Raw genomic sequence first — 57671 nt, forward strand, 5'->3', positions numbered from 1 at the left:
CGAGCAGGGGCCCGGAGAAGATGGCTCCCAGCTCATGCAGCACGCGCTCGCGCACGGCCGGCTGGCAGGCGGAGAGCACCCCTACCGCCTGGGGCATGAACTGGAGTCGAAAAGCCATCCTGCCTCGGAAGGTGGCCACGCCCTGGCGAGGGGGCAAGCGGGCCCCAGGGGCTAGGAGGGTCGGCTCTGTCGCAAAGGCGACGGTTGAGCGGTGCGTTCGCCCCCTCCTTCTCTCGCGGTGAGGAACGGGGAGGACAACCGGGTTACCCTGGGGCCTCGCCATGCCCGTACAGAGACTGCTGATTGTGGAGGATGATCCGCTCTGGCGGGAGCACCTCCATGAGACGGCGCGGTCGGAAGGCTGCGAAGTCGCTCTGGCCTCCGACGGATTCGAGGCGCTGTCCTACTTGAACAGCCAGGAGCGCGCCCGGCCGAACCTCGTCGTGATGGATCTGATGATGCCTCGCGTGGACGGCTGGGAGCTGTACGGGCGGATGCGCACCACCGCGGCGCTGCGTGACATCCCGGTGTTGATGATGTCCGTGACGGGACAGAGCGTGAACCTGGGCGGCGTGGTGGGTTTCCTGCACAAGACGGACTCTCCCGGGCCACTGCTCAGCGAGTTGCGGCAGCGCCTGCGCGGCTTCGATGTCTTCCCCCCGGTGCCCGAGCCGAGCGGCCCCTATGCCCTGCGCTTCACGGAGGAGACGCGCCTCGCGTTGGGCACGCTCCCCCCTTCGCAGCAAGTGGCCATCCGTCAACACCTGCTGCGGGCGGCGGAGCTGGCCAACGGCGCGCTTCCCATGGCGTCCACCTGGCTCGTCGCGCTGCCGGGCGATCCCCCCGCGTTGCTCGTGACGGTCCAAGGCGTGCGGGTGGTGCTCGAGGTGGACGACACGGAGCGCAGCCTGCTCGCCTCCAGTGCCATCATTCCCGTCCATCTGCCGCGCTCGTAGCGCCCGCTCCCCGCTATTGGACGGGGATGTGCCGCGCCGTGCCCTCCACCAGGTCCACCCTCAGCAACCGGCCCAGGGTGTCGAAGAGGAGCAGCTCACCCGCCGAGAAGCGGGCTCGCACGGGCACCTCTCCCGCGAAGGTGAAGCTCGCCCGGAGCCTGTTGCCCTTCATATAGAGCTTCGCCTCGTGACCGGCTTCGGACTTCAGGAGGGCCAGTGACCACGGGGGCGAGAGGATCAGATCGTTCGCCCGCTCGATGGCCCCCGCGCTGACGTTCAGCACCAGCCTCGGCAGGCCATCTCCCGGCTTGCGCGTGGCTCGCGAGCGCAGCGTGGGCCCCCCGGGCAGGGAGTACGTCCAGAGCTGGGGATCGTCCCCCCAGGTAGCGAACCGCAGCGACTCCGCATCGGCCTCGATCCCCGTCACCGCCCCTTCCACCTGGGACACCCGCCAGAGCGCGCGGAGGCCCTCTTGGGCCAGCGCGTCCACCGCCATCACCGTATCGCCCTCGGAGATGAACCACAGGTTGCCGTCGTAGCTCGGGGCGAAGACATCCACCCGGGCGTCGCACCAGTACGTGGCCCGCCGCGGGCCAGGCTCGATGCGAGAGATGCGCTGGAGAGCCCCACGTGGCGCAAGCGCCAACACCCGGTCCTCGTGCACCGAGGGCACCAATGAGAAGGCCGGCACGTCGAAGTGCGCCACGGGGGAGCCATCGGCTCGCACCAACCGCACCCCGCCCTCGCCCAGCGCGAGCAGGATGCGCTGGCTCGACAGCGCCACCGCGTCGTGGATCGGATAGGGGCCGGCCTCGATCGCGGCGAGTCGATCCTCCAGCACCCCTAGAGTCTCATCAGCCCAGTTGCGGCGGCGGGGATCCGATACCGGAGGGAGATCGGCTCGCAGCGTGCCATCCCCCACGTCTCGGAGGAGCCGCGCGAGGAAGCTCGCGTCGATCCGAGTGTGATCCGCGGACTTATCCCTCAAGAGTGCGCGGACGGCTGGGCCCACCAGCGCGTTGCGCGATTCCGATCGCGGCTCGGACGCGAGCACCTCCGCGAACGCGAGCCGCTCGGACGCGCGATCGTGGCTCTCATCCTCGAGCAGTTCGAGCGCCGCGGGACGGCTGGCCTCGAAGGTATCCGGGAAGGCGGAGATGAGCCGAGCGAGGGCTCGCGCTCCGCCGACGCCGCCCACCGTGGCCCCATGCTCGAGCCAGGAGCGCGCCAGGGGACGGGCATCTTCGAGCGGCCACACCACCACGGCCGCGCGCAGGTAGTCGCCTGCTTCGGCGAGCGTCTCGGCCCAGAGCAGGCGCAGGGTGCGCGCCTCGGCCGGGTGGGTGCGCTCCAGCCGCAGCACCGCGTCCGGGAAGGCGCCGCTGCGCCGGGCGATGGCCACCGCGCGCTGGATGTCCTTGGCCAGCAGCCACTGGCGCACGACGAGCCCCGGTGCCAGGCCGCGCCCCTCCGCCAGCTCCGCCGCGAGCCGCAGGCGCCCGTGCTTCTCGAGGAAGGACACGGCCTCCTCGTGCGCGCCGAGCAGCTCGGTGAGGACGAAGGCGGCCTCATCGATGCGGCCCTCGCGCTCCAGGCGCTTGAAGGCCGCGCGGTAGCGCTCCTTGAGCGCCGCATAGACTTCCTGGCCCCCGCCGAAGATGGAGGCGGGACCGTCTCGGCGGGGCTGGATGGAGAGGTCCTCGCGCGGGCCAGGGAGTCCCAGGGCGACGCGCGCATCCTCCGTCAGCTTGTCCGCGCCCAGGGGGATGGCGTAGCGCAGCGCCTCGTTGAGGTCGCCCTGCTCGAACATCTCGAAGAGGCGCTGGACGTACTCCGCCTTACGCTGCCCCAGCAGCGGGCCCAGGGGCGTGTTCTCCAGCAGCCACTCCGAGAGCCGGGAGAAGAGCCCCGGCCCCTGGGGAGGAGGCGGCGGTGCGGGCTCCGAGGGCCCCTGCTTGCGCGAAGACGAATCGGCGCCCGGGGGGAACAAGGTCCGAAGCATGGAGCCGAAGATGCGCGACATCAGAGACGGAGGCCCCGGCACCCGCTCTCGCGCCTGTGGCTTGGCGGATGCGTTCGCGGGCAGGGCGCGCGAGGCTTCAGGTTCCGCCCTCCGAGAGCCCAGCGTCCGCTGGATCCAGGACATGAACCGGCGCGCGGCGGAAGCAGTCGCGGTGGTCGCAGAGCTCCGGGATGCGCTGACCGTCTTCTCGACCTTCGCGGGCGTGCCGCGCTCTCCGCGCAACCATGCGCGCAGCCGGTCCCACAGCGAAGCCGAGGCACCTGCCTTGGCCAGCTGCGCGGCCTGAACGGCCTGAGGCATCGGGCGGCCTTCCATGCGTGCCCGCATCGCCTCGGCCTCGGGCTCCGCGGGAGGCACTCCCCGGAAGAGCTTGCGCTCGGGAGCAGCAACAGGCTCCAGAACCTTGACGGGAGCAGGAGGCGCACCGAGTCCCCGGACGATGACGGGGGTCCACTCGGAGATGTCGAGCCACGCCGCCACATCCAACCGGCGGGAAGGCTCAAAGGGGAACACCTGCGCCTGTCCCGCGCGCACCAGCACCACTGAGCCCGGAGGCGGAGCCAGCTTCGCGCGTTCGGCGGCGGAGAGGGGAGCGGAGAGCAGCACCCCTTCCTCCAAGGTGAGGGGCAGCCCAGGCGTGGCGGAGCAGCGCACCGGATGGGGACGTGGGAGCCGCAGGAGGAAGCCGCCCGCAACGGGGAAGACGCTCGTTCCGGGCGCCCACGCGGCGAGCACCCGCCGACGGGCCTCGCGCTCGCCCAGGAGCGAGGGATCGAACCAGAAGGCCGCCGCCACCACGTGGCCACGGTGGAGATGGAGTCGGGGCCTCACGGGACGTGCGCTCATGCGCCCTCCTCGGGCGAGGCGCGGTAGAGAGCCGCCTCCTGCGAGAGGCTCCACACGACGAGCTCTCCCTTCACGGTCTGCCACACGAGCACGGGCAGCCCGTGGCTCACCGCTGCATGCACCACGACATCCGCGGCCCGAGTCAGCCGCTTCTTCTCGGAGGGAGTCTGCAGCAGGAACGTCTGCCGATCGGGCGCGAGCAACACCAGCCCGGGCTCCTGCAAGGCATGGGAGCTGTCGGCCACACCCACCACCCGGTAGTTCTTCTCGGAGACATGGAGATCGACGTTGCTATGAGCGACGAGCACCCTCCAGATACCGGGCTGGTGCTGCAGCGCAAGCAAGCCTGCTTCGGTGTGGCCGACCGCGATGGAGTGCCCGAAGAACGCCTCGCCAATACCGGGGCCCAGAGGCAAATGGCGCTGATGGTTGTCCTCCAGGAGGCCCAGCCACATGAGCCCGTCCTCGGAGGAGCCCTCCGCGGGCTTCATCACGAAGGCGGGCTTGCGGCGCACCTCAGCGAGGGCACTCACTCGATCGGCCAGCACCGCGGGCCCTTGGTGGCCGATGACGAAGAGGCGTCCCTCGGCGTCACGAATGAGCACGCGCTCGCGGTCGTTCTCGACGACGGAGGTGACCAGGCCCGGGAGTTGGTTGGGCCCCGGCGCCTCCGGGAGCAGACCCTCGTAGCCCAGGTAGGGAATGCCACGGGGCTTGTTGCTCCGCAGGGGGCCCTTCACCCCACCGTGGATCCAGAGAACCTTGTCGTCCCGGGTGAGCGCGAGCAGCCCTCCATTGCGGCGCCATCCCACGGCCACGAGCCGGTGGCCGATGGGCAGCTGGAAGCGCCGAGGCTTGGGGACGGTGGAGCGCGGCGAGTGGGGAATGGGCTGAGCGGCCACGCTCCCATCCGCCCGGAGGAGGAGGAGCCGCGTGCCATCCGCGGAGAAGAAGAACGACTGGATGCGGGTGGAGCTGGACAGGCGCACCGGCGTGGTGGCGCGAGAGGTGAACGGATCCCTCAGCAGGCGGACGCAGTCCTCCGGCGAGGGCAGCTCCAGTTCCACGGAGCTGGGAGCCCGGGCCACGCGCTGCACCGAGACGGCGAGCCGGCGGATGCTCGGGGCCACGCGCTCCTCCACCTCCACCCGGGACAGGCCCGCGGCTTCGGGGATGCGCGCGAGCCGGGAGCTGCCCACGAGCCAGCAATCCTCTGGGGCCGAGCCCAGCGCCAGCGCCTCGCGCCACCTGGAGAGGTGCTCGCCCGTCACGGGGGCGATGCTGCGCGCGGAGAGCCAGGACTGGACGGTGGAAGCGGTGACGGTGGCGAAGGGGCCGCGATCCGAGGAGGACTGGAGCACGGCCCAGGAGAACTCGGCGCCAGCGGCCTCGGCGCGGCGCTGCAGCACCACGAGCAGGGCGAGGTGGGCGATGCGGGGAGCCCCGAGCTGATCCGGCCCGGCATCCAGCAACGCCACGGTGCGCCGCGAACCCTGGGGCTGCTTGAAGGCCGGCTTGAGGAAGGCGTGCTCGCCAAAGGCCGCGCGACGGATGAATTCGTCGGGGGACTCGAGGGCGTGGAGCCACTCGGTGAGCAGGAGCCGCTCGTAGGGGCCGCGGCGGGTGAGCCCGTCATAGCCCTGGGGCTCTCCGCCCTCCGTCTCCCCACGAGGCCGGAGCGCGCCGATGGCCGCCGCGAGCCGGGCCACATAGGGCCCCAGACTGAGCGCCAGGTCCTCCGGGAAGAGGGAGAGCTGCAACGCCCACGGGCGCAGTGCGGGAGGCAGGCTGCTCACGGTGAGCTCTCCGCGACCTTCAGCCAGGAAGCGAGCGTCTCACGGGCCACCGGGCGCGCGGCGCCCACGGGAACGAGCAGCCCCGGGCGAGGAAGCACCGCCAGGGGCGTCCCACTTGCGGCCCACGCCACCAGCGCCCGCTCGAGTAGGGCGGGAGCCACTTCGGGAGCGAGCGCGCAAGGCAGCAACAGCGAGGGCGCGGCCCCATCCCTCCCGAGGTACACAGCCCCATCGACCCATGGCAACGACTGGGTGTCTCCCAGAAGGACGAGCACGCCCGAACCGGCCACGCCGCTCCAGGCGCTCAGCTGCGAATCCTCCGCGGCCAGGGCTCTGCGCGCGAGCGAGAGCGCCACAGGCCCGACACCCGCGACAGCGAGCGCGGCCAGGGGCTCGGGCCGGGGACTCCACGTCACCGGCAGTCTGGCAGGGGCATGAGGCAACGGGCGAAGCTCCAAGGGGAATCGAGCTTAGACCAAGGGACCCGAGCACCTCACGCCTGTGCCACGGACGAGGTAGGGCCTCCGAGCACCGTGAGAATCTCTTCCCGAAGTGCCTGGAGTTCCACGGGCAGCGCTTCGGGAGCAAACCCCGCATCCATCTCTCGCACCACGCCCTCCAGCTTGAGCCGCCACGCGGGGAGTTGCTCGGTGCCCTCGGCGGGCCGCCCGGCCAGCACCTCGCGCCCGGCCCGACCGATGCGCTGCGCCCGAGCCAGGGGCCCCGCACTCGCCTCCAGCGCCGCCGCCGCGAGCGCTGGATTCTCCGTGGAGGCCAGCAGCTCGCGCAGCACCTCGCGAGCCAGCGCCTGTCCCTCCTTCGTGGGCACCGCATAGATGAGCGGCCACAGGTCCGCGACGCCTGGGGTCCGCCGCCCCGCGAGAGCCGCAGCAGCAGCGATGAGCCGCTGTACCTTCACCGCGCGCCGGTCCGACAACCCGATGCCCGCCGCCCGGAGCGTGCGCAGCGCGTGCGCCAGGTGAGGCCGCACCGGCCCCAGGTCCGCCTCCTGCGCCGCGCGGGCCAGCACATCCAGCGCTTCCAGCGAAGCCACCCGGGCCTTGGCCTCGTGCCACAGGGAGGCGCCCCCCGCGAGCAACTCCTCCAGCTGGGGATCGGGCACGGGCTCTACATAGATGCGCGCCAGGAAGCGGTCCGCGAAGGCCGCCAGGGACTCCTCCTCGGGCAGCCCGTTGGAGGCACCCACACACACCCTCAAGGGGACCTTCATCCGGGTATGGCCGCGCCGGAAGGTGCGCTCATTGAGCACCCCGAGCAGGGTATTGAGGATGGCGGTGGACCCGAGGAACACCTCATCGAGGAAGGCGACCTCGGCCTCGGGGAGCATGCCGGTGGTCTCCGTCTCCACGGTGCCCTCGCGCAGCTTGCGCAGATCCACGGGGCCGAAGATCTCCGAGGGCTCGGTGAAGCGTCCCAGCAAGTACTCGAAATAGCTGCCGCCCAGCGCCCGAGCGGTCCGGCGGACGGCCTCGCTCTTGGCGGTGCCCGGCGGGCCGATGACGAGCAGGTGCTCCCCGGCGACGGCGGACAGGGCGACCAGCTCCACCATGGCCTCGCGCTCCACCAGGCCTCGGGCGGCATCGGCCAGGGCATCCCGGAGCGAGGCGGCGGCTTCTTCGAAGGACAGGGACATGGGAGTGCAGTGTATGAGGCAGTCGCTCGATTCCGCACGATGAACCGGCGGGGGAGCAGGTGGACCAGCCCCCGGAGGGCTGGGCTAGGCTTTGCGCCGATGAGACGCAAATCGATGCGCTGGGCGATGGCTGGGCTGTTGCTGTGGGCGGGGTCGGCCCAGGCCGGAGAGTGGAGAGGGTACCTCTCCCTGGGTGCGGGCATGGCGCTGGACCGTCTCAGCGAGTGGAACGCGAAGGGCGCCGCCATCAACGCGTACTTCGGCGTGGAGATGCCCATTGGCCTGTCCCTGGGCATCTACGGTGAGGCTGCGGAGACGTGGGGCCAGAAGTTCGAGGACATCCAGCACGACTCCAGCCGGGTGCAGTTGGACTACCGGCAGTATGGGATGGAGGTGCGCTTCCGAGGCTTCCGGGACCGGATGATCTCTCCGTGGTTGGCGGTGCGCCTGGCGCGCAGCGCCTCCAAGCCGCAGACGCCGAACGAGTTCGGCCAGCTGGTCCGCCAGGAGTTCCAGGCCATGAGCGCGGCGGTGCGCGGCGGCTTCGACGTTTGGCTGGGGATGAACTGGGGCCTGACGGCGGCCACGTCGTGGCAGTGGTGCGACGTGCGCTACGAGAAGGAAGCGGTCCGCGAGTGCACTCGCCCCATCAACTCCATCCTGGTGGGGCCCACGCTGCGCTTCTGATACGGCCTTCAGCGTGCGTCGCGCACGACCAGCGCCAGCAGGAGCACGGTGGTGAGGCAGAACACCGGAATGCCCAGGGAGATCATGCCTTAGAGCACTGCAAGCCAGGTGCCGAGTCCTCTCCTCCTCGGAAGCCCCGAAGTGTGGCTCGGGAACCACGACATCCGCGCCCTACCCTATGCCTCCAAGGGACGCAGGGTGCCCGCACTGAGGCGGTTGAAGCGCCACACCAGGGCGAGCGCCACGGAGATGAGGCCCGCGCACAGGCCCCACCAGATTCCGAGGATGCCGAGCCCGAGCCCGAAGCCCAGCACCAGCGACAGGGGCAGGCCGATGGCGTAGTGCCCGACCATGTTGGCGAGGAACGTGAACCGCGTATCGCCCGCGCCGCGCAACACACCGGCGCCCACTCCCTGGAGCCCGTCGAAGACCTGGAAGACGGCGGTCACCATCATGAGGGGGACCAGCAACGGGACCACGTCCGAGGAGGCTCCGGCCAGCCATGCCAGTTGGCGAGGGAAGAAGGCGAACACCAGCGCGGACAGGGCCATGAAACTTCCGCCTCCCGCCAGCGCGACGAAGCCGCTCATGCGCGCTTGGGGCGTGTTGTGCGCTCCCACGGCCCAGCCCACGCGCACGCTGCCCGCGTTGCCGATACCCACCGCGATCGTGAAGGAGAGGCTGGCGAAGGAGAGGGCAATCTGGTGCGCGCCCATGCTGGCCTCACCCAGCTTGAAGGCCAGGGCGCCCGCGAGGGCGAACACGCCGATCTCCGCCGCGAGGTGCAGCCCGATGGGAAGGCCCACCCGAAGCGCCTGCGCCAGATCCGTCCAGACCGGACGGCGTATGGGCCTCGCCCCCTCCACGCCAATGGACCTCACCGCCAGCAGGATGATGGCCAGTTGGAGCACGGTGCACAGGAAGGTCGCCAACGCCGCGCCCGCCGCGCCCATGGCGGGGATGTTTCGAAGGGGCCCGAACCCTTCCGGGAGCACGCCGCCGCCGAAGACCAGGACGATGTCCGCGAGCAGGTTGAAGATGTTGGCCGCCACCGTGGCCACCACCAGCGGGCGGGTGTTCGCGGCCGACTGGAGGTAGGCGCGCACCGAGAGGAACGCCAGCATCGTCACCATGCTGGGAGCGCGCCAGAAGAGATAGGCACGGGTCTCGACCAGCTGCTCCTTCGGATATCCAAAGAACGGGAGCACGTCCGGCACCAGCACCACCAAGGCCCCCATCACCGTGCCCGCGAAGAGCGCCATCCACCCGCCCTGCCACAGCAGCGCCCGGGCCCGGGACGCATTGCGCGCACCGAAGGCCTGGGACAGCAGGGGATCGAAGCCCATCATCAGGCCCATGCCCAGGCCGCTGACGGCGAAGAAGATGGCGTTGGCCAGACCGACGGCCGCCAGGGCCGAGGTACTGGCTCGCCCGACAACCAGCGTGTCGACCAGGCTCATGAGGGACTGGCCCCCCTGAGCAATGGCAATGGGGATGGCGAGCCGCATCAGTTCGCGGAATTCCTCGCGACGGGACTTCACAGGGGCAGACATGGGACAGGCCGCCTATAGCGTCTTCTGGCGCGGAATGCGCTGCTGAAGAGGCGGACGAGGGCACCTGTGAGCGCTGACCTCAGGCAAAAAAAAGGCGATCGGCTCGCATCCCCCGAGGGAGCCGATCGCCTTCCCTCTTTCGAGGGGGGTGCTACGGGTAGTACGGCGACAACGTGAAGTCCGGCGAAAAATTCGCGGTCGCGAGCGGTGCTTGCAGGTTGCTCACGTGAGCAACTCGCACGCCTGCATCGGTGATGGCGTAGACATAGTCATCGGCCATGACGCTGCGCCGCACGCTGGGCGTCCAATACCACGTCCAGTTCTGATAGTGCTGCGCTTGATAGAGGTCCGACATGGAGAGCGAGCCCACGTTGGTGAAGCCGGTGGTGGCGTCCACGTGGAACACGCGCAGCTCGCTCCGGAAGCCGCTCCAGTAGTCGTACTGGTTCGGGTCGTAGTCCGAGAAGGGCAGTGCCAGCAGCCCCTTGGACGGGAAGAAGTTGAAGGCCTTGTGCTCCCAGAGGGCCTCGCTCCAGCCGTAGGAGGTGCCCACCAGTTGGGTGAAGGCCTCCTGAGGGTGAGCCGGGTCCGTCACATCGAACAGGGACAGCTTCACCGCGCGCAGCCGCCAGTCGTTCGAGTTCTCCGGAATGTGCACGCCCACGGTGAGCAGGTGGTTCTCATCCAGCGGGTGGATGTAGCTGGAGTACCCCGGCACCTTCAGCTCGCCCACCTTGCGCGGGTGCGCCGGGTCGGACAGATCGAAGGTGAAGAGCGGATCCACCTGGCGGAAGGTGACGACGTAGCCCTTGTTGCCCAAGAAACGCGCGCTGTAGATGCTCTCGCCCTTGGCGAGCTCCTCGCTCTGGCCCACCTTCACCAGGTGGCCCCCCTCCTCCCGGAAGGTGAACACGCGGTTGGTGAGCTCCTGGCGGCCCCACGGGTTGCCGTCGCTCTCCTTATGAGTCGCGATGGTGGAGGCCACGCGCAGCACGCCCTGGTGCTCATCCAGGCTGAACTGGTTGAGCGGGTGGCCCTCCATCACGCCGCTGCCCACGTAGCGCGCCGCGCCCGGGTCGCTGATGTCGAACTTGTGCAGGTACGTGTAGTCCTTCTGCCCGTCCTCCGGCCACCACCACCAGTGCCGGCTGGCCAGGTAGAGGCTGTCCGTGGAGGCGTACACCTCGCCCGGATCCGTCACCAGGCTGGTGCGGCGCACGGTGGACTCGCCAGCGGAGGCATCCAGGTTCAGCGAGGCCACGGTGACGAAGCCCAGCTTGGCGGGCGTGTTGCTGCGGTAGAAGTCCCGGCAGTCGTAGCCCACTTCGACCTTCGAGCCGTCCGGCCGCTTGCGGATGCCACTCGGCAGCCACTGCTTGAGCGTCCGCGCGCGGATGAGCTTCTCGTTCTGGACCATGAGCGCGTCCAGTTCCTTCTTCACGCGGCTCTCGTTCGCCCAGAGATCTTCCGAATAGTCGGGCCACCACTTCACGCCGTCGGGCCAGCGGAAGCTGTCGTTGAGCAGCAGCCGCACCGCGCTGTCCGTACGACGCGCGCTGGAGTAGTAGCCGGGGAGGTAGAGCTCGTCCTGGACCTGCGGAGACGCCAGGTCCGTCACATCCACCACCGTCACCTTGGTGGCGCTCAGGCCGTAGTAGCCACAGTAGCCGAAGTCGCAGGGCAGATCGGACTTCCCACCGTTTCCCATCTCCTGGAGGGACACCTGGGAGAACACCACCACGCGGTTGTCCTGCAGGAACATCTCGCGCGGCCAGCCCTCGAGCGTGAGGCTGCCCACCGCGCTGAGCGACGCCGCGGGCCAGGAGCGGTGCGCATACAGCTTGTTTCCAGAGATGACGAAGATGCGCGTCCCATCGTTCTTCACGAAGTCCGCTTCATCCACGCCCTCCACCTGGTTGTTGGTGCCGGTGTAGTCGTCCGGGGCGGAGTTGCCAGTCCCCGGACCGCCAGCGCTGTCTCCGCCCGCCTCGGGAGAGGGAGAGGCAGGAGGAAGGCCGCCGTCGTCGACCATGATGGGCCCACCGCGCCCCCACCGGCCGATCGACTCCTTCTGCCACTTGATCTGGGCGCGCATGTCCAGCACCGCGGTGTCCTCGATGTAGGCCTCCAGGTCCTCACATCGATCGAAGCTCTGCAGTCGTGCCTGCGTCTGCACCGGCTGGTTGTCGGGGATACCGTCATCGCCGCTGCTGCAGCCCACGGCCGCCAGCGCCAGTCCGACTCCGCCGTAACGCAACCACCTCATAAAACTCCTCCACGCAGCTCCGGCCCACCGAGGCGCCTGATCCGGCGGGCCGCGGTCGCATGTCACGCCGGGCATTGCCACATACGTGCCAAGCGTGAAGGAGCTGGAATTTCAGGAGGTTGGAGGTAGTACGGCCTCTCAGAAAATTGAGGAGCGGGTGGGTAGGGCGAGGGAAAAACCGAGGGCCTTGGGCACGAAACGCTGGAACTGTGCCGCCAGGGCCGTGTCCACGCGCTCCAAGCGCAGCCCCATGCCCGCGGGCCCCTGGAAGGCGGATCCGCGCCGCGGAGGATTGGACCAGGCCACCAGCGCCTCCACGGCACAGGCGTTGCGCTGGCCCGCCAGCGTCACGCGCAGCGACAGGCGCGCGCCCGCTCTGGCCGGGGTGAGGGTGCGCACAAAGAGGGCCTCGGGGCTCGCATCCGAGCTGAACCCGGTGAGGACGGGCCCACAGCGCGTGGTGAACTCCACCACGGAGAACAGGGGCACGCGCTCGGCGGCACGCACCGGCGCCACTCCCGGAGCGAGCCGATCCAGCACGCGCGCCACCAGCGCATCCGGCGCCATCAACCGGCGCTCCAGGAGAGGCTCTCCGGTGAGCTCCCGGGCCCGCGAGTGCACGTCCGTGGGCTCCTCCACGCCTGCCACCAACACCAGCGGCTTGCGAGGCAGAAGGATCTGCAGCCGCCTGGCCAGCGCCAGTCCGTCCTGGAAGGCGAACGAGCGAGACACATCCACCACCAGTCCGTCGAGCCGCGCGCCATAGGCCACCGCCAGCGCCTCGGCCTCCACGGCGTGGCGGGCATAGAGGACGTGGAAGCCCTCGTGCTCCAGTGCCCCACCGAGGAACGAGCCCATGGAGCGGCTGCCCTCCACCAGCAGCACCCCGAGCCCCGGCGGAGGCCCCTGGCGCGCGTGCTCCCGCGCCGCGCGCACCGCGAGCACCTTGGCCGTCAGCGCGTCGAACTCCACGGGCTTGGGCAGGAAGTCATCCGCGCCGGCGCGCGAGCAGAGCATCACCTCGTGCGGTGCGCTGGCGCCCGTGAGCATGACGACGGGGACGCTGCCCGCGTTCGGGTGCGCCTTCATCCGCCGGCACGCCTCATCCCCCTGCATGCCCTCCATGCGCAAGTCCAGCAACACCATCGCGGGCACACGACGTTCCAGTTCGGCCAGGCACGAGGCGCCGCTCGAGAGCGGTATCGGCTCGCACCCCAACCGAGACAGGTGTTGGCACACCACCTCCCGCACCGCGCGGGAGTCATCGACGACAAAGACTTCGTCGCGAGTGAGAGCCGGTTCCATGTTCTCCCCCGAAAGCACCGAGATCGAGGTAGGTACGAAGGGAGGAGAGGGCTATGTCCGAGAGGCCGCACTGTGCGTGGGCGGACGGCTCGAACGTGCACGGCACAACACGCCATTGCCCGGCCGATCGCTTCCCGACAGTGCAAGCCCGAACGGTCAGGCCTGACGGCCGGAGAGAACCTGGGTGAGCTGACGTGCGGCGTTGGCGCACTGCTCGGGGTTGCCGGCCTCGAGCGCGGCGCGGCTGGACTCGAGCAGAGTGCGGATGGTGGTGACGGCGGCCTGGGCCTCGGGGCTGGGGTTCTCCTGGGCTCCGCGCTGGAGCAGGCGTGCCAGCTTCTCGCCCTTCTCCAGCAGCCGGCGCAGCTTCTCCTGCCCCTGCTGCGAATCCTCCCAGGCCTGCGAGGTGGTGTACCGGGCCTGCTCCTGGGAGAGCTTCGCCGCCTCGGGCGCCGGCAGGCTGGGACGGGCCTCCAGCCGCACCTGCTCGGCCACGCCCGTCTTCAAGTCCACCGCGCGCACCGAGAGGATGCTCTCGCTGGAGAGCGCGAACGTCACCTCGATCTGGGTCTCCGCGCGATGCCCCACCTGCAGGTTCTTGAGCACCACCTCGCCCAGCTTGTGGTTGTCGTCCTGGAACTCGCCCTCGCCCTGATAGATGGGGATGCGAACCTCGGCCTGGCCCGAGCGGCTGGGCAGGAAGATGTCACGCGCCACCACCGGCACCTGCGTGTTCTTGACGATGAGCTTCTTGACGCGTCCGCCCAGCACGCCCACGCCCAGCGACTGGCCCGCCACGTCCAGCAGCAGCGCCGCGCCGGACTGGCGCACCAGTTCGTCCGCGTGGATGGCCGCGCCCAGTGCCACGGCCTCGTCCGGGTTCACTTCCGTGGACGGCGCCCGGCCGAAGAAGTCCGCCACCAGCCGCCGCACCAGCGGCACGCGCGTCATGCCGCCCACCAGCAGCACCACGTCCACCGCGTGCGGATCCATCTTCGCGTCCTGCATCACCGTGCGGCACACCTCGAGGCACCGGCGCGACAGCGGCTCGGACAGCGTCTCGAAGAAAGCGCGCGTAAGGACCGTCTCCACGCCCGTGAGGCGGCGGGTGGTCGAGGTGTAGTCCCCCAGGGCCGCCACGGAGATGAGGGACTCCTGCTTCTCCGTCAGCTCGCGCTTGGCCACCTCGGCCGCCACCTTCAGCCGGCGCAGCGACGAGGTGTCCTTGGCCACCGCCTCGCGCATCGGCTCCTCCACCTGCGCCACCAGCCACTGGACGATGCGCTGATCGAAGTCCTCTCCGCCCAGCGTCGAGTCGCCCCCGGTGGCGCGCACCTCGAAGACGCCGTTCCTCACCTCGAGGATGGACACATCGAAGGTGCCACCGCCCAGGTCGAACACGAGCGCGTTGCCCTGGAAGCTCGTCGACAGCCCATAGGCGAGCGCCGCCGCGGTGGGCTCGTTCACCAGCCGCAGCACCTCCAGGCCGGCGATGGAGGCCGCCTCGCGCGTGGCCGAGCGCTGGTTGTCATCGAAGTTGGCGGGCACGGTGATGACACAGCGACTCACCTTCCGCCCGAAGTGCGCCTGCGCGTCCAGCTTCAGCTCGCCCAGGATCATCGCTGCCACCTGGGTGAGGGGCATCACCTTGCCCCCCAGGTTCACGCGGGCATCCCCCGTGGGCCCTGGAATGAGCGGATACGGCACCAGCGCCTTGGCCTCCTGCAGCAGTTCGGGCGTACAGCGCCGCCCCAGGAAGCGCTTGGTGGCCCACACCACGCTGCCGGGCTGGTCCTCCGCCAGGCGCTGCGCGGGAGTCCCCACCACGCGCTCGCCATCGCCATCGAGTCCTACGACAGAGGGGGTCAACCGACCACCCGCACGAGACGGGATGATCCGCGCCCGGCCCCCCTCCACGGTGGCCACGGCGCTGTTGGTCGTCCCCAGGTCGATACCAATGACAGGTTCTTGCATGGGCCGAATACCGTGCCACCGGGTGGAGCTCGCCCTCTCCCGACATCAAGGGCTCGCCCCAGAGGCTACCTCCCTTTCCTGGAGTCCAGCCAGCCACGAGCTACCGGAAAGCCCTCCATCACCCGATCTTCACCCGGAAACACCCCGATCGTTGCTCACGGGCCTGAGGCCGTGTTAAGGGCGCGCCGCTCATGGTGAACGTGTCCATCGCCCGCCGCTATGCCCGTGCGCTCCTCGACGTCGCCGCCGAGGCCAACCGCACCGATGCCGTCGCTGATCAGCTCGCCTCCTTCGTGAGGGCCTTCGAGCAGAGCCGCGAGTTGTCGGACGTGCTCCTCAACCCCGCCTACACCCGCGGCCAGCGCAGCCAGGTGGTGGAGGCCCTCATGAAGGTGATGGGCACCGTCGAGCCCGCCCTGGCCAACACCCTGCGCCTGCTGGTGGATCGCAACCGCCTCATCTACGTGCCGGACATCGCCCGCGTGTTCCGCGACATGGCCGACGCCCGCGCCGGCCGCGTCCGGGGCCAGGTCACCAGCGCCACCAAGCTGGCGCCCGACGCCCTGGACCAGCTGCGCAAGAGCCTCCAGCAGCTCACCCAGCGCGACGTCATCCTCGAGTCCCGCGAGGATCCCTCCCTGCTGGGTGGGGTCTCCGCCCAGGTGGGCAGCGTGCTCTACGACGGCAGCCTCCGCACCCAGCTCGAGCAGATGCGCCGCCAGCTCAAGCAGAACGCCTAGGCACGCCGGAAGGCGGAATTTTCCCGCCCCGGTGTCCCTACGTAGCAGGTTCTCCCGGTCCCGGGTGCAGTCTGCAAGCCCGGTATTTCCAGCAGGTCGAGGTGCGGCTATACTGGGCTGCATCCTTGCGGACTGGCGTCCGCGATTCGTGGCCGACCTGACATGGCGCAGCCTGCTCTCCCGCGCAACCCCATAGGCGTACTGCCCTCGGCGGTGCCGGAAGAAGCCCGGCCCTTCCTTCATGCATTGCTCAACGCACCAGGTTGGGCGGTGGGCTTCCTGGACCGCGAGCTGCGGCTCCGCTGGGGCAATGAGACGCTGGTGGGGCTGACGGGTCAGCCGATGCCGATCCAGCTGGGCAAGACCGTGACGGAGCTATGGCCCGGGCTGGCAGCGGGGCTCTCCCCCTTGTGCGGGCGTGCGCTGCAGGGAGAGCCCATCCACGGCGCCACGGTGACGACCGAGCCGGACATGACGGCGGACGGGCGGCGGATCCACTTGAGGATCAGCCTGCTGCCAGCGACGTCCGGTGGAGCGATGACGGGAATCGCCCTGCTGCTCCAGGACGACACGGAGCGGGTGGAGCGGGAGGAGGGGCTGCGCGAGGCGGAGACCCGGCTGAAGACGCTGGTGGACCTCTCGTGCGACGGCTACCTCATCCACGACGGGGAGACGGTTCTGGAGGCCAGCCGCGGCAGCGCCTCGCTGCTGGGTTGCCTGCCAGAGGAGCTGGTGGGCCAGCCGCTGTTCCGGTTCCTGGCTCCGGAGTCCCGCCAGGCGGCGAAGGATGCCTACCGGGCCCAGCAGGAGATGCCGTACGAGCTGACCGCGCTGCGCTACGGCGAGCTGCGCGTGCCCATCCAGGTGCTCGCGCGAGAAGTCACCTACCGCGGCCGGCAGGTGAGCCTGGCGGCGCTGTGGGACATCACCGGGAAGAAGGCGGCCGAGGAGGCCGCGACGCGCGCCGAGTACCTGCGCGAGCAGTTGCTGGGCGTGGTGGGGCATGATCTGCGCACCCCGCTGAACACGGTGATGCTCGGGCTGTCGGCCCTGCAGCACGAGGGCAAGCTGGAGGAGCGCCAGACGCGCCAGCTGACGATCATGTCCAACGCGGCCCGGCGCATGGAGCGGATGATCTACGAGCTGCTGGACTTCACCCGGGCGCGCCTCGCGGGCGGCATCCCGGTGAATCCGACGCCCATGTCCCTGGGACCGGTGGTGGATCGGGTGGTGGAGGAGTACCGGCTGGCACACCCGGAATACCCCATCCTCCCGGTGGCGGAGGGAGACCTGGACGGCCACTGGGACGAATCCCGGCTGGCGCAATTGCTGGACAACCTGCTCCAGAATGCCCTGCGGCACAGCATGTCCAACACCTCGATCGGCCTGAGCGTGAAGGGCGAGCCGAGTGGGGTGACGCTGATCGTCCTGAACAAGGGTCCGCTGCTGCTGCCCGAGGAGCGCGAGGCCATCTTCGAGCCCTTCCGCCGAGGCAAGCGGCCAGCCGGCGAGGGATTGGGGTTGGGGCTCTTCATCGCCAAGCAGATCGCCGAGGCCCATGGCGGGCGCATCAGCGTCGAGTCCGCCATCGAGCGCGGCACCAGCTTCAAGGTATGGCTGCCCCGGCGGCACTCCCGCTGAGTCGGGGTGAACCCTGCCCTGGGAGCCCTTTTCTTCCGGGAGCCCGGGGAATGGGGCGCCTCCGGGAGGGGTAGAAGCAGGGGCCCTCTCCTCTGGAGCGCCCCCGGCTTACCGAGCCAATTATCCCTGTGTCGCGCCCCCGTGACTGATCGCGTTGCGGTGCTGGGGAGCGCGTGGTAAGGGGGGCCCGCTTCGGCATCCTGGCGGCCCTGCCGCCGCCCCACTCGAGGACTCAAGACGCCCATGGAAATCCGCGCCGACGAGATCAGCAGAATCATCCGGGAGCAGATCAAGGACTACGGCAAGAAGGTCACCGTCGCTGAGACGGGTACGGTGCTCTCCGTGGGCGATGGTATCGCCCGCATCTACGGCCTGGAGGGTGTGCAGGCCGGCGAGCTGGTCGAGTTCCAGAACGGGGTGAAGGGCTTGGTGCTCAACCTCGAAGAGGACAACGTCGGCGTCGCCATCATGGGTGAGTTCAAGGACATCCGCGAGGGTGACTCGGCCAAGCGCACCGCGCAGATCGCCTCGGTGCCAGTGGGCAAGGGACTGCTGGGCCGCGTGGTGAACTCGCTTGGCGAGCCGCTGGACGGCAAGGGCCCCATCCAGGGCACCGAGAACCGCCGCCTGGAGATCAAGGCGCCGGGCATCGTGAAGCGCAAGAGCGTGCACGAGCCGCTGCAGACGGGCATCAAGGCCCTGGACGCGCTGGTTCCGATTGGCCGCGGTCAGCGCGAGCTCATCATCGGTGACCGCCAGACGGGCAAGACGGCGGTGGCCATCGACACGATCCTGAACCAGAAGGGCCAGAACGTCTTCTGCATCTACGTGGCGATTGGGCAGAAGCAGTCCACGGTGGCGCAGGTGGTGGACAAGCTCTCCAAGTTCGGCGCCATGGAGTACACGACGGTGGTGGCGGCGAACGCGTCGGACCCGGCGCCGATGCAGTTCTTCGCGCCGTACACGGGCGTGACGATGGGCGAGTACTTCCGCGACAACAAGATGCACGCGCTCATCATCTACGACGACCTGTCGAAGCAGGCGGTGGCGTACCGCCAGCTGTCGCTGCTGCTGCGCCGGCCGCCGGGACGCGAGGCGTACCCGGGAGACGTGTTCTACATCCACAGCCGCCTGCTGGAGCGCGCGGCGAAGCTGTCGGACGCGGAGGGTGCGGGCTCGCTCACGGCGCTGCCCATCATCGAGACGCAGGCCGGTGACGTGTCGGCGTACATCCCGACGAACGTGATTTCGATCACGGACGGGCAGATCTTCCTGGAGACGGACCTGTTCTTCTCGGGCGTGCGTCCGGCGATCAACGTGGGCCTCTCGGTGTCGCGCGTGGGTTCGGCGGCACAGATCAAGGCGATGAAGCAGGTGGCGGGCTCCATGAAGCTGGAGCTGGCGCAGTACCGCGAGCTGGCGGCGTTCGCGCAGTTCGGCTCGGACCTGGACAAGGCGACGCAGGAGACGCTGGCGCGCGGTGCGCGTCTGGTGGAGCTGCTGAAGCAGGGCCAGTACGAGCCGATGCCGGTGGAGAAGCAGGTGATGCAGATCTACGCGGCGACGAACAAGGACGACCCGAACAAGCGCGGGTGGATCCGCAACGTGCCGGTGTCGGACGTGCCGCGGTGGATGAAGGAGTTCCTGGAGTTCATGGACGGCAAGCACCCGCAGTTGGCGAAGGACCTGGCCGCCAAGCGCGAGTTCACCGGCGACATCAAGACGGCGCTGAACAAGGCCATCGGTGAGTTCAACGAGGTGTTCCAGGCCACGGCGGGCGCCAAGGCGTAAGGCGCTCCGTAGAAGGCTGAAGCAAACGAGCCCCGCGCTCCCTTTAGGGAGGCGGGGCTTCGTGCTTTCAGGGAGGCGAGAAGCTACCGGGAGCGCTGTCGGCGGGCCCTCCCGGCAAGCACTGCGAGCAAGCCCAGCACGACCAACCAGGGTGAGGCGCTCGAGGAGGACACTGCACACCCCTGTTCCTCTTCGGGAGGCGTGGGCACAGGGGCAGCGACGGTGAAGGTGATGCGACTCGAGAGAGCGCTCCTGTTCTGGAGTTTGTTGACCGCTCTTCCCATCAAGGAGTGAGGTCCCTCCTCCAGCCTTGACGTGAATGTGAACGCCCAGTTTCCGTTCACATCCACCACGGGCTTTGCGAACGGCAGCGAGTCCTCCGAGATCTCTGACATGTCGAGGAAGAGTTCGACCGTGCCCTGGGGCACGCCCTTTCCCTGGATGGTGGGCGTCAACGAGGACACGACAGCGCCCTCTTGTGGATCGATGATCTCTGGGGGAGAAGGCCTCTCAGCGGCCACCTCCCATTCATACCTTGCCGGCTCGGGATCCTTGTTGCCGACATCATCCACGGCTCGCACCAGCAGGAAGTGCTCTCCATCCTTCAGGGGAGGAGTCCGGTATTGGTTGGTGATTCGGGTCCAATCACTGTCCTGCACGGGAACTTTGTCGAGGATGCACTCAAAAAGGCTGCCGCCGTTGCTGGATTGGAAGACGAACTGTGCAGAGCCACGGTGATCGACAGCCGGTGGCGCCACAAGAATCGTGGTGTCTGGAGGCATCGTGTCCACCGTGAAATGGACGGGGCCAAACGGAGGCCCGCTGTTGCCAGCCAGGTCAGTGGCAATGGCAGTGGCAGTGTAATACCCATCCACCAAGAAGACGGGAACGGCAAAACTCCACGTTCCATTTGCTCCGACTGGCGTGTCCCCCATCACGAGAGGCGTCTGCGAGTCATTGCCTGCGATAATCACATGGACAGTGCTCGCTAGTGCGGATGTGCCCGAGATAACAGGAGACTTCGTTCCCACGACCTCGTCTTCCCTGGGAGAAGTCATTCTCACATCTGGTGAGGTCGTGTCCACGGTCCACTGGTAGACCTCGGGAGTGGGGTCCTCATTGCCAGCACAATCCACGGCCGCTACGGCAAGCGCCTGAGGTCCATCGAGCAGGCCCACGAGTTCCAGCCCATTCGAGCAATCGAAGCGCCATTTCCCGTCGTTACGGTCGCACATAAAACGCACGCCGCTCTCATCTGAACCGAACTTGAACACCGCTCGACTGCTTGAGCTCACAACAGGAGGCTTCTCGACAATCCAGGTCTCAGGTGGGTCCCTGTCTCTGATAAAGTTTCTCCTATTGGAGAGATTGCTGATGTTACCAGCTAGATCTCTCGCCTTCGCTGTGAAGGCGTGAGGACCATCATTCAATTCTCCGAGAGGAAATCCCATGGTCCATCGACCCAAGCCATCTGCAGTCGCGGTGCGCGCCGTGTCGAACAGGCCGTCGAGGAAAACCGTCACGGCCGCACCAGCTTCCGTCGAGCCCTCTACAGTCACGGAACTATTGCTGTTGGTACATGTTCCCTCGGTGGGCAGCACCACAACTGGCGGATTCGGGGGAGTACTGTCCACCTCCCAGAGAAACTTCGCTGGACTAGCGTCCATGGTCCCCACTGCGCTTTGAGCATACACCTCAAAAGTATGGGCCCCAGATGCCAAGCTGCTGAAGCTCTTTGTCCCTGTATCTCCCGATCCACCCGAGCCTGCCGCGCCACAGTCCTGAAAGGCGCCAGCTGTCCCTATATATTCCCTGCACAAGTACTTGCCGCCCGCCCCTGCCCCTGTAAAAACAAACACCGCCGTCGTCTGGTTGTTCGGGTTTGAGGGAGCGCTTACAATCACCGTGTCCTTGATCTCCCAAATAAACATCGCTGGAGTCGAGTCTTTACCCCCGTTTCTGTCTTCAGCATACACTTCAAAGATATGGATGCCAGGCATCAAGCCAGTGAAAGTTTTAGAACCTTGATCGCCCCATCCGCCCGAACCTGCAGACCCACAATCCTGGAAGACACCTGCTGGCCCTAAATATTCCCTACACCAATACCTGCCTCCAGCACCTGCTCCCGCGAAGGTGAACGTCGCCGTTATCTCGTACGTCGGGTTCGGTGGACTGATAGCAATGATTGTGTCGGGACTCGCGAACTCCCTAACGCTCGAAACCAAGATTCCCTGGGTCGACTGCCGGACGATAACCGCTCCTGGATTCAAGACGAGTGGCTCTCCGTCACGCATTGCCCCTCGCCCCAAGGTGTCAGGCTCGGCCGCAACCCCTGTCGCATATAACGTCAGGGCCACCAGCCACATCAGGCCCGTTCTGTTCCTCATGGACTTACCCCTCGCTGTTCTGTGTCCTATCCCCATAGACTCGCGGCGAGGGTGAATCCTTCTCGGTTCACGTCGCTGTCACTGCCATGGGAGCCCAGCCACGGTAGGCCACGTCCTCAACAGTGGATGTACCCCCGTGGACGAAGCTCGATGCTGCTGGGCTGGCCGCCCCGAATGAAGCAGTCCGCCTTCAAACCCGCGCAGCGCACGACCTGTCAGGCGATAGGAATTTTTAGTCCCCTTATGTCACTAAAACTGCCCCCCGCCCCAGGGCCCGTTGGAGTGCTCCGAGATGCTACGCCGTTTCCCTGCTTGCGTCCGCCGGAGCGCGCCCTCGCAGCTTTGAGCGAGGGCGCGCGGAGGCCGCGTACGAGGCACTACGCAAGGGCTCTGCTCAACCGTCGGTGGTTGGCGGCACACTGCGGCCCAGCAACCCTGCCCTGCGCTTCTGTCGCAGCCGATAGCTGCCAGCTTGCGACGAGAAGATCGGCCGAGAAGCCTGCAGCCCGCGCACGAGGGGCTACGGGCTTCTGCCTTTCGGCACCACGCGACCTCCAAACGCTACACTCCCTGGGATTTCAAAGCCGGCCCAACGCGGCAGGCCACTGGTGCTGGGTCCTACCGTGGCCTCTGTCTGCGGCCTCTGTGGGCGCAGAATGCGAGCAGCCCTAGCAGTGCCAGCCAGGACGACGCACTGGAAGAAGAAGCGTCACACCCCAGCCCGCCTCCGATAGCCTTGGCTTGAGGCTTGGGCTCGAAGACTTTGAAAGTAATGGGATCAGAGGGTTGGCCCTTGTTCTGGTAGATATTGGCGGCTCTTCCCACCACGGTGTGCTCTCCTGCCTCTGCGGAGAATGTGTACGACCAGTTGCCATCCTCGTCGGCAGAGACGGTTCCCTTGGGCTTGGCATCCGTGTCTTGCGTGATGACGCCCTGCCAGTCGACGAAGATTTCCACCGACCCATTGGGCACGGCTGTTCCCACGATGGTGGGCGTCAGAGAGTAGACCTCATCGTTCGGCGCGGGTGCCTTGATCTCCGGAGGAGGAGGCCGCTCTGCGGCCACTTCCCATTCCGCCTTCGCGGGCTCGGGATCCTTGTTACCAGCCTCATCCACGGCTCGCACCAGCAGGAAGTGCTTCCCATTCTTCAAGCTGGGCGTCACGTACTTGTTGGTGACAGGCAGCCAGTCACTCTCCTGCTCGGGAACCTTGTCCAGGCTGTACTCGAACAGTGTACCTCCCTTGCTGGACTGGAAGCTGAACTCCGTGGAGTCATGGATGTCGATGGGTGGAGGCCCCTTGATGATGGTCGTGTGCGGCGGTGATGTGTCTACCTTGAAACTCCTGGGGCCAAACTTCGGTCCGATGTTTCCAGCCGGGTCAGTCGCGGTGGCAATCACAGTGTAATCCCTGTTCGGGAGCGACACGGGCACCGTGAAACTCCACGCACCATCTGTCCCAACCGAGACTTTTCCCGGCACGGGAGGTGTCTGTGGATCGGAGTCGTCAACTATGATTTCGACGGTAGCTGATTTCTCGGAGGTCCCGGAGATCACTGGCGAGCTATTACCGACAGCCTCACCCTCCTTGGGAGACGTCACGATCACCTCGGGCCCGATCGTGTCCACCGTCCACTGATAAACTTCTGGAGTGGGGTCCGCGTTGCCAGCACAGTCCACAGCCCACACAGCCAGCGTGTGAGATCCGTCAATTAGACTGGTGAGTTCCAGCCCATTCGAGCATTCGAAGACCCCGTTCCCGTCGTAGCGATTGCACTCGTAGTGCACGCCGTTCTCGTCCGAACCAAACTTGAACACAGCCCGGCTGCTCCGACTCAAGACAGGAGGCTTCTCGACAAACCACGTCTCCGGTGGGTCTGTGTCCCGAACGAAGGTCCTCGTGCTCGAGAGGTTACCGGTATTTTCAGCCAGATCCTTCGCCTTGGCGGTGAGGGTGTGCGGGCCATCATTCAAGGTTCCAATGGGAGCCCCCACGCTCCATTTCCCCAAACCATCCGCCGTCGCGGTGCGGGCCGTATCCATCAGGCCGTCCAGGTAGATCGTCACAGTAGCACCGGCCTCAGTAGAGCCCTCCACGCCCACCGTATTGCTGTTGGTGCACTGGTTATCGGCAGGAAGAACAATCACGGGCGGATTCGGCGGCGTGAAGTCCACGGTCCACGAGTAGCTCACGGCCCCTCCAGGACCCTCCGTATTGCCCGCGGAATCCGTGGCGTACACCTGGAAGACGTGAGGATTGGGTGTCTCGCCCAGTCCGGAGTACACCTTGGGGCTGATGCAAGGAGCGAAGGACGCGGAGTCCAGACTGCACATGTAGGTTGCCCCTGATTCCCCCGCGTCGAAGATAAAGGTGGCAACCGCCTGATTGGTCGGCCTGGAAGGACCGCTGGTGATCTCCGTATGGGGCTTGCCGGTATCCACAATCCACTGATGGCACGCCGCAGACCCGTCCTCGTTGCCAGCGACATCCTTGGCTTTGACACAAAGGTTGTGGGTGTCGTCCTTGAGACCAGGGAACGTCACCGGGGTGGGGCACGAAGCCCAAGCCGCGCTGTCGAGCGAGCATTGATAAGTGACGGGTGTCTCGTTGGAGCTGAACTCGAACACCGCATTCGGATCCTTGGTAGGCGACGATGGAGCTGTCTTGATCGTCGTCTCAGGAGACGTGAGGTCCACGACCCAGCTGTAGCTAGCGGCACCTGTCTCGGCTTCCGAGTTTCCCGCTCCATCCGTGGCATAGACACGGAAGGTGTGGGGTGAAGGAGTCTCGCCGAGGTTCGTCAATTGATGCGGACTGGTGCACGTGGCGAAGGCGGCTCCGTCGAGCGAGCAGAAAAAGCCCACGCCGGGCTCGTTTGCGGAGAACTCGAACGTGGCTGTGGTCTGATTGCTAGAATTGGGAGGCTTGCTGGTGATCGTCGTATCTGGCGCCTGTGTGTCAACCTTCCACGAGTATTGAGCTGGGCTCTCGTCCTTGTTTCCAGCCTCATCCTCGGCGTAGACCTCGAAGGAGTGCGTATTGTCGGGCAGGCTGGAGAAGGTCTTCGTTCCCATGTCGCCCGTGCCGCCTGAACCCGAGGCACCACAATCCACGAAGCTGCCAGGCGTTGGCCCCGTCCACTCCCGGCACCAATACTTGCCGTTCGTTCCCGCTCCCGTGAAGGTGAACGTCGCCGCCCTCTGGCTGGTCGGATCCGCGGGTTTGCTGACAATCACTGTCTCCGGACGAATGGTGTTCACGTTCCAGATGAACTGCGCTGGAGAAGCATCCATGTTCCCCGCTGCATCCTCCGCGTACACATCGAAGGTGTGGATGCCATTTCCCACTGAGAAGTTCTTCGCGCCCATGTCTCCCAGACCACCTGAGCCCGCAGTTCCACAGTTCTCATAGGGACCAGGCGTCACCGCCCACTCCCTACACCAGTATCTGCCGCCAGCTCCCGCTCCCGTGAAGGTGAACACCGCTGTCGTCTGGTTCGTCGGGTTCTTCGGACTGCTGGCAATCACCGTATTGGGCGGAGTGGTATCGATGACCCAGGAGAACTGAGCTGGAGTCGTGTCCACGTTCCCAGCAGCATCCTCCGCGTACACCTGGAAGGTGTTCAGCCCTTCGGTGAGGCCGGAGAAGCTCTTCGCCCCCGCATCCCCGTTTCCTCCTGAGCCCGCAACCCCACAGTCCTCGAAGACAGCGTTCGGGATCGCGAGTCGGCACCAGTACCTGCCGCCAGTTCCTGCCCCGGTGAAGGTGAACACCGCCGTCGTCTCATGAGTTGGATCCAGTGGGCGGCTGCCAATCGCCGTATCCGGCGCGGTGAGGTCCACAGTCCAGGTGAACTTCGCGGCAGTGCTATCGCCGTTCCCAGCTGCATCCTCCGCATATACCTCGAAGGTGTGGGTGCCAGGCACCAGGCCGGTAAAGCTCTTCGCTCCTGTATCGCCCGACCCACCCGAACCAGCGGCCCCACAGGGTTGATAGGTGCCAGGGGTCCCCACGTATTCCCTGCACCAGTACCTGCCATCCGTCCCCGCCCCCGTAAAGGTGAAATTCGCTGCTGTCTGATTGGTGGGGTCCTTGGGGTTGGTGGCGATCACCGTGTCCGGAGGAGTGATGTCCACCGCCCAGAGAAAGACGGCGGCAAACACTTCCACATTCCCAGCGGCATCCTCCGCGTACACCTCGAAAGTGTGGATGCCTTGGGACAGGCCGGTGAAGTTCTTCGTTCCCGTGTCTCCTGATCCACCCGAGCCTGCGGCACCACAGTCCTCGTAGGTGCTCGGGGATCCCGTGTATTCCCTGCACCGGTATTTACCACCTGGCCCCGCTCCCGTGAAGGTGAACGTCGCCGTCGTCTGGTTGGTGGGGTTCTTGGGGCTGGTGGCGATCACCGTGTCTGGTGGAGCGACGTCGATTACCCAAGTGAAACTCGCAGGGGTCGCGATGTCCGTGTTCTTGCTAGCATCCTCCGCGTACACCTCGAAGGTGTGAGAGCCGGGCGGCAGATTGCTGAATGTCTTCGCCCCTATGTCTCCTGATCCACCCGAGCCGGCAGTTCCGCAGTCCTGATAGGTACCTGCTGTCCCCGTGTATTCCCTACACCAGTACTTGCCACCCGTGCCCGCGCCCGTGAAGGTAAACGTCGCCGCCGTCTGATTTGTCAGCACTAGGGGCTGGTTGACAATCACCGTCTCCTTGATTTCCCAAATGAACTTCGCGGGACTCGGGTCCTGCACTTTGTTCTTGTCCTCTGCATACACCTCAAAGGTGTGGATGCCAGGAGCCAAGCCAGTATAGTCCTCTACCCCCGTGTCTCCCGAGCCGCCGGACCCCGAAGGCCCACAATCCAGAAAGACGCTTTCCGTTCCCGTGTATTCCTTGCACCAGTACTTGCCTTGGTTCCCAGCTCCCGTAAAGGTGAAAATTGCCGACCTCTCATAGGTCGGATTCTTTGGACTGCTGGCGATCACCGTGTCAGGAGCCGCGAACTCGGCAACACTTGCGATGGAGAAACCCTCTGCCAGTCTTTGGATGATGCCCTGGTATAGAGCTCGATTGCCTTCCGTGGGTTGAGCATCCCCTCCCATCCAGGCTGAGACAGACGTAGTCACTCGCGAACCCGCCATCCCTGCCTCAACTTGAATCGGGCAGGTCTCCTCCACGGCTGCTTGATAGAGAACCCGGCCACCGCCGCCGCCACCGCCCGCTCCGGCTTGCACGAGCGAACTCTGCTGTGGACTTCCTCCCGATCCGCCTCGCGCGGAGATGCCTCCGCACTCGGCTGCGCCCGCCAGCCTCAGGTAGATGCTGCCTCCCGCACCACCTCCGCTTCCGCCACTTCCGCTTGCACTGCCACCTGCTTCGCCTCGCGCTTGCAAGGTGCCCCGGCCCTTCAAGCTCTCAGCTCGCACGAAGATGGCTCCTCCTCCCACTCCCGCCGAACTGACACTCCCGTCCTGCCCATGCCCCTTCCCTCCGCCTCCGCCCAATGTCAGGTGATCGAGCATCGAGTAGCGCAGCGCAGCGCCTCCCCTTCCTCCGATGTCTCGCGTCACATCCCACGGTGCCGATGAGTCACCTCCTCGTCCGCCAGCGCCCCCGTTCCCGCCGCCTCCTCCTCCCGACAGCGGACAGATGCCACCGCCTCCTCCGTTGGATGCGTTATCGAATCCCGTCTCCCCGGGGCCGTAGCTCATGACGGAGATGCCCTCGCCCCTCCTTGCTCCCGGCCTCACCTCTCGAGCCAGCAACCCACACCCAAGGAGATCCGTCGGCAGTTGCACCGCAGGCCCTCCTCGAAAACCCGCCGCGTTTGCCTGGATTTCCCCCTCGTTGTGCACGGCCCCCTTCGCCAGGAATGCCAGCACTCCTCCTGTCTCTCCGTTCCACGGCTGGGCCACGAGGCTGGCTCCAGAGCGCACCGTCACTTCGGTGAACTCTGGTACCCGGATGACCTGGGTCACCCGCCCCGCGTAGGAGTGCACCAGCGGAACCGTGAGAGTCAGTTCACCCTGACCTGCCGCCGCCAGTCGCGCGAGTTCCCACTGCCCCACCGGATCATCTCTCAGATCGACCGGTGCAGGCTTTCCTCTCAGCGGCTCCGGCACGATGCCCGTCGTCTGCAGCACCATCACCAGGTCTCCGCCAGCGAAGCCCTCCGATGAGGAGACGAAAATCTGCAGGTCTCCCGGCGCCAGCGGCCCCGTGACCTGCGCATAGCGGTTGATGACCGCTCCAGGCTTCAAGACGGTCAGCGCTCCATCGCGACCTGTCCCCAAGCCGAAAGTATCGGGCTCGGCCGCGGCTCCGGTCGCATATAGCGCCAGGGCCATCAGCCATAATGGGCTTGCTCTGTTTCTCATGGACTCACCCTTCTCGGTTCCGTGTCCTGTCCTCACAGGCGCGCGGCGAGGGTGAATCCGTATCGGATCACTTCGCTGTCACTCCCATGAGCGCAGCCAGGGTAGGCCACGCTCTCGGGGTGGGATGTACCCCGGCAGGGGTACCCTGCCTCTACTTCTTCGCGGGCGGCTCGGCCTTCTCCGGCTCCCACTTGCGCGTGGACTCGCCCATGCTTTCCTCGGGCCACTCCATGCCCCGAGGCACGATGATGGCGCCGGGCTCGGCAGGCGGCTGGCCCGGCAGCGCGGCTGGCTCGGTCGCCCCAAGCGCGAAGGAGATGAACTGCGCCTCGTAGTCACGGAGTCGGCCCGCAGCGCTCTTGCGCTCCACCGGGCTCGACAGGATGACCGCATCCGCGCCAGCTCGGCACACCGTCTCGCTCAGCATCTGCTTGCGGCCTGCTGCTCCCATCCACTCGTTGTCCGTCAGCCCCAGCGTCCCGATCACCTCGTACTCTTGCGGAGGCTCACGCTGCTCGTAGACTTCGAACTCGCAGCCCTCCGGCTTCGAGGGCCGCTCCTGGAACAGGCGAAGCTCTCGGAGTTGGCCCGAGGTGGCACAGGCCACGGCGAACACTCCCGCACACAGCAAGAAAAAGGGTCGGATGGCTGGCATGGCATCCACCTCAGTCACGCAGGCGGGGGAGAATGGCTCGCAGGCTCCGATCCACCCCACCACGCGCGCCCAGCAGCTCCATCGCCTTCACCTCGTACTGAAGTGCGTTGTCTCGCGCGACGAACTGCACCCGCGCCCCCAGCGCCGCCGGCAGCGCCAGGTCCAACTCATAGATATCTCCCGCCACCAGCGTGGACTCGGGCCCCGTGCCCGTCTCGCCCCAGATGGCTCGCAGGGCCTCGTAGTACGGACCTCGCCTCAGGTAGACAGGCCGGGGCAGCAGCCCATCGAAGCTCAGCGTCTCGGGCAACGCCGAGAAGCGCGCGTCCACCGGCTGCGCCTCCTCGATGACGTACTTGCGCGCGTCTCCCTTCACCTTGAGCCGCTCGCGCCCCCTGGGCGCCAGCCGATCCAGCTTTGCATCCACCAGATCCGTGTGCGCGTTGGTGACGATCCACACCGGCAGCCCCGTGGTGAGCAGTGCCTCGAGCACCTCCTTCGCCTCGGGCTTGAAGGCCGTGCCAGTCAGCTTGTAGGCCTCGCGGTAGAGCGTCTGGAGCATCTCGTAGCGCTCCGCCGGATCCGGCAGCGCGCCGTAGCGGCCCATGAGCTGCCGCGCCACGCAGTTGGACAGCAGGTAGGGATCCGCCGTGGCCGGAGCCACCGTCCGCCCTCCGATATCCCAGCCAAACGCATGCGCGCCCGCCAGCACCGCTGCCTCCTCCTCACGCCAGGCGGCCTCCACCGTCTGCGGGTCCTTCCCCAGCAACTCCGCCAGATGGCTCTTGAAATGGCGCACGAAGGGTGCCCCCTCCGCCGCCACATCGGTGAAGGTCCCATCGAAATCCAACACCACACACCCAATGCCCATGCTTCCTCTGTGCTCCTCCCAAGGGGGGACAAATCCGATACCACGTCCTACCCGGTGGTGCGAAGTGGGGGGGCGTGACGTGTACGGTTGGACTCAGGGCTCGGCGACGCGACGCGGCACCCGATGTCGCGCTGCGCCACGTTCGCATGTGGCAGATGGGCGCCGCTGTCCCCCTTGAGGCGCACCCCGGGAACACCGCTAGCGTTGGGGCTCCAACCACCAGGAGTCACACCCGCATGGAGGAAGCCCGAAGCGCAGCGCCACCGCGACGCAGAGTGTGGCTCCCGTGGGCACTTCTCGCGGGAGTGGTGGCTCTGGCGGTGGGAGGCGGGTGGATGGCATCAACCTCCATCTCCGCGCTGCTGGAACGCAACACGGAACTCGAGCAGGGCACGTTGGAGTCCGAGGCCCGCGTGGCGGAGCTGCAGGTGCTGCGCGCCAGCATGGAGCGTCGGCTGAGGCAGTTGGATCAACAGCAGACAGGCACCACGGCTCAGCGCGAAAGCGAGGCTCGAAAGATTCGGGAGGCGGATGTCCAGGCCGCGCAGCGCGAGGCAGCCCGCGTCAAGCTGGAGGCCAGGCTGAAGAACGAGCTCGCTCAGGGAGACATCTGGTTCGACACCACCCGCCCCGATGCCCTGCGCGTGGAGCTGTCCGAGCGGCTCCTCTTCGAGCCGGGCCAGTCCTCGCTGACGGCCCAGGGAGTGGAGGAGCTCGGAAGGATCGGCGCGGTGCTGGCCGCGGTGGAAGGCCACGCGGTGGAGGTGTCCTCGCACACGGATGACCTGCCCGCCGCCTCGGGCACGGGGGTTGGAACAAGCTGGGAGCTGTCCTCCGCGCGCGCCACGGCCATCGTGCGCGTCTTGATGGAGCCGCCCGCTCGCATCGTCCCAGAGCGGCTCAGTGCCATCGGGCATGCCTCGTTCCGGCCCGAGGTGCCCATGGATTCGCCTCAGAACCGCCAGCGCAACCGGCGCGTGGAGCTGACACTCTCGCCCATGCCCGTTCCTCCCGCATCGCTGCTGGCGACCCTTGAACCCACGCCTCCACCGCTCGTTCCCGTGAAGGCTGCATCGGGTGGCAAGTCCAGCAAGAAGTCGGGCCGGCGCTGACACCTCCGCTGCAATGAGCGTGTAGCTCCGTCCAGCATTCAGCGGACCGGCTCTCCGGCACAAGCCCGAAGCGCCTCATCCCAACGCATCCGAGCACACCGCTCCTGGAACCGGGCCGCGGCCTCTTGCCCGGCGCGAGCAGCCAGCGCTGTCTCCCGGGCCTTCTCGAGAGCCGCATCGAAGCGCTCACGCGCCTCATGGGCCAGCCTCTCCACGTCCACAGGGCTGGCCAGATACGCCATCACCAATGCTCCAGGGCGGGAGAGTGTCTCGTAGGCCTCGCGCACCTGTCGAAACCCCTCCGGATCCTGGTGAGGCGGATGGCGAGCCAACGCCGCGAAGTACGCGCGTTTGACGGCCGCAGGATCCAACGTAGGCGGCAGCCCCAGAACGGAGAACGACTCATTGGACATCGCCATCAGGGCTTCTCCTGGGTCCGAGGCTTTCGTTTCCTGCGCGGCGCGGGCTCCTTCTCGGGATTGGCGGGCTCCTTCTTCTTGCGCGGCGCCCTGCGCTTGCGCAGCCGGACTCCATGATCGCGCGCCAGCGCCAGTGCCCGAAGCACCTCAGCGGTGCGCGCGGACTGTGGCTGTCCTTCCAGAGTCCGCAGAAGAGCCTCCAGCATCGGGTGCAGGTATTCGCAGGGAGCCTCCATGGACCCCAAGGACAAGGCCGCCTTGGCGAGCGCCTGGACATCTTCCGAACGCCGCTCCACCCATCGCCCCAGAACCCGACGGGCGAGCCCTATCTGTCCGCCTCCATCCATGGCCAGCAGCACGTCGATGTACGCCGGATCCCCCGCGCGAGCTTGCAAGTACCGTTCGGCGACCTCCCACGCCTCGGCTTCCGAGGCGGCCTGCCGCACCGCTTCCTCCAAGAACTCGGCGCGGTAGGTGAGCATCCTCGAACCGAACCGACGCCAGATGCGCAAACCCTCGGCGGACAACTCCACCGTGGCCGCGAGCTGCTCGATTCCTTGCTCAATCACCAGCCGCGCGGCGTCCTTCGAGTCCAGCGCGCCCCGCACGAGCCGCTCCATCTTCCGTACCGCCTGCTTGTTCCGGCTTCGGTCCAGCAGGACGGAGATGGCTCCACTCAACACGCGCCGCAACTCCTCATCCGCCAACTCCCAGCTCCCCTCCACCCAGGACTCCACCAGCTCGGGGGCATAGGTGGAGGCGACGCACTCGACCAGCAGGTTGCTCTCGGAGGGCTTCAGTGCCTTCAGCCATGCCAACAGGGAGGGGACCTGCGTGGCGATCAACTCGCGCAGCCCCTTCTGGAGCCACTCCGGTGCGCTGCGTGCCTCCGGCTTGTGTTCGTCCCAAGCCAGCAACGCCCGAGCCCAGATTGGCGCATCCGGCGCGAAGTCCAGCAGCGCCTCGTAGAGGCGCAGCGCCTGCGGCAATGCAGCCCCCGAGAAGCGGACCTCGGATGCAGCCCGCATCACCCAGGGCCGCATGTCCGGCTGGAGCGCAATGGCCTGGGCCAGAGAGCACCAGCCTTCGGCATCCTCGGCGCGCGCGAGCCCCTCCAGGGGAAGACTCCCCGTCACCACCCGCAGCGCCTGCAGCGCCTGCACTGACAGCACCTGGGGGTCTCCCACTCCACGTGCCGCGCGGGCCAGCAAGGAGGCCGGCTCTGCGTACGCGGCGAAGCCTTTTCCCGCTGTGGCCCGGAGCCACAGCTCTCGGGCTGCCAGTTGGCCCGTGAGCTGCCACACCGCTCGAATCACCTCGGCGGATGCCTCGCGTGCCCACGCCTCGACGCGACTGGAGAAGACAGTGAAGGGCTCCATCGCGCACAGGGCGAGGACTGCTCCTTCCACCTCTTCCACGGAGCGAGGTGCTCGGAGGTTTGGAGATAGACGCACCGGCTCGATGCCGAGCCGCAAGTCCACCGGAGGCAGGCACTCGAGCACGGCGGCCACTGACTCGGGCGCGGGAACACCCTGGCCGACGATCCACGCTTCCATCGCCACCGACAGCCGAGGTGCCTTCTCGCGTGCCGTGGGGACGAGGGACTGCCACAACCGCTGGCTCCGGGCCCACTCCCGAGCGCGCCCTGCCGCCCACACCAGCGGCCACCAGGTGGCCTGTGCCTCATCGAGCCCCACGCCCTGCTCCACGAGTCGGGGCTCAGCATCCGCGCGCGCGGCAAGGGTCGCGAGCATTCCCCAGTCGCCGCGGCGGTGTTGCTTTTGGACGGCATCGCGAAAGAGGGCTGCGCCACGAGGCAAGAATTCCTCGCGCAGTTCAGGGGGCAACCGGAGCAGTGGAGCCAGCGTGGCCTCCAGATCTCCCCTGCCCAGATACTTTCGAGCATCCTCCAACCAGCGACGATGCTGGCGCTCCTCTGAAGCCTGCTGCGCCATGGCTCAAGGCTCCACGTGATGCGGCTCGTGTTCGAGGAAGAAGTCCAGCAGCGCCTCCTCGGCCCGCTCGCGTGCAGCCCCCTCGGCCGAGGTGTAGCGTTCGAGCAATCCCTCCAGTTCGGCCTTCAGTTCGGGAGGGAGGCGCTCGAGCAGGGCGTGCCCCTTGCGTGCCACCGCGCTCTGCGCCGCTCGCGCCTGGATGGCCTTGCCCGCATCCGCCACCGAGAGGGCCACCGTCTTCGAATTCGCGGTGCCGGGCTGGCTGATGGAGACCTTCACCACCCCGTTGAGATCGTAGGCAAACTCCACCCTCACCGGTGAGTTCTCGGGCCGAGGCTCGAGTGGGAAGTCGAAGGCTCCGACTCGCGTGTTCTCTGACACCCGGGACGACTCCCCCTGGAACACCTCCACGTTGAGGCGCTCCTGCTCGGGGTACAGGGTGTAGAACTCCTCGACCCTCACGGCGGGCAGCGCCGTGTTGCGGCGGATGACGGGCGCGAAGGTGTCTGGCTCCGCTCGCAGTTCGTCCTCCAGGCCAATGACACGCATGCCCAAGCTGTGGGAGGCCACGTCCACAAGGATGCGTTCCACCGGCTCGCCGGTCAGCAAACCAGCCTGGATGGCGGCACCCAGCCCTACTGCCAGATCCGGATCCACCTCCTCGTGGATTTCCACGCCGAACACCTCCTCCAGCAACCCGCGGACCTGAGGGATGCGGGTCGATCCCCCTACCAGGCACACCCGCGACAAGGACTGACCCTCGAGCCTCGCCTCCTGCAGCGCCTGGCGGGCCAGGAGCCCTGTGGACTCGAGCAGGGGCTCGATGAGCGCCTCGAAGGCACGGCGGCGGACTTCCATGTCCAGGTGGATGGGCTTGCCCTGCGCGTGGGTGAGGAATTCCTCACGCACGTGCACCGCGATCTCCGAGGACAAGCGGATCTTCGTCTCCTCGGCCAGCCGCTGCAGGCGTGCCATGGCCCGTATATCCTCACGAGGATCCACGGCATGGCTGCGTGCGAGTTCATCGAGGAAGAGCTGCACCAGCTTGCTGTCGAAGTCGTCCCCGCCCAGGTGGGTGTTGCCCGCAGTGGCGCGCACCTCGCGCACGCCTTGGAACACCTCGAGCACCGACACATCGAAGGTGCCGCCTCCCAGATCATAGATAAGGAGGATCTCAGGCTGCGCCTGGCTCGCAACCTCCGGGGAACTCAGCCGGTCGTAGACGAGCGAGGCACTGGTGGGCTCGTTGAGCAGGCGCAGCACGTGGAGCCCCGCAAGCTCACCCGCCTCGAGGGTCGCGCGGCGCTGAGCATCATCGAAGTAGGCCGGAACGGTGATGACCACGTCCCTCACGGGGACGCCTGTCGCCTTCTCCGCGCCTCGCTTGAGCGCGGAGAGGATGTCCGCGGAGACCTGCTCGGGAGACAGTTCGCGCCCGGCGATGGAGTACCGGTGGGCGGTCCCCATCTTCCGTTTCACGGAGCGCACGCACCGCTCGGGGCTCTGTAGCTCGAGGTTGCGCGCCTGACGGCCCACCACGGGGCCATCGTCCGTGTAGAGCACCACCGAGGGGACAATGGGGCTGCCGTCGATGGGCACCGCCACCGGCCGGCCGTCGACAAGGTGGGCGATGACCGAGTTGGTGGTGCCCAGATCGATACCAAAGGAATGACTCATGGCTGGTTCCTCACAGTGATGGCCTCGCCCTCGCGCACGACGTGCTCGCCTCGCAGGACAGCGGCGCGAACGATGCGGACGACCACTCCGTCGGCGAATCCCGGGTGAGGCTGCGCTCCAACGACACGAAACACGCGCCCGTCCGGGGGCTGGCCGATCGGAACCAACCGGGTGAGTCCCGAACCGGCCAGAAAGGCCTCGAGCCGAGCTCCCACGCCCTTCAGGCCAGGCGCCATCGCCGGGTCCGCCACTCGAGCAGCCTCGTCGAGCAGATCCAGCGCATCGAGCAGCTCATCCCAGCGTGGCTCGTCGCCAGGGGAAGTCCCGGCAGCGGAGCCCTTGGGCGAAGACAGGGAACCCCTCAACTCCGCGAGCCCTCCCTCCAGCTTCCGATCCAGGTCCTCGACCTGGAGGGTCAGCCGAGCCAGGGCTCGCGAGGATTTCTGGACGGCGTCGAGCACCGAGCCCGCCCAGGCGGGAGGAGCCTCAGGAGGCGCCTCTCCAGGAAGTACGGGCGCTTCCTCACGGACAGCAAACAAACGGCGGAGCCACATGAACATGGCGCGCCCATACCATAGGGTCCGGCAGAATGTAACCCACTGAGTAGGGTGTTTTCACGCCAACGCTCACAACTCATGGAGTAGGCCCGCGTCCGACCCCCCCCCCCGCCTCAGCTATTCAACGGTTTGACTTCGTCGGTGTTGGCGATGCGGCGCAACTCCGGGAAGAGCCATGCCCACAGCACAACGACGACGCACGTGCCCACTCCGCCCAGCACCACCGAGGGCACCACGCCAAACCACTCGGCGGTGAAGCCGGACTCGAACTCCCCGAGCTCATTGGAGGCGCTGATGAACACCATGTTCACCGCGCTCACCCGGCCGCGCATCTCCGGCGGCGTGGCCAATTGGACCAGCGTCTGACGGATGACCACGCTCACCATGTCCGCTGCCCCCAACACCACCAGGGCTGCCACGGACAGCGCCAGGTTGCGCGACACGCCGAACACCATCGTCGCCACGCCGAAGAGCGCCACGCACACCAGCATCGTCCTGCCCGCGTTGCGCTTCATGGGGAAGACGGCCAGAGACACCGCGACGAGGGCCGCTCCCACCGCCGGCGCGCTGCGCAGCAAGCCCAGCCCCCACGGCCCTGTGTGAAGGATGTCCTGGGCGTAGATGGGCAGCAGCGCCGTGGCGCCCCCAAGCAGCACCGCGAAGAGATCCAACGAGATGGCGCCCAGCACCACCTTCTGTCTGCGCACGTAGCGCAGGCCCGCCAGCAGCCGCTGCCACGACGTCGCCGCCTGCTCCATGCGCCCGGTGTGCACCCGCATCAACGCCAGCATCACCAGGCCCAGCCCCATCATCACGGCACAGATGAGGAAGACACCGGCCGCGTGCAGGACGTCGTAGACCAGGCCTCCCACCGCAGGGCCCGCGATGGTCCCCACCTGGAGCACCGTCGAGTTCCATGCCACGGCGCTCGACAGGAACTGCACGGGCACCAGGTGCGGCACCAGCGACTGGCCCGCCGGACCCGCGAATGCACGCGCGGTGCCCAGCAGCACCAACACCGAATAGTACGGCCACGTCTCGGTCACTCCCGACCGCGACAAGCCGAAGAGCAGCAGCGCCCCCGTCACCATCGCCGCGTAGCAGCCCATGAGCACCCGGCGCCGGTCGTGCCGATCCGCCGTGTCCCCCGTGACGAGCGACAACAGCACCATGGGCAGGAACTGTGCGAGCCCCACATACCCCAGGTCCCGAGGCCGATGGGTGAGGCTATAGATGTGGAACCCCACCGCCACCGACTGCATCTGCGACCCGAGCGTCATGAAGAGACGAGCGCCCTGGTAGAGACGGAAGTCGCGGTGCGCGAAGGCGGAGCGACGGGAGACCGCTGTCGCACTGTCCATGGGCTCCACATACCTGTGTGCAGTGCACGTCACCAGCACGGCGTGCACGCTTGCTTGCTTCCACGAATCTGCGTTTTAAATAGATTCGAGCAGGTTGCCGTCCATGCGTCCGGCCGAACCATGGTGGCCCCCCTGCCCCAGGAGCTGGACCGTGTCGTCCATCCGCAACCTGCTGTGCGCCGCGCTTGCCGTGGGCGTGCTGCTCTCGGCACCCCAGGCCGAGGCCCGCTTCGGTAAGCGCTCCAATTCGAGCGAGTCCTCCAACAACGACAAGAAGTCCCACAAAGCCACGGCGGTGGGTGACGACGACGACGATGACGACAAGCCGCGCCGCCGCCGCTCGTCCTCGGGCTTGTTCCTGGTGGATCTGCTCTTCACCCTTCTCGTCGATACGCGCCCCGCCGTGGCCTACGTGGAGGCGGCTCCGCCTCCTCCGCCTCCGCAGGCTCCTCCTCCCGCCACCGTGGAGGAGCTCCCTTCCGCCGAGGTGCGGACCTCGAGCTCTCGACCCTCTCCGCTCAGCGTCCGCCTGGGCGTGGACGGCGCAGCCCTGATGGATGGCGCCGGGCTGGATGCGTTCCTGGGCGTCGAGGGCGTGCGAGGCGGCATGGATGCACGTGCGCTGGTGCTCGCGCTCCCCACGGATGACGGGACAGCGGGAACGGACAGCATCACCCTGATGAACCTCCACCTCACCTTTGCCCTGATCGCCGAAGAGCGGGTGCGCCTGCGCGTCGAGGGTGGCATCAGCAGCGCGCGCGCGCCGGACCTCATCGCCATCGGCCCAAGCTTCGGGCTCTCCTTCGAGGCGTGCCTTGACGGCAACCTGGATCTCGAGCTGCGAGGCCAGGCCACCCCGTACCCCTACCGGCAGCTCGACGGGCAGGCCGGGCTGGCACTGCACATGAACGCCTTCGTGCTGCGCGGCGGGTGGCGGCAGCTCTACCTGAACGACAACGGCTGGGCGGATGACAATCGCGTGGAGCACGAGGACATCCTCGGCGGCCCCTACCTCGGCCTCGGCTTCGCGTTCTGACGCTGATTGAATATCCAGAGCAGGCAGCCGTCCTGGCTACAGCAGCCATCATCGGCCAGGAGTTGGACCATGCCCTCCTTCAAGAACCTGCTGTTCGCCGCGCTCGCCGCGAGCCTGTTCTTCTCCGCCTCGGAAGCCGAGGCCCGCTTCGGCAAGAGCTCTCGCTCGGATGACTCCGAGAAGAAGGAGGAGAAGAAGGAGAAGAAGAAGAAGGAGGACCGGGACGATCCCCCTCCGCGCAGGGTCCACGACGCCTCGGCCGTTGCCCCGAGCCGATATCACGAGGCCTCACCCGTGGGCAGCAGCCGCCCGCGTCCGCCGCCTCCGCCTCCCGAGCCTCCTCGCGAGCGCGTCATCGTCGTCGAGCCGGCTCCTACCTACTACGTGGAGCCTGCTCCCCCTCCCAGCTACTACGTGGAGCCTGCTCCGCCTCCGCCGAGCTACTACGTGGAGCCCGCTCCCGTGGTTCAGGCCGCCGAGGTCTCCGGCTCCCGGAAGGACACCATCTTCAGCCCGCTGCACATGGGCTTCGAGGGCGGGCCCACGGACGGCGGCTCGCGCGTGAACCTGTTCCTTGCCCTCGAGGGCGAGCGGCTCGGTCTGGATGGACGCCTCACCGGACTGTCCCTGGCCACCGATGATGGCTCGGCGGGCCGGGATGAGATCGCGACCCTGGGCCTGCACCTGACCTACGCCATCGTCGCGCAGGAGAAGGTCCGCCTGCGTCTGGAGGGCGGCTTCACCTACGCCGAGGCTCCGGAGCTGAAGGTCTTCGGCCCCAGCATCGGCGGCTCGTTCGAGGGACGGCTCAGCCCCCACCTCGACTTCGAGATGCGCCTGCAGGCCACGCCCTTCCCGTACCGGCAGGTCGACGGTCAGGCCGCCCTGGCGCTCAAGTACATGCCCTTCGCCTTCCGCGCCGGCTGGCGGACGCTCCTGCTGAATGACGCCGGCTACGTCGACGGCGTGGAGCACCAGGACATCTTCAACGGCCCGTTCCTCGGCATGGGCCTCTTCTTCTGAGTTCTCGCCAGGCCATGGCCCCTCTCGTCACCAGCAGAGGGGCCGAGGCCTCGAGACTCACTCCTCTGGCGAGACCGACATTTCCATGCCAGGGGAGGACACGGGCATCGTCTGCCCGGTCTTCTTCACACGCCGCTTGGGCGGCGGAGCCAGCTTCGGCGCCATCCCGAAGAGCCGCTCGTACGTCTCTGGCGTGTTGATGTTGACCACCACGCCCGGATCCTTCACGGACACCCGGCGCAGCTTCAACCCCTGGAGCGCTTGATCCAGCTGCGCCACGTCGGAGCCCACCAACCGCTCGGCCGCCGTGCGCGAGAGCACCACCGGGTAGCCCGGCGCGCTCTCGAATTCGGGCCGCAGCCCCTCCTCCGACTCCCCCATCGCCTTGAGCAGCGACTTGAGCGTGGAGGCCCTCACCGCGGGCATGTCCACCGGGTGCAGCAGCACCACGTCCGCCCCTTCCTCGAGCGCGGCCGTCACCCCCGCCTTGATGGACGCCATGGGGCTCTCCTGCCAGCGGGGGCTCTCCACCAGCTCCACGCTGGGGTGCTGCTCGCGCACCGCCTCTCCGTCCTTGCCGATGACCCCCAGCACCCCGCAGCCCGCCTTGCCAAAGGTGGATGCGAGGGACTGGAGGAAGCTCTTGCCCCCCTCGTGCTCAATGAGCGCTTTGGGGTGGCCCATCCGCCGGGCTTCCCCCGCGGCCAGGATGATCGCCACTACCTTCATAGCCACGCCTCCTCATGGCCCACGCGGGATCGCGGGGGCAACGGCTCAACGCTGGCACCTGCGCGCCAGATTGCAGCCCACCCCCGAGGGCTACCCGTTGGGAAGGTGGCATTCCCACCCACGCGGTGTTCGATAGGAGGTCCAGTGGGGGCCCACTGGTGGGCACTGGGGCTCAGTGCAGCCAGCCCGAACCGCTCACCGCCACCTGCTCCAGCCGGAGTTCCTCCACCCCACCGGTCATTCCTTCCTCCCCGTCGGCCGCCTTGGCAGTCAAAACTTCAGCGATCGGGATCAACGGAAGCCGTGACGCGACGCGGCAAAGCTCCCCCTCCGTCACCTCGCCGATCAACTCCCCCCGCGCCTCATCCACCACCGGCAACACTGCCAGTCCGTATTGCTGCATCACCTGGAGTGATGCCAGCACCGTATCGCTCGGGAAAAGGGTGATCGCACGAGAGATGAGGGCTTCCTTCCGAGTGCTGCACTTGGCCACGCCGACCTCCACGAGAGGGACCTCCGTCCGGTTCCCCCTCCCCTCCAAGCAATTTGCTTGCCGGGGATGTCAGACTGTTGACCACCCACCTGACACAACATCCGACAGGGTTTGGCGGATAATGGGGACAAGCTGATCCACCATTCGAGAATCCGGACCGGAGCATTCCCATGTCCGTCAAACTGAACCCGCCTTCCCCGGGCTCGCCACGGCGAACCCCGCAGGAGACGCCCGCGACGTCAGCGGCGCAGAAGGCCGAAACCTCCAACCCCCTGGCGAAGCTGGGCCAGGGCCTGCAGCGCGTGGCGCAGCAGGTAGACAAGCAGCTGAAGAACGTCGTCGACACCTTCGAAGCGCACCTGCCGTCCCTGCCGAACCCGAACTCCGCCAGCGCCAAGCCATGGGAGGGCATCACCCTCACTGGCAAGCCGCTTCAAATCCCCCTCGACAAGCTGCTCGACGTCGACCTGAGCGCGGTGCGCAAGGTCCTCGAGCGCGTGGTGCCGCAGAAGATCCGCGACGACGAGGCCAAGCAGCTGGTCGGCCAGACGCAGCCCTTCCGGGACACGCTCTCCAAGGTGCGCTCGCTAGGCACCGAGCTGGACATGCTGCCCCCCAACTCGCCGCGCTACGCGGAGGTGAAGGCGGCGCTGGGCAAGGCCGAGGGCGAGCTGTCCTCCAAGTACGGCTACACCCGCTCCACCGCGCCGAAGCCGGGCTCCATGTGGGTGGATCCGCAGTTCATGGCCAAAGAGCTGCCCGGCGGGCAGATCTCCGGCTCGCGACTGGCCACGGGCACTCCCGTGACGAAGCCCCCCGAACCCCTCGAGTTCCTCTTCGGCGGCAAGGCGGACAGCGCCGCGCAGTCCAAGGCGTACCAGCAGGCGGTGGCCGCGCGCCGCGCCGAGCTGGGCATGCCCGTCCAGGACGGCAAGCCCATTGGCGTGCACATGAGCCTCGAGGGCGGCGGCGGCAAGGGCAAGCGCTACGCGGCGATGCTCGGGGAGATGCGCGACCTGGGCGTGGTGCCCACCAGCCTCACCGGCACCTCGGCGGGTTCGATCGCGGCGGCCTTCGCGGCCACGGGCGCCACGCCCGATCAGATCGACGCCATCGCCAAGGATCCTCGGCTGCAGAAGCTCTATGACTTCGATCTCGACTTCAAGGACGGGGGTCTGCTCAACGGCCAGGCCGCGTACGACATGTTCGACTCGAAGCTGCGCGAGCTGACCGGCATCAAGGATCGGCCCGTCACCTTCGCGGACCTGAAGGTGCCGCTGCAACTGGTGGCCGCCAAGGCGTACGACAGCGCTTCGCCCAACGGCTTCCCCACCAACAAGGACCGCATCTTCGTCTTCAGCCAGGAGACCACGCCGGACACGCCGGTGGCCCTGGCGATGCGCGCCTCCATGGCCATCCCCGGCGTCTTCGAGCCGGTGCAGATGGTGGACCCCACCACGGGCCGCAGCATCCACCTGACGGACGGAGGCTCGCTGGACAACCTCCCCATGGGCTACGCGAAGAACAACCTGCCGCAGATCGGCGCGGCGCTGCTGAGCCCGGACGCCAACCACCCCTCCAACGCCGTCGGCACGGCGAAGCCGCTGCCCACCGGTCAGCTGGACACCACCAACGTCCTGTGGAACGCCGTCAACGGCTACACCTTCCTCAAGGACAACGCGACGGGCGCGGCCGACTTCCGGGATCGCACCGCTCCGGGCCCCAACCAGTTCATGATCAGCCTGCCCACCTGGAACCTGGACAACCCCAAGGAGCAGGACAGCACCCTGGGCTTCGGGTACGACGCGAAGGTGGATCCGACGCTCGACAAGCAGACCCGCCAGGTGACGCAGGACTTCCTGCGCAGCTTCCTGGATGACATGCGGGTGCCGGGCTCGCGCGGCACCAACGTCACCACCGAGCTCCCCAAGAACCTGCGCTTCAACGAGCAGGTGACGGTGAACGGCCAGAACTACAACGTCTCCTACAACGGTGGGGACAACCTGGTGGCCGTCAATGCCTCCACTGGCAAGAAGTCGGACCTGAAGCTGGGCCAGAAGAAGATCGAATCCATGTACCTGGACCATCTGGCCTTCGGGGACCTCAAGGCGCAGCTGGCCTACGCCCTGACCAACCCCAAGAGCGTCAAGCCCGACTGGCTGCCCTTCTAGGCCGCCCGGGCCCAAGCGCTCCGGGTACCCCTGCCCACGTCGTGCCCGCCTGTGTCCTCCGGTGGCGCTCCGCGCCATCGTGACACGGCGGTGACGGGCGAGTGACAATCGCTCCGCTTGAGTGCGACTCGATTCGACGTGGTTAGGGTAGAGGCGGATGGGAACCACGACCCAACCTCCGCAGCGCGCCTCCCCAGCGCGGGGAAGCGGGGCCGTGGACGCCCCTCCGAACCCCCGACACAGGAGAGAGCATGAACCCGCTGGATTGGACGGGCCCGGAGTTTCTCTCGCTGTACGTCCCACTGCTCATCGGCAGCCTCGGGGTGGCGTTCTTCCTGCGCTACCTCCTGAGGCTCCCAGGCGGCGAGCCCCTGCACCTGGGCAAGCGCGTGGATCCGTATGAGGTTGCGGCGCTCGATGGACCCGACACCCTGATCGAGGCGGCCATCGCCTCGCTCTTCCATCGCAACGCGCTTCGCACCGAAGGCCGCACGCTCGCCACCAACGGAACACTGCCCTCGGATGCGGCTCCCATCGAGCGCTCCGTGTTCGAGTCCGCCGCCACGGAGGAGGCAACCCTGGCCTCGCTGAGCCGGCACCTGAAGCCCGACATCGAGCACTTCCGCAGGCGCCTGGCCAGCAAGGGGCTGGTGGTCGATGACGCCACGGCGCTTCGACTCCAGCTCATTCCCTCGCTGGTGTATGGCGCGATCCTGCTGCTGGGCCTCGCGAAAATCTTCGTGGGCCTGAATCGCGACAAGCCAGTGTTCTTCCTCGTGATGGCGGTCGGAGTCGGAGTGATTGGCCTCCTGTTCCTCACCGCTCGGCCCTGGCGCAGTCGCTTGGGCGACGCGACGCTCAAGGCCCTGAGGGACGAGCACCAGGCCCTGCGCACCACGGTCATGGCTGCCGAGTCCTCCCAGGCCGTGAGCGGAAAGGACCTGGCTCTGGCGGTGGGCCTCTTCGGTCCCTCGCTGCTCATCCCCATGGGCTACGCGGACCTCCGGCAGATGCTGAGGCCCGAGGGTTCCTCTGGAAGCTCGGGGGATTCTTCCTCGAGTAGCTGCAGCAGTAGCAGCAGCTGCAGCAGTAGCAGCAGCTGCGGGGGTGGAGGCGGCTGCGGCGGCTGCGGCGGAGGTGGAGATTGAAGCCGCTGGCGGGAGTGGGCCTGGGTTGGAGGCGGCAGCTCGCGCACCGCATCGACCAGGAGACGGAGCTGGGCTTCGTGGAGGTTCTGGCCGAGCACCTGAACCCGAGCGCTCCGCTCCCCATCCCGCTCGAGCGGCTCAAGGAACGCGGCGTTCCCCTGGTGCTCCACGCGGTGTCACTCGGGCTGGGAGGCGCCGAGCCTCCGGATGCGAAGCGCCTCGACATGCTGGCGCAGCTGGCCGAGCGGCTCGGCGCGGTATGCGTGAGCGAACACGTGGCCTTCGTGCGCGCAGCGGGCATCGAGTCGGGTCATCTGCTGCCCGTGCCCCGCGCCGATGAGGCGCTCGATGTGCTGGCGGAGAACGTACGGCAGGCCCAGGCGGCGCTGCCCGTGCCGCTGGCGCTGGAGAACATCGCCACCTTGTTCGACTGGCCCTCGCCCGCCTTCACCGAGGCGGAGTTCCTCACCCGGTTGCTCTCCCGCACGAGCGCCCTGCTGCTGCTGGACGTGGCGAACCTGTACGCCAACGCGCTCAACCTGGGCACCGATGCCGCCGCCGTACTCGCCGCCGTGCCGCGCGAACGCCTCGCCTATGTGCATGTCGCCGGAGGCATCAAGCACGACGCCCTGTACCACGACACCCACGCGCACCCGGTGCCCGCGGGCCCACTGGAGTTACTGGAGACGCTCGCGGCCCGGCTCGGTCCCGTGCCCGCTCTGCTGGAGCGGGATGACCACTTCCCGCGCCCGGAGGAGCTGACCACGGAACTCGTTGGCATCCGGGCGGCCCTCTCGCGAGGCGTGGCTCGGTGGGAGGCCGCCTCTTCCCAGCCGTCCGCACAGGCCTCTCGGCCGAGCAGCGAAACCGAGGCACGGGCATGAGTACCCAAGAGGCACGCGAACGTCTGGCTGAAGCTCAGGCCGCGCTGGTCCGGGCGCTCGCCCAGGGAGCGCCGGTCCCCGAGGGCTTTGACTCGAAGCGTGTCCAGGAGACAGCCAGGTCGTTGATCTCCAAGCGCAGGCGCTGGGTCGAGCGCTCGTGGCCTCGGCTCGCGGCGGGGCTCGGGGACTCCTTCCGCCCTCGGTTCGAAGCGTGGGCCCGGGAAAACCCCATGGAGCTGGAGACCAGCGCGCTGGCCGATGGTCGCAAGTTCGCGGACGCGCTGCTCGCCACCGCGGAGTACCCGGACTCGGCCCGCGAGGAACTGTTCTTCTTCGAGCTGCGCTACCTGCTCAGCGAGCATGGGCTCTCAGAGAGAAAGGGCCTCACCCTGAAGGTTCTCAAGGTGGACCGCTCACGCCTGTTGGCGGCCCGGCTGCCAGGGGGCCGTGTCCTCCAACTGCGTCTTCCCTTCTGAGCTGCAACGGTCTCGAGCCCCTCGCGACCGAATACCTGCGCTTACCTGAAACGACTTGCGGCACACCCCAACAGAGCCGCTAGGGTCCGCCCCTCAACTCCTCGTCGGGAGAGAGGTCGCTGAATGGCGGACTCGTTCTGGGAGAAGCAGGAAAAGCGCAGGTCGCGGCTGCCGTGGCTCATCACCGTGCTGGTGGTGCTGCTGGCCGCCGTGGCGCTCTGGTTCGGGCAGAAGGCCTTCCGCGAGGTGCAGGCCCGCGCCGAGACCGCCGAGGCCGAGGCCCTGAAGGCCCACGAGCGGGCCAAGGCCGCCGAGCAATCCCAGAAGGCGGTGGAGGACAAGCTGGCGGCGCTCGACTCCGAGAAGGCCCAGCTCTCCACCCAGCTCACCCAGCTCTCCTCCGAGCGCGATCAGCTCACCCAGGCGGTACAGGAGAAGGACGCGGAGCTGGCTCGCCTCAAGGCCACCTACCAGGACCTCGAGGAGAAGATGAAGGCGGAGATCGCCGACGGAGAGATTCGCCTCACCCAGGCCGAGGGCCGCATCCAGGTGGACCTCGTGGACAAGATCCTCTTCGACTCGGGCGAGGCCAGCCTCACCGAGCGCGGCGCGGGCGTCCTCACGCGGCTGGGCGCGGTGCTGGTGGGCGTGGAGGGCCGCACCATCCAGGTGTCAGGCCACACGGATGACAGCCCGCCCTCGCAGCGGCTCGCGGCCACCTTCCCCACCAACTGGGAGCTGTCCGTGGCGCGCGCGGTGAACGTGGTGCGCTTCCTCCAGGAGAAGGCGAACGTCCCGGCGCCGAGGCTCGTGGCGGCCGGCTACGGAGACACGCACCCGGTGGCCAGCAATGCCACGCCCAAGGGCCGCGCGCGCAACCGGCGCATCGAAATCCTGCTCATCCCCGAGCTGCCGGCCGCCAGGCCCGCCGAGCTCACGGATGCCACGCCCAAGCCCGCTCCCACCGCCGAGCTCAAGAAGGCGGTGGCCGATGCTCCCTTGGCTCCCCAGGACGCTCACCCCGCCAAGGCGACGGCGAAGCCCGCCGCCCACTGAGCCCGAGCCCTACTTCTTCTTCGCGCCCTCGAGCATCTTGCGGAAGGGCTTCTCCGCGGCGGCCACCGTCTTCTCCGGCCCGGTGAGCTTGAAGAAGACGGCGCCCTGCGGGCCCTCGACGATGGCGCCGAGCAGCCGGTAGCCGGGCTTCGGCGTGGAGGGCCCCATCATCGGACCTCCGCCCATGAAGGTGCCCTTCACGTCCACCAGCGTCACCGGGAAGCCGCCGAGCTTCTCCTGCTTCGTCTTCGCGTCCTTCTCCACGGAGCTGCCGTCGGGCTTCTGGAACTGGGCCACCCAGCGCTTGACGTTGGCGTCCACGCCGCCTCCCTGCCCCTCACCGAAGTAGAAGACCGCCAGCTCCGCGCCCCCCGCGTCACCCTTGGCGGCGGGGATGTTGTAGGTGGCGACGCGCATGGGCCGCTCGGCCTGCACGGTCCACTCCGCCGGAGCCGTCCACGACAAACCACCGGCTTCTTCCGCGGCGGCCACACCCGCCACCGCCAGGCCGCATACGACGACGCTGATCAATCGGTTCATGCTCCCAGAGTAACCGAACCCCTCGTGAGACGCGCTGCGTCCTGCTGCCGGGCGGACACCCGAGGCAGCGCCCACTCCACGGCCCTGGGAGAGCAGGTCGAACGGAATGATTGCCCCCCACAAGACGCGGAAGGCAGGTATGCCTCGCGGGATGTGACTCACCGCGTCACTCACCATTGCTTTCGGCACCCTCTGTAACGTGCTACCAACCGAGCCCTCAGCAAGTCGTCCCACCTTCGAGGGGGTTACCCACAATGAGGAAGCTGTTGTTCGTCGGGGCGCTGACCCTGGGTGCTGTGTCTTGTGCACCCGATATCAAGCAGGATCCCGCGCCGGATGTCGTGGTTGCGCAGTTCGATCCGGCTGCCTCACCCGCAGTCGTTCCCACGCCCAATGACCTGGCCATCAATCAGGCCACGGGCTTGGTCTCAGCTCCCATTGATCCCAAGGCTCCTGCCGCCGAGCAGGAGTTCACGAAGGACTACCTCAACACGCTCAATGGCTTCCCCACCACCGCGGCGGCCTCGACGAAGATCGTCGGCCTGGACGCGAGCACGGTGAACCCACCGGCGAAGCCTCCGTCGGTGATGTTCATCGACCTGCTGGCGGGCACACCCATCGCCACGCCGCCGGTGACTCCGACGATCGCCTATGACGGGACTGCGGGACAGCTCACCATCGCGCCGCCGGCCACGGGCTGGCCCAAGGGCGGCAAGTACCTGGTGGCGCTCATCGGCGGTGAGAACGGGCTGAAGGGCCAGGGTGGCAAGAAGGTGGTGGGCTCGTCGGTGTGGTCGCTTGCCACGCTGCAGTCGCCGCTCGTCACGTGCCAGGATCTCTCGGCTCCGGACTGCGCGGCGACCACGGATCTCATCCCTGTCGAGAGCCATGATCCGGCCGAGCAGATCAAGGAGCGCAACGCCGCCGCGCTGCAGTTGGAGCAGTTGCGCCGCGCGTACAGCCCGCTGCTGGACGCGCTCGTCGCCAAGGGCGTGAAGCGCGAGGACATCGTCCTGCTGTGGACCTTCACCATCATGAACCAGCCGGAGGTGACGTTCGATCCCTCCAAGAGCATCGTCCCCTTCCCCAACAACCTGCTGCTGGACCCGACCGGCAAGCATCTGAACCTGCCGATTCCGCCGAACGCGTCTGACTCGCAGAAGGCGCTGCTGGGTGGGCTGAACACTCTGGATGGCTTCTCCACCACCGCGCCCATCGTCTCGGAGAACAGCGAAACGCTGGGCCCGATCGAGCAGGGCAGCAAGCTGGACCAGAACGGCTTCGCGCAGGCCGCGCGCTTCTTCAAGATCGACCCGGCGACTGGCGGCACGGCGCCGAACGTGAAGGCGTGCCTCGTTCCTGGCAGCGCTGATGCTGCCTGCCCGCAGGTGGCGGCAACCAGCACGCAGCAGATCCAGTTCGTGCCTCAGCGTCCGCTGGATGAGAAGTCCACCTACGCGGCGGTGCTGACCACGGACCTGAAGGACGAGAAGGGCCGCTTTGTCGCTCCCTCGGCAGCGTTCGCGCTGCTGCGCCTGAGCAACCCGCTGGCGGTGGGTGGCAAGAGCCAGGTGTCAGTGGTACCGGATGCGATCGCCGCCCAGCTTGAGCCGGCGCGCGCGGCCTTCAAGCCCGTATTCGACGCTCTGGCGAAGGGGGGCATCCCGCGCTCGAAGATCGCGCTGGGGTGGGCCTTCAGGACGCAGAGCACGGTCGCCGTGCAGAAGCAGCTGTATGCGCTGCCGTCCACCGCGTACGCCGCGACCCTGCCCAGCCAGCCGATGCACCTGCTGGACATCACTCCCAAGGTCATCAGCGACCTGACCGCGGCCGGCCTGCCCCACGACAAGATCGGCAAGGTCTATCAGGGCCTAGTCGTTCTGCCTGTCCTGCTGACGGGAACGAGCGGAACGCTGGACCCGGAGCACCCGAAGCCGCAGTTTGCTTCCTTCCTCCTGGTCCAGCCCAACACGACTGCTCCGGCAACCGGTTACCCCGTTACCATCTTCAGCCACGGCCTCAAGAGCGCCCGGACCACGGTCTTCCCCCTCGTCAACTCGCTGGCGGCCGGTGGGCATGCGACCATCGCCATCGACACCGTCTTCCACGGCGAGCGCAGCACCTGCGCGGGCATCACCGCGGCGTCGGGTATCGAGGGTGGCATCACCACTCCTGATGCGGCCTGCAACACGGGTGGGAGCTGCGACGTGATCGCTACCAGCCCGACCTATGGGCGCTGCATTGCGACCGATCCCGCCACGCGCAAGGCGTGCAATCCCACGAGCCCCCTGCCGACCGATGGCGGTGGCGATCTCTACTGCGCCAGCCAGGGCCAGGGCCGTTGCCTCTCCACCGATACGACGGATGCGACCAAGGGCATCTGCGAGGGCAGCACCTTCAAGCTCAATGCGTACGGTGTGCCAGCCATCTCGGGCTGGAACCTGCTCAACCTGACCAACCTCTTCGCAACCCGTGACAACTTCCGCCAGCACACGGTGGACCATGCCCAGCTCGAGCGCGTGCTCACCTCCACCGCTACCGGCAACCTCAACGACCAGCTCGCGGCGCAAGGGGCCGCGAAGCTCGACGGCGCCAAGATCGACTACGTCGGCCAGAGCCTCGGCGGCATCCTCGGGCCTCTCTACACCGCCGCGTCTCCCAAGGTCGGGCGCGCGGTGTACAACGTGCCCGCAGGCAACCTGGCCGGCATCCTGCTGACGTCCAAGGCGTTCGCCGACGCCGCCACTGCCTTCAAGCTGGCCCTGAAAGCTCAGGGAATCGAAGAGGGCACCCCTGCCTTCGATCAGTTCATCGTGCTCGCCATGACGATTCTCGATCCGGCAGACCCCATCAACTACATCTACTCCGTCGAGAATGGCGCGGGTATCCCGGCGGGGCGCAAGGCCTTCATCCAGTACATCGAGGGTGATCTGGTCGCGCCCAACAATCTGACCGAGGCCCTCTTCACCGCATCCACCAAGTCTTCCGGCGAGGAGGTTCTGCACTACAAGTTCGAGACCACTCTGGCCGAAGATGATCGCCACGCCTTCCTGCTCAACTTCAAGGACGGCGGTACCGTGACGGGGAAGGCGCAATCGCAGGTGGTCGAGTTCCTCAACACCGGGAATGTCACTCCGTAGCTCCGAGCGAGAGAGGACACCTACTCCATGATCAAGAAGACACTCTCAGTCGTGACCCTGCTCGCTGCCGGCGTTAGCCACGCGGCGGGCTTCGCCTTCGACACTCACAGCGGCCGGGCCACGGGCCTGTCGTTCACCACCACGGCCATCACGCATGACTCGACGGCGATCGCCTTCAACGTCGCCAACATCCTCGGCGTGCAGAAGCTCGACATCGCCCTGGGTGACGTCACCACGCTGCCCACGGTGTCGTTCACTCCCACGGATAAGGCCAAGCAGACGATGGACACCACCGTGGTGCCTCCGCCCCACGTGTTCGGCGTCTACCGCCTCAATGAGCAGTTGGCGGCGGGCGTCGGCGTCTTCGTGCCCTTCGCCGCGGGCTCCAACTGGAAGGACGACTTCCCGTACCGTACCCGGGGCTACCAGGCCCAGATCGCCGCCTACTACATCAACCCCTCGGTCGCGTATCAGCCCCACGAGCGTCTGCGCTTCGGCGTGGGTCTGGACGTCGTCCGCGGCACGGTCTCCATCACCCGGAAGATCAACTTCGTCACGTCCGAGGGCACGACGGAGCTCGGCGGTGGCGGCTGGGGCGTGGGCTACAACGCGGGCGTCAACGTGGTCCTCGCGGACAAGCTGCTCAACTTCGGAGCGGCGTTCCGCAGCCCGGTGACGGTGACGTTCAAGGGCAACAGCGACTTCCAGGACATCCCCGAGGGCTTCCAGAGCATGCTCGTGGACCAGCCCATCCAGTCGAAGACGACGCTGCCGGGCAGCCTGAACCTCGGATTCGGATTCACTCCGATCGAGCGGCTCACCATCGGGTTCGACGCGCACCTGTCCCTGTGGTCGACCTTCGATGATTTCGGCGTCGAGTTCGAGAACCCGGGGCTCACCGAGATCCTCCCCAAGAACTGGAAGGACACCTGGAACTTCCACCTGGGCATCGAGTACGCCGTCACGCCGAACATCGCGCTGCGCGTGGGCGGCGAAGTCGACCCGACCCCTTCTCCTGGCGACACGCTGACTCCGGACCTGCCGGACTTCAATCGCGTCAGCGCCTCGGTGGGCGTGGGGTTCAACTTCGCCCCGTTCCGGGCGGACCTGGGCTACCAGCACGTGCGCCTGCTCCACACGGACAGCACGGTCGCGGGCTTCGAGGGCTTCTACAACGGCAGCGCCCACGTCATGGGCCTGACGCTCGGCTACACGATGCAGTGACGCCTGAGCACGCGGGCCAGGCCTGAGCGCCTCGCCTGCGTGTCCAGGTCTCGAGTTGTCTGAAGCCCGGTTCCTCAGTCAGAGGAGCCGGGCTTTTTCATGGGCGAAGTGCATCATCCGCCGGGAGGATGGCTCTAGGAAAAGAACGTGGCAGCAATGTCCATGCAACAATTTCAACCTGCATCTGATTGGCGTTGCCCTGTCGTAAGCGATGAATACGATGCCGCGCTTCTCGGCCCACGCTGGGTTCGAACCCCATTCTTGAATCTCGAGAGGCATCATGAACTTGATTCGCTGGAACAGCAGCCAGCACTACCTGCTCGGAGTGCTGTGCTTGCTCTGTATGGGCTGCGGAGGAGAGGCGGCGTTCAGCGCCACGGACACCTCCATGGGCAGCCATTCAAGCGCGCTCTCCTCCTCATCTGTCTTGACGGGGAGCATGGCATCCCCCCGCACGGGTCACCAGGCGTTGCTGCTGACTTCGGGCAAGGTGTTGGTCCTGGGTGGCAGCTATAAGGACCCCGCCACCAACCAAACGGTCTCCCTCACGACGATGGAGCTGTATGACCGAGCCACCGGCACATGGTCCAACGCGGGCACGGTGCACCCCAACATCAAGGGGAGCACGGCAACGGTTCTCCCCTCAGGCAAGGTGCTGTTCGCGGGTCGGCATGATGATGACGGGGCCTACTCTGGCTACGGAACCAACTTCAACCAGGCACTCCTCTACGACCCAGCGAATGGAACCTGGACGGCTACGGGCAACATGCTCCAGCCCCGTAGCAATCATTCAGCTTTCCTGCTGTCTTCCGGCAAGGTGTTCGTCCTGGCAGGACGTACTAACGATGGCATCAGCAACGCCTACTTGGCCACGGCGGAGTTGTACGACCCAGCCACCGGCACATGGTCCTCTGCTGGCACCATGCCCCAGCTTGTAGCCGATCCCAAAGCGGTTGAGCTTGCTTCTGGCAAGGTACTTATCGCGGGCGGCTATTATCCATATTACCCCAATTCGGGTGACGTCGCGACGGCGCAGATCTACAACCCAACCACCAACTCCTGGTCCCTCACGAACCCCATGACGACCGCGCGTTATGGGCACTCGATCGTGCGGCTGGCCTCGGGCAAGGTGCTGGTCGCCAGCGGCTCCTGCGGCATCCTCTGCGGTACCTCAAGACTCTCCGCTGAGCTGTACGACCCTGACACCGGTACCTGGAGCGCGACGGGCGGTATCACCACCTATGCATCCGAGGCGCTGATCAGCTTGCTGCCCTCGGGGCACGTGGCATTGGTGGGCGAATCGCAAGTGCAAATGTATGATCCGGCCCTGGGGACGTGGCAAGTCACCGGAACGCTCTCCACGTCCAGGACTTCGAGTTCCAGGGTGCTGCTGCCATCCAATGAAATCCTCGTGGCGGGCGGTTACGCATGGAATCAATCCACCGGAAATATCACCAACTACTACTCAAGCGCGGAGTTGGTGACCTTCCCCACGTGGAAGGTATCAGCCAGCATGGGGACCGCTCGCGGCTCCCATACGATAACCCTTCTGAACACGGGGAAGGTGCTCGCGGCGGGTGGCTCCGATGGTACGGCGACCACTGCCACGACCGAGTTGTACACTCCATCGACCGACACCTGGGTGAGCACGGGCAGCATGGTGGCGCCACGTGAGAGCCATTCCGCGACGTTGTTGGCCTCTGGCCGGGTGCTGGTTGTCGGAGGTATCTCCACCACGACTGGCACCGCGTACGACACGGCGGAGGAGTACGACCCCACCACCGGCCAGTGGACAGCCCGCACGGCCCACATGCTCTCGCCCCGTCAGCAGCACACGGCCGTGCGGCTGGGCAGTGGCAAGGTCTTGGTAATGGGTGGCTTTGATGGCGCCAACTTCCTCGCCACGGCGGAGGTGTACGACCCGGCGACGGGGACCTGGGCTTCCGCTGGCAGCATGAGCACGCCCCGTTATCACCACGCCTCGGTTCTGCTGCCTTCGGGCAAGGTGCTGGTGACGGGTGGCTACGGCGGGGGGGTGGCGACCCTGGCCTCCGCCGAGGTGTATGACCCGGCCACCAACGCCTGGTCCGCCGTGTCTCCCATGACGGGAGCGCGCGAGGGGCAGACAGCGGTCGTGCTCGCTTCCGGTAAGGTCCTGGTCATCGGCGGTGCCGCCGACTACTTCTGGCTCTCCACGGCGGAACTGTACGACCCGGCCACGAACACCTGGACCAGCGCAGGCAGCATGAGCTCGCCGCGAGAAGGCCACTCGGCCACCCTGCTGAACTCGGGGGACATCCTGGTGGCGGGAGGCTTCGATGGCACCGACTATGTCTACACCGCTGAGATCTACAAACCCAGCACTGGCACCTGGGAGTCCACGGTCAACATGGCCTCACTGCGCTACGGCCATCAAGCCCTGACACTGCCCTCGGGCATGGTACTGGCTGTGGGTGGGTACGGCTTCGCGGGGCCACTGAAGACGGTGGAGACGTACCGCCCGTAACGTTCCTGCCACGCGTGTGGTTGTCATTTCTCTAAATCCAAAGACAACCGGACTGCACAGATACACAGGCACAGGAGGGCGCCATCGCACCAAGGGATGGCGCTTAAATACAAACTGCCTTCGTAGGCCTTTGCTACGAAGCCGCCGCCAATGATTGACACCCTCCCTGCAGCCGCATGCGCGGAGCGTGGCGGGAGCATGCCACCTTCCGCGCATGACGCGGGGCGGGGACTGCGAATCACAACATTCTTCCAAGAAGGAAAAGACGTGCGACTCTGGTCAAGGCTGGGAATCAGTCTCATCGGGCTTCTTTCAATGGTGGCCTGTGGCTCTGGAGAGGAAGCGGTTCAAGAAGAGGAACTCGCGGTCATCAGCCGACAGAACCTCGAGGAGAGCTGCTACGACCGCGACAACGCCCTCCTACAGGGTCTGAAGGCGGACGGCGGAACGCGGGCGTGCAACTTCGACGAGGACTGCCCGTGGGGCTCGTTCTGCAACGAGAGCACGCGAGCGTGTGACTGGAAGTGCCTCGAGAGCGGGCCCGCCAACATGGCCTGCCCGACGGGTCAGGTCTGCAACTGCAGCGGCCGCTGCGTGGCCGAGGGTGCCAGCGAGCCGCTGGTGCTGTCCACGAAGCTGCCGCGCCTGGACCTCACCCCCACATATGTGGAGTTCACTCCTCCCGTGAATGGGGTCAACTTCAGGGCACACCGCCTGACCGTCGGACTGGCCGTGGTGGACGCGACGGCGGCTTCCAATGCCGCGAGCACCCCGGTCCGCCTGGCCGCGGGACCGGAGATGGAGGTGTCCTGCAGCGCCCCGAGCGATGATGCCTCCGCCGTCTACGACACCGAGTGCACGCTGAGCAGCTGGTCCTTCAGCGCTTTCGGCACCGGCATGCGAGCCGAAAAGCAGGTGCTGGTGCGACCGAAGATGAACAGCACCGCCTCCGCCTGGCACATCACCCTGGAGTCCTCGGGCATTACGCCTCAGCGCACCCGCTTGCAGGCGGAGCGTGCCGGCCTCGCCCCAGGCAACGGCGGCGGCGTGCGCCCCTTCTGGGGCACGGTGTCGCTGTGGACGGGTGCGTCGGATGGAGGCACGGACAAGGTGGTGCTGCCCGTGCGGGCCTACGCGAGCAGCCAGTTCCTCTTCCTGTACGACGAGACGCGCACGCTGTCGCCCTCGGGCAAGGTGCGCCTGTCCACGAGCCAGACAACCCAAGGGATGCCGTGGCTGCCCTCGGGGGACGGAGGCATCGCCCAGGATGCGGTGACGGCCGAAGTGCAGGGCACTTATGACGGCACCGCCGTGGGCGACCACACCTTCTCCGGCACCTTCACCGTGCGTCTGCCCCGGCCGGTGGGAAGCAACTGGGTGATGGAGGCCCGCTACGAGCTGTCGCGCCTGACGGAGGAGGGGGACGGCGGCGTCCAGGACATTGCCCTCACCGCGTGCCCCGTCAACTCGTGCCAGGCGGGCTCCGTGTGCGAGCTGGACCTGGGCGTCTGCGTGCCCGGCGTGGCCACCTGGTCCGGCGCGGCCAACGGCACCAACACCATCGTCCAGGAGCAGCGCCTGGCCTGGGATTCGGAGGCGCAGACCAAGCTGACGGCCTTCATGAACGAGTCCGCAGCCGCCAACCACCCACTCACCCCGCAGCAGCTCACCCGGGGCATCGTCTGCAACCAGGACGGCACGGCGGGAGACGTCAACGGCTTCCCCTCCTACGCCACGGTCGACGGCGCCCTCTCTCACGTCCTCCCGAGCTCTGGCGACCTGCTGTGCCAGAACGGCCAGGCCCCGTACGTGGCGGACCTTTTCACCCAGAAGGATCGCTACCCGGACATCAATGGGGTGAAGAACCTGGAGCGCCTCACGGAGGAGGAGATGTTGACGGAGTGCCTGCAGGATCTGGGGCGCGCTCCCGTGAACGGCTCCTCGCTCAGCGGCACCGCATGGTTCAGCAACCGCTTCGGAACGAAGTACTCCGTGCGCAGCAGCCGCACTGCCATCTCCACTGGCCGCACGACGCCGGGACGCTGCCTCAACCTCGCCCGCTTCTACGCCGCCCTGCACCTGAGCACCCGCGAGGCCACCAGCCGCGACCAGCGCCTGACGTGGCGGCTGTTGCAGGAGTGGATTGCCATCCACGGCTACGTGGCCCAACAGCTCGTCCAGCACCGCGAGGCAGCGGACTTCCTGAACCAGCAGCCCAACACCCCCTGGCCTTCCGTGCCCTCCATGCTGGACCGCTTCGAGCAAGCATGGGACTTGCTGCTGGATGGCACCTACGCGGGCCTCATGCCTGGCAATGACGCCACGCGCACCTGCAGCCTCCTCAACCCGGACTACCGTCTACCCCCCGCTCCCGTGGCCTCCTGGTGGCGAGACTCCGAATCTGGCCTCTTCGAGCAGGACCGCGGCCTCGGTGCGCGCTGGCAGCGCAGCAAGGCGACGTTCTTCTTCCACAACCCGAACGTGTGGAGCCAGTGCACCTCGTCCACCGCGACCAACCTGGCCTTCGCCTCCTACCTGGCCGACGGCGTGTCCACCGCGCCGCGCTCCCTGACGACGACCTGCGCCCTCCAGAGCGGCTCCGTGGAAGTCACGGTGCAGAGCGCCCGAAAGACGGTCACCAACGGCTCGGCGCTCTCCTTCTGGTATCCCCAGGTACCGTCCAACCCGTCGGGGATCGCCTTCGCCGTGGTGGACCAGGGCACCAGCTTCAGCTTCTACAACGGCCAGCAATACATCACTCCCACCCTGCGCACGCTCACTTACGAGCACGCCTCTCTGCGCCCGCCGTTCTCCGTCAACGTGGACCCGCCAGCGCGCAGCCGGCTGGCCGTGTGGGACTTCGTGGCCGAGGACGGAATGCTGGCCGACGCCATCGCCAACCCCTCGGCGTACGACACTTCCTCGGCGGACATGGCGCCCCTCCCGGGGGACCTGCCCCACCATGACCAGGGGGTGGGCCTGCCGGCCCTCATCCTGGAAGGTGTTGCCGCGCACCTGCGCTTGCTCAACGTGGAGTTGGAGGCCGTGGAGCGCACGACGTTGGCCAACTGCGCGCCCGTCACCCAGGGAACGCCTCGGGATCAGGCCCTGGCGCGCTTCGGCCGCACCATGCGCTACGCCCTCCTGCTGGAGGCCATGGCCCGCTCGGCCTACGCGAACGAGCGCAGCGCCTGCGGCCAGACCACCGTGGAGCTGTCCTGGGACAAGCGCTGGCGGGACGCGCAGGCGGAGCTGGAGGCCGTGCGGCACCAGTCCTACGAGAAGCTGCGCGCCATCAGCAATTGCCGCCCCTACGGCATGCCCGAGGACGAGGCGCCTCTGTTCTTCGGCTCCACGGCCACCTCGCCCACCGAGCGCTACTTCGGCAGCTCCATCAACCTCTACAACACAGCCATGAGCGATCTCTCGCGGGCCAAGACGGCGCGCGACCAGGCCGAGGCGGCCTGGGTCTCCATGCGCAGCAGCGAGGTGCAGGAGGAGCTCAATGATCAGGCCAAGGCCCAGCACATCCTCGAGCTCAAGCGCCAGTACGGCGCGCCCATCGTGCAGATGTGCGGGCTGACGGAGGTGCCGTCCGAGGACGTGCTCGACCGCTTCGACCCGGTGAAGTCCATGGCCCGCTGGGGCCTGCCCGCGCTGCGGCCCGAGTCCTGTTTCCTCAAACGCACCGATGCCGCGTGCCAGGTTCAGCCCCAACAGGTGTTCGCCCGGGTGACGCCCGAGAACGCGCGCTTCACCTTCTGCACCTGGAACAAGCTGGGCCAGCACGCCGCGCTGCCCGCGGAGGTCCAGCCTTTCACCGAGCAGTACGGGAGCAAGGTGTACACCGTGTTCTCGGAGACGAACTCGAGCGGAGGGGTGTCGTACTACGTCGGCATCCAGGGCAATGCCTCGGCCAGGCTGCCCGTGGAGCGGCTCTACGGCCGTCCGGTGGATCTGCAGCAGGTGCCGCCCGAAGTCCCGGCGGAGGCCCACGAGGCCTGCGTCCAGGAGATGGGGAGCACCGGCGTGCTGCTGCCCACGCCCTCGAGCATCGGCAAGGCGCTGGACAGCAGCTGCTACCGCGGGGAGATGGGCAGCGCCATGCTGACCATCGTGGGCGCCAACCAGAACCTGCAGGTGGCGCAGTCCCAGTGGGGCGAGTTCCAGGAGCGGTTCGACATCGCGCAGCAGCGCTGCAAGCTCATGGAGAGCTCGGCCCAGAAGCAGCAAGCCCTCGACGCCGAGTACCAGAGGAGCATGAGTGCTCTCATCCGGCAGAAGGCCAGCGTGGACCGGAAGGTCAACAACATCAGCGATGTGAACAACAACGCGGATACCATTGCGGCTCTCGGCGCCAGCATCGCGACCCAGAATTGGGTGAACGTCGCCTGGAACAGCATCAAGCTCTTCGGCGGCGGCGTCGAGAACCGGTACAAGGACCAGTCCATCCGCCTGGGTGAGCAGATCCAGCAACTGGAGCTGCAGCACAAGACCGCCATCGAGAGCCTGCAGCTCGAGTCCGCCGTGCAGCAGTGCTACACCGAAGCGCAGATGCACCTGGTGGGCATCCGCACCTCGGCGCTCCAGGTGGACCGGGTGGAGACGGAAGTGGACGCATCCCTCCTGGCCCTGGAGAAC

At 67.1% G+C, this 57671-nt stretch carries 38 protein-coding genes and 1 pseudogene (2 of these 39 only partly in view); 17 read left to right on the plus strand and 22 right to left on the minus strand.

Annotated features, from left to right (window positions below; genetic code table 11):
• Positions 1-118: the 5' end (the start) of a hypothetical protein gene (locus KY501_RS10540; protein ID WP_224362664.1), read on the minus strand. It extends 155 nt beyond the left edge of the window; 118 of the gene's 273 nt are visible here — the first part of the coding sequence; its start codon is at positions 116-118; the stop codon falls past the left edge of the window.
• A 163-nt stretch (positions 119-281) separates the two neighbouring features.
• On the opposite strand from KY501_RS10540, the gene KY501_RS10545 reads away from it, so the two are divergent.
• Positions 282-956, plus strand: coding sequence for a response regulator (locus tag KY501_RS10545; protein ID WP_224362666.1), 675 nt, complete (start codon positions 282-284; stop codon positions 954-956).
• A 13-nt stretch (positions 957-969) separates the two neighbouring features.
• Here KY501_RS10545 and KY501_RS10550 read toward each other — a convergent pair whose 3' ends face one another.
• Genes KY501_RS10550 through KY501_RS10565 form a run of 4 tightly spaced genes read right to left on the minus strand, consistent with a single transcriptional unit; the run spans position 970 to position 7275 of the window.
• The gene (locus tag KY501_RS10550) at positions 970-3825 is read right to left on the minus strand and encodes a bpX6 domain-containing protein (RefSeq protein ID WP_224362670.1); all 2856 of its coding nucleotides are present in this window, start codon (positions 3823-3825) and stop codon (positions 970-972) included.
• On the minus strand, positions 3822-5621 hold the full coding sequence (locus KY501_RS10555; RefSeq protein ID WP_224362671.1) for a hypothetical protein: 1800 nt from the start codon (positions 5619-5621) through the stop codon (positions 3822-3824). The genes KY501_RS10550 and KY501_RS10555 overlap by 4 nt, the downstream gene beginning before the upstream one ends.
• Positions 5618-6064 carry a bpX5 domain-containing protein gene (locus KY501_RS10560; protein ID WP_224362673.1) on the minus strand — a complete coding sequence of 149 codons (447 nt, stop codon included), beginning with the start codon at positions 6062-6064 and terminating at the stop codon, positions 5618-5620. Before KY501_RS10560 ends, KY501_RS10555 begins: the two co-directional genes overlap by 4 nt.
• A 50-nt stretch (positions 6065-6114) precedes the next feature.
• Positions 6115-7275: an AAA family ATPase gene (locus KY501_RS10565; protein WP_224362674.1), complete on the minus strand. Its 1161-nt coding sequence runs from the start codon at positions 7273-7275 to the stop codon at positions 6115-6117.
• A 99-nt stretch (positions 7276-7374) separates the two neighbouring features.
• Here KY501_RS10565 and KY501_RS10570 point away from each other — a divergent pair, with 99 nt between their 5' ends.
• Positions 7375-7962 (plus strand): hypothetical protein, encoded by a 588-nt coding sequence (locus KY501_RS10570; RefSeq protein ID WP_224362675.1) that lies wholly within the window; start codon positions 7375-7377, stop codon positions 7960-7962.
• Positions 7963-8138: 176 nt separating this feature from the next.
• Here KY501_RS10570 and KY501_RS10575 read toward each other — a convergent pair whose 3' ends face one another.
• From KY501_RS10575 to KY501_RS10590, 4 genes are all read right to left on the minus strand, one after another.
• Positions 8139-9515 (minus strand): MATE family efflux transporter, encoded by a 1377-nt coding sequence (locus tag KY501_RS10575; RefSeq protein WP_224362676.1) that lies wholly within the window; start codon positions 9513-9515, stop codon positions 8139-8141.
• Between the two features lie 151 nt (positions 9516-9666).
• Positions 9667-11781 (minus strand): beta-propeller domain-containing protein, encoded by a 2115-nt coding sequence (locus tag KY501_RS10580; protein ID WP_224362677.1) that lies wholly within the window; start codon positions 11779-11781, stop codon positions 9667-9669.
• Positions 11782-11919: 138 nt separating this feature from the next.
• Positions 11920-13086 (minus strand): TIGR02266 family protein, encoded by a 1167-nt coding sequence (locus KY501_RS10585; RefSeq protein WP_224362678.1) that lies wholly within the window; start codon positions 13084-13086, stop codon positions 11920-11922.
• A 156-nt stretch (positions 13087-13242) separates the two neighbouring features.
• Positions 13243-15060 (minus strand): Hsp70 family protein, encoded by a 1818-nt coding sequence (locus KY501_RS10590; protein ID WP_224362679.1) that lies wholly within the window; start codon positions 15058-15060, stop codon positions 13243-13245.
• A 191-nt stretch (positions 15061-15251) separates the two neighbouring features.
• On the opposite strand from KY501_RS10590, the gene atpH reads away from it, so the two are divergent.
• The 3 genes from atpH to atpA all read left to right on the plus strand — a co-directional run bounded on the left by atpH (position 15252) and on the right by atpA (position 19232).
• Positions 15252-15800, plus strand: a complete 549-nt coding sequence (gene atpH, locus KY501_RS10595) for an ATP synthase F1 subunit delta (RefSeq protein WP_224362680.1) — start codon at positions 15252-15254, stop codon at positions 15798-15800.
• A gap of 162 nt (positions 15801-15962) precedes the next feature.
• Complete coding sequence (locus tag KY501_RS10600) at positions 15963-17441, plus strand: sensor histidine kinase (RefSeq protein ID WP_224362681.1); 1479 nt, start codon at positions 15963-15965, stop codon at positions 17439-17441.
• 243 nt (positions 17442-17684) lie between these two features.
• Complete coding sequence (atpA, locus tag KY501_RS10605) at positions 17685-19232, plus strand: F0F1 ATP synthase subunit alpha (protein ID WP_224362684.1); 1548 nt, start codon at positions 17685-17687, stop codon at positions 19230-19232.
• An 83-nt stretch (positions 19233-19315) separates the two neighbouring features.
• Here atpA and KY501_RS10610 read toward each other — a convergent pair whose 3' ends face one another.
• From KY501_RS10610 to KY501_RS10625, 5 genes and pseudogenes are all read right to left on the minus strand, one after another.
• Positions 19316-21619: an Ig-like domain-containing protein gene (locus KY501_RS10610; RefSeq protein WP_224362685.1), complete on the minus strand. Its 2304-nt coding sequence runs from the start codon at positions 21617-21619 to the stop codon at positions 19316-19318.
• Between the two features lie 618 nt (positions 21620-22237).
• On the minus strand, positions 22238-26746 hold the full coding sequence (locus tag KY501_RS53890) for an Ig-like domain-containing protein (protein WP_224362687.1): 4509 nt from the start codon (positions 26744-26746) through the stop codon (positions 22238-22240).
• 18 nt (positions 26747-26764) lie between these two features.
• Positions 26765-27997: pseudogene (gene agmC, locus KY501_RS54560) on the minus strand (adventurous gliding motility protein AgmC); the annotation flags it as partial.
• A gap of 151 nt (positions 27998-28148) precedes the next feature.
• On the minus strand, positions 28149-28652 hold the full coding sequence (locus tag KY501_RS10620; RefSeq protein ID WP_224362688.1) for a hypothetical protein: 504 nt from the start codon (positions 28650-28652) through the stop codon (positions 28149-28151).
• Between the two features lie 10 nt (positions 28653-28662).
• On the minus strand, positions 28663-29523 hold the full coding sequence (locus KY501_RS10625) for an HAD family hydrolase (RefSeq protein ID WP_224362691.1): 861 nt from the start codon (positions 29521-29523) through the stop codon (positions 28663-28665).
• Between the two features lie 335 nt (positions 29524-29858).
• Between KY501_RS10625 and KY501_RS10630 the strand changes: the two genes are divergently transcribed.
• On the plus strand, positions 29859-30635 hold the full coding sequence (locus KY501_RS10630) for an OmpA family protein (protein WP_224362693.1): 777 nt from the start codon (positions 29859-29861) through the stop codon (positions 30633-30635).
• Between the two features lie 38 nt (positions 30636-30673).
• Here KY501_RS10630 and KY501_RS10635 read toward each other — a convergent pair whose 3' ends face one another.
• The 5 genes from KY501_RS10635 to KY501_RS10655 form a co-directional block, all read right to left on the minus strand.
• Positions 30674-31054, minus strand: coding sequence for a J domain-containing protein (locus tag KY501_RS10635; RefSeq protein WP_224362695.1), 381 nt, complete (start codon positions 31052-31054; stop codon positions 30674-30676).
• On the minus strand, positions 31054-33009 hold the full coding sequence (locus KY501_RS10640; protein ID WP_224362696.1) for a DUF6109 family natural product biosynthesis protein: 1956 nt from the start codon (positions 33007-33009) through the stop codon (positions 31054-31056). Before KY501_RS10640 ends, KY501_RS10635 begins: the two co-directional genes overlap by 1 nt.
• A gap of 3 nt (positions 33010-33012) precedes the next feature.
• Entirely contained in the window at positions 33013-34686 is a 1674-nt protein-coding gene (locus KY501_RS10645) for an Hsp70 family protein (RefSeq protein WP_224362698.1), read from the minus strand.
• The gene (locus KY501_RS10650; protein WP_224362700.1) at positions 34683-35246 is read right to left on the minus strand and encodes a hypothetical protein; all 564 of its coding nucleotides are present in this window, start codon (positions 35244-35246) and stop codon (positions 34683-34685) included. Before KY501_RS10650 ends, KY501_RS10645 begins: the two co-directional genes overlap by 4 nt.
• A gap of 110 nt (positions 35247-35356) precedes the next feature.
• Positions 35357-36604: an MFS transporter gene (locus KY501_RS10655; protein ID WP_224362702.1), complete on the minus strand. Its 1248-nt coding sequence runs from the start codon at positions 36602-36604 to the stop codon at positions 35357-35359.
• 151 nt (positions 36605-36755) lie between these two features.
• On the opposite strand from KY501_RS10655, the gene KY501_RS10660 reads away from it, so the two are divergent.
• The gene (locus KY501_RS10660; RefSeq protein ID WP_224362704.1) at positions 36756-37640 is read left to right on the plus strand and encodes a hypothetical protein; all 885 of its coding nucleotides are present in this window, start codon (positions 36756-36758) and stop codon (positions 37638-37640) included.
• 69 nt (positions 37641-37709) lie between these two features.
• Positions 37710-38663 (plus strand): hypothetical protein, encoded by a 954-nt coding sequence (locus tag KY501_RS10665; protein ID WP_224362705.1) that lies wholly within the window; start codon positions 37710-37712, stop codon positions 38661-38663.
• A gap of 57 nt (positions 38664-38720) precedes the next feature.
• Here KY501_RS10665 and KY501_RS10670 read toward each other — a convergent pair whose 3' ends face one another.
• Together KY501_RS10670 and KY501_RS10675 are read right to left on the minus strand one after the other, a co-directional pair.
• On the minus strand, positions 38721-39392 hold the full coding sequence (locus tag KY501_RS10670; protein ID WP_224362939.1) for a nucleotidyltransferase family protein: 672 nt from the start codon (positions 39390-39392) through the stop codon (positions 38721-38723).
• A 172-nt stretch (positions 39393-39564) separates the two neighbouring features.
• Positions 39565-39885 carry a CBS domain-containing protein gene (locus KY501_RS10675; protein WP_224362707.1) on the minus strand — a complete coding sequence of 107 codons (321 nt, stop codon included), beginning with the start codon at positions 39883-39885 and terminating at the stop codon, positions 39565-39567.
• A 170-nt stretch (positions 39886-40055) separates the two neighbouring features.
• Here KY501_RS10675 and KY501_RS10680 point away from each other — a divergent pair, with 170 nt between their 5' ends.
• The 5 genes from KY501_RS10680 (at position 40056) to KY501_RS10700 (ending at position 45620) form a co-directional block, all read left to right on the plus strand.
• A complete protein-coding gene (locus KY501_RS10680; RefSeq protein WP_224362708.1) occupies positions 40056-42056 on the plus strand; it encodes a patatin-like phospholipase family protein in 2001 nt (666 codons plus the stop codon).
• 251 nt (positions 42057-42307) lie between these two features.
• Complete coding sequence (locus tag KY501_RS10685; protein ID WP_224362709.1) at positions 42308-43204, plus strand: TIGR04222 domain-containing membrane protein; 897 nt, start codon at positions 42308-42310, stop codon at positions 43202-43204.
• Positions 43201-44088: an MbnB/TglH/ChrH family RiPP precursor modification enzyme gene (locus KY501_RS10690; RefSeq protein ID WP_224362710.1), complete on the plus strand. Its 888-nt coding sequence runs from the start codon at positions 43201-43203 to the stop codon at positions 44086-44088. The genes KY501_RS10685 and KY501_RS10690 overlap by 4 nt, the downstream gene beginning before the upstream one ends.
• A complete protein-coding gene (locus tag KY501_RS10695; protein ID WP_224362711.1) occupies positions 44085-44564 on the plus strand; it encodes an SCO6045 C-terminal-like domain-containing protein in 480 nt (159 codons plus the stop codon). The genes KY501_RS10690 and KY501_RS10695 overlap by 4 nt, the downstream gene beginning before the upstream one ends.
• Positions 44565-44687: 123 nt before the next feature.
• Entirely contained in the window at positions 44688-45620 is a 933-nt protein-coding gene (locus tag KY501_RS10700; RefSeq protein ID WP_224362712.1) for an OmpA/MotB family protein, read from the plus strand.
• A 9-nt stretch (positions 45621-45629) separates the two neighbouring features.
• On the opposite strand, the gene KY501_RS10705 is transcribed toward KY501_RS10700, so the two are convergent.
• On the minus strand, positions 45630-46160 hold the full coding sequence (locus tag KY501_RS10705) for a hypothetical protein (protein WP_224362713.1): 531 nt from the start codon (positions 46158-46160) through the stop codon (positions 45630-45632).
• Positions 46161-46414: 254 nt separating this feature from the next.
• Here KY501_RS10705 and KY501_RS10710 point away from each other — a divergent pair, with 254 nt between their 5' ends.
• From KY501_RS10710 to KY501_RS10725, 4 genes are all read left to right on the plus strand, one after another.
• Complete coding sequence (locus KY501_RS10710; protein WP_224362714.1) at positions 46415-49300, plus strand: hypothetical protein; 2886 nt, start codon at positions 46415-46417, stop codon at positions 49298-49300.
• A gap of 27 nt (positions 49301-49327) precedes the next feature.
• Positions 49328-50524, plus strand: coding sequence for an OmpP1/FadL family transporter (locus tag KY501_RS10715; RefSeq protein ID WP_224362716.1), 1197 nt, complete (start codon positions 49328-49330; stop codon positions 50522-50524).
• Between the two features lie 280 nt (positions 50525-50804).
• Positions 50805-53030, plus strand: coding sequence for a Kelch repeat-containing protein (locus tag KY501_RS10720; RefSeq protein ID WP_224362718.1), 2226 nt, complete (start codon positions 50805-50807; stop codon positions 53028-53030).
• Positions 53031-53297: 267 nt separating this feature from the next.
• On the plus strand, positions 53298-57671 hold the 5' portion of the coding sequence (locus tag KY501_RS10725) for a hypothetical protein (RefSeq protein WP_224362721.1). Its footprint extends 975 nt past the window's final position; the window shows 4374 of its 5349 coding nt (coding positions 1-4374); the start codon lies at positions 53298-53300; the stop codon falls past the right edge of the window.

Origin of the sequence: Hyalangium versicolor, assembly GCF_020103695.1 — a bacterium.
Taxonomy (GTDB): Bacteria; Myxococcota; Myxococcia; order Myxococcales; family Myxococcaceae; genus Hyalangium; species Hyalangium versicolor.

Excerpts from the sequence above, each read along its gene's own strand:
- KY501_RS10655 (WP_224362702.1), bottom strand. The coding sequence starts at position 36,604 with ATGGACAGTGCGACAGCGGTCTCCCGTCGCTCCGCCTTCGCGCACCGC.
- KY501_RS10625 (WP_224362691.1), bottom strand. The coding sequence starts at position 29,523 with ATGGGCATTGGGTGTGTGGTGTTGGATTTCGATGGGACCTTCACCGAT.
- KY501_RS10685 (WP_224362709.1), top strand. The coding sequence starts at position 42,308 with ATGAACCCGCTGGATTGGACGGGCCCGGAGTTTCTCTCGCTGTACGTC.
- KY501_RS10695 (WP_224362711.1), top strand. The coding sequence starts at position 44,085 with ATGAGTACCCAAGAGGCACGCGAACGTCTGGCTGAAGCTCAGGCCGCG.
- KY501_RS10610 (WP_224362685.1), bottom strand. The coding sequence starts at position 21,619 with ATGAGGAACAGAACGGGCCTGATGTGGCTGGTGGCCCTGACGTTATAT.
- KY501_RS10720 (WP_224362718.1), top strand. The coding sequence starts at position 50,805 with ATGAACTTGATTCGCTGGAACAGCAGCCAGCACTACCTGCTCGGAGTG.
- KY501_RS10650 (WP_224362700.1), bottom strand. The coding sequence starts at position 35,246 with ATGTTCATGTGGCTCCGCCGTTTGTTTGCTGTCCGTGAGGAAGCGCCC.
- KY501_RS10640 (WP_224362696.1), bottom strand. The coding sequence starts at position 33,009 with ATGGCGCAGCAGGCTTCAGAGGAGCGCCAGCATCGTCGCTGGTTGGAG.
- KY501_RS10590 (WP_224362679.1), bottom strand. The coding sequence starts at position 15,060 with ATGCAAGAACCTGTCATTGGTATCGACCTGGGGACGACCAACAGCGCC.
- KY501_RS10565 (WP_224362674.1), bottom strand. The coding sequence starts at position 7,275 with ATGTCCCTGTCCTTCGAAGAAGCCGCCGCCTCGCTCCGGGATGCCCTG.
- KY501_RS10710 (WP_224362714.1), top strand. The coding sequence starts at position 46,415 with ATGAGGAAGCTGTTGTTCGTCGGGGCGCTGACCCTGGGTGCTGTGTCT.
- KY501_RS10600 (WP_224362681.1), top strand. The coding sequence starts at position 15,963 with ATGGCGCAGCCTGCTCTCCCGCGCAACCCCATAGGCGTACTGCCCTCG.
- KY501_RS10585 (WP_224362678.1), bottom strand. The coding sequence starts at position 13,086 with ATGGAACCGGCTCTCACTCGCGACGAAGTCTTTGTCGTCGATGACTCC.
- KY501_RS10575 (WP_224362676.1), bottom strand. The coding sequence starts at position 9,515 with ATGTCTGCCCCTGTGAAGTCCCGTCGCGAGGAATTCCGCGAACTGATG.
- KY501_RS10620 (WP_224362688.1), bottom strand. The coding sequence starts at position 28,652 with ATGCCAGCCATCCGACCCTTTTTCTTGCTGTGTGCGGGAGTGTTCGCC.
- KY501_RS10680 (WP_224362708.1), top strand. The coding sequence starts at position 40,056 with ATGTCCGTCAAACTGAACCCGCCTTCCCCGGGCTCGCCACGGCGAACC.
- KY501_RS10570 (WP_224362675.1), top strand. The coding sequence starts at position 7,375 with ATGAGACGCAAATCGATGCGCTGGGCGATGGCTGGGCTGTTGCTGTGG.
- KY501_RS10645 (WP_224362698.1), bottom strand. The coding sequence starts at position 34,686 with ATGAGTCATTCCTTTGGTATCGATCTGGGCACCACCAACTCGGTCATC.
- KY501_RS10715 (WP_224362716.1), top strand. The coding sequence starts at position 49,328 with ATGATCAAGAAGACACTCTCAGTCGTGACCCTGCTCGCTGCCGGCGTT.
- KY501_RS10635 (WP_224362695.1), bottom strand. The coding sequence starts at position 31,054 with ATGGCGATGTCCAATGAGTCGTTCTCCGTTCTGGGGCTGCCGCCTACG.
- KY501_RS10550 (WP_224362670.1), bottom strand. The coding sequence starts at position 3,825 with ATGAGCGCACGTCCCGTGAGGCCCCGACTCCATCTCCACCGTGGCCAC.
- KY501_RS10700 (WP_224362712.1), top strand. The coding sequence starts at position 44,688 with ATGGCGGACTCGTTCTGGGAGAAGCAGGAAAAGCGCAGGTCGCGGCTG.
- KY501_RS10670 (WP_224362939.1), bottom strand. The coding sequence starts at position 39,392 with ATGAAGGTAGTGGCGATCATCCTGGCCGCGGGGGAAGCCCGGCGGATG.
- KY501_RS10665 (WP_224362705.1), top strand. The coding sequence starts at position 37,710 with ATGCCCTCCTTCAAGAACCTGCTGTTCGCCGCGCTCGCCGCGAGCCTG.
- KY501_RS10630 (WP_224362693.1), top strand. The coding sequence starts at position 29,859 with ATGGCATCAACCTCCATCTCCGCGCTGCTGGAACGCAACACGGAACTC.
- KY501_RS10545 (WP_224362666.1), top strand. The coding sequence starts at position 282 with ATGCCCGTACAGAGACTGCTGATTGTGGAGGATGATCCGCTCTGGCGG.
- KY501_RS10580 (WP_224362677.1), bottom strand. The coding sequence starts at position 11,781 with ATGAGGTGGTTGCGTTACGGCGGAGTCGGACTGGCGCTGGCGGCCGTG.
- KY501_RS10705 (WP_224362713.1), bottom strand. The coding sequence starts at position 46,160 with ATGAACCGATTGATCAGCGTCGTCGTATGCGGCCTGGCGGTGGCGGGT.
- atpH (WP_224362680.1), top strand. The coding sequence starts at position 15,252 with ATGGTGAACGTGTCCATCGCCCGCCGCTATGCCCGTGCGCTCCTCGAC.
- atpA (WP_224362684.1), top strand. The coding sequence starts at position 17,685 with ATGGAAATCCGCGCCGACGAGATCAGCAGAATCATCCGGGAGCAGATC.